This is a genomic window from Rhodobacter sp. NTK016B (assembly GCF_017303295.1).
Taxonomy (GTDB): Bacteria; Pseudomonadota; Alphaproteobacteria; order Rhodobacterales; family Rhodobacteraceae; genus Pararhodobacter.
In genome coordinates this window covers 108,484-163,944 of the sequence record NZ_JAFKOK010000008.1, presented here as the reverse complement: position 1 = coordinate 163,944, position 55,461 = coordinate 108,484, and the positions used below count along the sequence as shown (strand labels likewise).

54 protein-coding genes, 1 tRNA gene and 1 pseudogene (2 of these 56 cut by a window edge) are annotated in these 55,461 nt (G+C 65.2%); 28 read left to right on the top strand and 28 right to left on the bottom strand.

The window, feature by feature from the left end; all coding sequences use genetic code 11:
• Positions 1–424: the end of an SPOR domain-containing protein gene (locus tag JI664_RS12245; RefSeq protein WP_207014003.1), read on the top strand. 626 nt of this gene lie to the left of the window's left edge; the window shows 424 of its 1,050 coding nt (coding positions 627–1,050); its start codon lies off the left edge, out of view; its stop codon occupies positions 422–424.
• Positions 425–466: 42 nt separating this feature from the next.
• Here JI664_RS12245 and JI664_RS12240 read toward each other — a convergent pair whose 3' ends face one another.
• The 3 genes from JI664_RS12240 to JI664_RS12230 form a co-directional block, all read right to left on the bottom strand.
• A complete protein-coding gene (locus JI664_RS12240) occupies positions 467–895 on the bottom strand; it encodes a PACE efflux transporter (protein WP_207014002.1) in 429 nt (142 codons plus the stop codon).
• 155 nt (positions 896–1,050) lie between these two features.
• The gene (locus tag JI664_RS12235; RefSeq protein WP_207014000.1) at positions 1,051–2,073 is read right to left on the bottom strand and encodes a hypothetical protein; all 1,023 of its coding nucleotides are present in this window, start codon (positions 2,071–2,073) and stop codon (positions 1,051–1,053) included.
• Between the two features lie 95 nt (positions 2,074–2,168).
• Positions 2,169–3,791 carry an AMP-binding protein gene (locus JI664_RS12230; protein ID WP_207013999.1) on the bottom strand — a complete coding sequence of 541 codons (1,623 nt, stop codon included), beginning with the start codon at positions 3,789–3,791 and terminating at the stop codon, positions 2,169–2,171.
• A gap of 205 nt (positions 3,792–3,996) precedes the next feature.
• On the opposite strand from JI664_RS12230, the gene JI664_RS12225 reads away from it, so the two are divergent.
• A complete protein-coding gene (locus tag JI664_RS12225) occupies positions 3,997–4,626 on the top strand; it encodes a Hint domain-containing protein (RefSeq protein ID WP_207013995.1) in 630 nt (209 codons plus the stop codon).
• Between the two features lie 90 nt (positions 4,627–4,716).
• On the opposite strand, the gene JI664_RS12220 is transcribed toward JI664_RS12225, so the two are convergent.
• From JI664_RS12220 to JI664_RS12180, 9 genes are all read right to left on the bottom strand, one after another.
• Positions 4,717–6,912 (bottom strand): 3-hydroxyacyl-CoA dehydrogenase NAD-binding domain-containing protein, encoded by a 2,196-nt coding sequence (locus tag JI664_RS12220; RefSeq protein ID WP_207013994.1) that lies wholly within the window; start codon positions 6,910–6,912, stop codon positions 4,717–4,719.
• A complete protein-coding gene (locus tag JI664_RS12215) occupies positions 6,909–7,403 on the bottom strand; it encodes a cupin domain-containing protein (protein ID WP_207013993.1) in 495 nt (164 codons plus the stop codon). The genes JI664_RS12220 and JI664_RS12215 overlap by 4 nt, the downstream gene beginning before the upstream one ends.
• Positions 7,403–8,614, bottom strand: coding sequence for an acetyl-CoA C-acetyltransferase (locus tag JI664_RS12210; RefSeq protein WP_207013992.1), 1,212 nt, complete (start codon positions 8,612–8,614; stop codon positions 7,403–7,405). The genes JI664_RS12215 and JI664_RS12210 overlap by 1 nt, the downstream gene beginning before the upstream one ends.
• A gap of 12 nt (positions 8,615–8,626) precedes the next feature.
• The gene (locus tag JI664_RS12205) at positions 8,627–9,265 is read right to left on the bottom strand and encodes a glutathione S-transferase family protein (RefSeq protein ID WP_207013991.1); all 639 of its coding nucleotides are present in this window, start codon (positions 9,263–9,265) and stop codon (positions 8,627–8,629) included.
• 340 nt (positions 9,266–9,605) lie between these two features.
• Complete coding sequence (locus JI664_RS12200) at positions 9,606–10,760, bottom strand: acyl-CoA dehydrogenase family protein (protein ID WP_286174065.1); 1,155 nt, start codon at positions 10,758–10,760, stop codon at positions 9,606–9,608.
• A gap of 30 nt (positions 10,761–10,790) precedes the next feature.
• Positions 10,791–11,003 (bottom strand): hypothetical protein, encoded by a 213-nt coding sequence (locus JI664_RS12195; protein ID WP_207013990.1) that lies wholly within the window; start codon positions 11,001–11,003, stop codon positions 10,791–10,793.
• Positions 11,003–11,449: a GFA family protein gene (locus tag JI664_RS12190; RefSeq protein ID WP_207013988.1), complete on the bottom strand. Its 447-nt coding sequence runs from the start codon at positions 11,447–11,449 to the stop codon at positions 11,003–11,005. Before JI664_RS12190 ends, JI664_RS12195 begins: the two co-directional genes overlap by 1 nt.
• 25 nt (positions 11,450–11,474) lie before the next feature.
• A complete protein-coding gene (locus tag JI664_RS12185; RefSeq protein ID WP_207013986.1) occupies positions 11,475–13,253 on the bottom strand; it encodes an acyl-CoA dehydrogenase C-terminal domain-containing protein in 1,779 nt (592 codons plus the stop codon).
• 70 nt (positions 13,254–13,323) lie between these two features.
• A complete protein-coding gene (locus tag JI664_RS12180; protein ID WP_207013985.1) occupies positions 13,324–13,716 on the bottom strand; it encodes a MerR family transcriptional regulator in 393 nt (130 codons plus the stop codon).
• A gap of 286 nt (positions 13,717–14,002) precedes the next feature.
• On the opposite strand from JI664_RS12180, the gene JI664_RS12175 reads away from it, so the two are divergent.
• Together JI664_RS12175 and ccrA are read left to right on the top strand one after the other, a co-directional pair.
• Positions 14,003–15,469, top strand: coding sequence for a 1-acyl-sn-glycerol-3-phosphate acyltransferase (locus JI664_RS12175; RefSeq protein ID WP_207013984.1), 1,467 nt, complete (start codon positions 14,003–14,005; stop codon positions 15,467–15,469).
• A gap of 110 nt (positions 15,470–15,579) precedes the next feature.
• Positions 15,580–16,869: a crotonyl-CoA carboxylase/reductase gene (ccrA, locus tag JI664_RS12170; RefSeq protein WP_207013983.1), complete on the top strand. Its 1,290-nt coding sequence runs from the start codon at positions 15,580–15,582 to the stop codon at positions 16,867–16,869.
• 70 nt (positions 16,870–16,939) lie between these two features.
• On the opposite strand, the gene JI664_RS12165 is transcribed toward ccrA, so the two are convergent.
• Positions 16,940–17,398 (bottom strand): MarR family winged helix-turn-helix transcriptional regulator, encoded by a 459-nt coding sequence (locus JI664_RS12165; RefSeq protein WP_207013982.1) that lies wholly within the window; start codon positions 17,396–17,398, stop codon positions 16,940–16,942.
• 73 nt (positions 17,399–17,471) lie between these two features.
• On the opposite strand from JI664_RS12165, the gene JI664_RS12160 reads away from it, so the two are divergent.
• The 5 genes from JI664_RS12160 to JI664_RS12140 all read left to right on the top strand — a co-directional run bounded on the left by JI664_RS12160 (position 17,472) and on the right by JI664_RS12140 (position 20,156).
• The gene (locus JI664_RS12160; RefSeq protein WP_207013981.1) at positions 17,472–17,918 is read left to right on the top strand and encodes a hypothetical protein; all 447 of its coding nucleotides are present in this window, start codon (positions 17,472–17,474) and stop codon (positions 17,916–17,918) included.
• A gap of 336 nt (positions 17,919–18,254) precedes the next feature.
• Complete coding sequence (locus JI664_RS12155) at positions 18,255–18,416, top strand: hypothetical protein (protein WP_207013980.1); 162 nt, start codon at positions 18,255–18,257, stop codon at positions 18,414–18,416.
• Between the two features lie 172 nt (positions 18,417–18,588).
• Positions 18,589–18,918, top strand: coding sequence for a hypothetical protein (locus JI664_RS12150; RefSeq protein WP_207013979.1), 330 nt, complete (start codon positions 18,589–18,591; stop codon positions 18,916–18,918).
• Between the two features lie 121 nt (positions 18,919–19,039).
• Positions 19,040–19,663, top strand: coding sequence for a LysE/ArgO family amino acid transporter (locus JI664_RS12145; RefSeq protein ID WP_207013978.1), 624 nt, complete (start codon positions 19,040–19,042; stop codon positions 19,661–19,663).
• Positions 19,664–19,688: 25 nt separating this feature from the next.
• Positions 19,689–20,156: an OsmC family protein gene (locus JI664_RS12140; protein WP_207013977.1), complete on the top strand. Its 468-nt coding sequence runs from the start codon at positions 19,689–19,691 to the stop codon at positions 20,154–20,156.
• Between the two features lie 39 nt (positions 20,157–20,195).
• Here JI664_RS12140 and JI664_RS12135 read toward each other — a convergent pair whose 3' ends face one another.
• A complete protein-coding gene (locus tag JI664_RS12135) occupies positions 20,196–20,942 on the bottom strand; it encodes a gamma-glutamylcyclotransferase (protein ID WP_207013976.1) in 747 nt (248 codons plus the stop codon).
• A gap of 61 nt (positions 20,943–21,003) precedes the next feature.
• Positions 21,004–21,435 carry a MarR family winged helix-turn-helix transcriptional regulator gene (locus JI664_RS12130; protein ID WP_349768720.1) on the bottom strand — a complete coding sequence of 144 codons (432 nt, stop codon included), beginning with the start codon at positions 21,433–21,435 and terminating at the stop codon, positions 21,004–21,006.
• 154 nt (positions 21,436–21,589) lie between these two features.
• On the opposite strand from JI664_RS12130, the gene JI664_RS12125 reads away from it, so the two are divergent.
• The 5 genes from JI664_RS12125 to JI664_RS12105 all read left to right on the top strand — a co-directional run bounded on the left by JI664_RS12125 (position 21,590) and on the right by JI664_RS12105 (position 29,744).
• Positions 21,590–23,494 carry an FAD-dependent monooxygenase gene (locus JI664_RS12125; RefSeq protein WP_207013975.1) on the top strand — a complete coding sequence of 635 codons (1,905 nt, stop codon included), beginning with the start codon at positions 21,590–21,592 and terminating at the stop codon, positions 23,492–23,494.
• Between the two features lie 77 nt (positions 23,495–23,571).
• Entirely contained in the window at positions 23,572–24,318 is a 747-nt protein-coding gene (locus JI664_RS12120; protein WP_207013974.1) for a gamma-glutamylcyclotransferase, read from the top strand.
• 86 nt (positions 24,319–24,404) lie between these two features.
• Positions 24,405–25,775, top strand: a complete 1,371-nt coding sequence (locus JI664_RS12115; RefSeq protein WP_349768719.1) for a sigma-54-dependent transcriptional regulator — start codon at positions 24,405–24,407, stop codon at positions 25,773–25,775.
• Between the two features lie 48 nt (positions 25,776–25,823).
• Positions 25,824–27,761: a sensor histidine kinase gene (locus JI664_RS12110; protein ID WP_207014097.1), complete on the top strand. Its 1,938-nt coding sequence runs from the start codon at positions 25,824–25,826 to the stop codon at positions 27,759–27,761.
• Between the two features lie 261 nt (positions 27,762–28,022).
• A complete protein-coding gene (locus JI664_RS12105; protein ID WP_207013973.1) occupies positions 28,023–29,744 on the top strand; it encodes an OFA family MFS transporter in 1,722 nt (573 codons plus the stop codon).
• Between the two features lie 151 nt (positions 29,745–29,895).
• Here JI664_RS12105 and JI664_RS12100 read toward each other — a convergent pair whose 3' ends face one another.
• Both JI664_RS12100 and JI664_RS12095 read right to left on the bottom strand, forming a co-directional pair.
• A complete protein-coding gene (locus tag JI664_RS12100; RefSeq protein WP_207013972.1) occupies positions 29,896–30,288 on the bottom strand; it encodes a carboxymuconolactone decarboxylase family protein in 393 nt (130 codons plus the stop codon).
• A gap of 80 nt (positions 30,289–30,368) precedes the next feature.
• Positions 30,369–31,058, bottom strand: a complete 690-nt coding sequence (locus JI664_RS12095) for a GntR family transcriptional regulator (protein WP_207013971.1) — start codon at positions 31,056–31,058, stop codon at positions 30,369–30,371.
• A gap of 104 nt (positions 31,059–31,162) precedes the next feature.
• On the opposite strand from JI664_RS12095, the gene JI664_RS12090 reads away from it, so the two are divergent.
• Entirely contained in the window at positions 31,163–31,765 is a 603-nt protein-coding gene (locus tag JI664_RS12090; RefSeq protein WP_207013970.1) for an amino acid synthesis family protein, read from the top strand.
• Positions 31,737–32,549: an alpha/beta fold hydrolase gene (locus tag JI664_RS12085; RefSeq protein WP_207013969.1), complete on the top strand. Its 813-nt coding sequence runs from the start codon at positions 31,737–31,739 to the stop codon at positions 32,547–32,549. The genes JI664_RS12090 and JI664_RS12085 overlap by 29 nt, the downstream gene beginning before the upstream one ends.
• A gap of 87 nt (positions 32,550–32,636) precedes the next feature.
• Here JI664_RS12085 and JI664_RS12080 read toward each other — a convergent pair whose 3' ends face one another.
• The 3 genes from JI664_RS12080 to JI664_RS12070 are packed head-to-tail and all read right to left on the bottom strand — an operon-like array spanning position 32,637 to position 36,295.
• Positions 32,637–33,614: a TAXI family TRAP transporter solute-binding subunit gene (locus tag JI664_RS12080; protein ID WP_207013968.1), complete on the bottom strand. Its 978-nt coding sequence runs from the start codon at positions 33,612–33,614 to the stop codon at positions 32,637–32,639.
• A 45-nt stretch (positions 33,615–33,659) separates the two neighbouring features.
• Positions 33,660–35,594, bottom strand: coding sequence for a TRAP transporter permease (locus JI664_RS12075; protein WP_207013967.1), 1,935 nt, complete (start codon positions 35,592–35,594; stop codon positions 33,660–33,662).
• The gene (locus JI664_RS12070) at positions 35,591–36,295 is read right to left on the bottom strand and encodes a GntR family transcriptional regulator (protein ID WP_207013966.1); all 705 of its coding nucleotides are present in this window, start codon (positions 36,293–36,295) and stop codon (positions 35,591–35,593) included. The genes JI664_RS12075 and JI664_RS12070 overlap by 4 nt, the downstream gene beginning before the upstream one ends.
• 677 nt (positions 36,296–36,972) lie before the next feature.
• Between JI664_RS12070 and JI664_RS12065 the strand changes: the two genes are divergently transcribed.
• Together JI664_RS12065 and JI664_RS24260 are read left to right on the top strand one after the other, a co-directional pair.
• A complete protein-coding gene (locus tag JI664_RS12065) occupies positions 36,973–37,134 on the top strand; it encodes a hypothetical protein (RefSeq protein ID WP_207013965.1) in 162 nt (53 codons plus the stop codon).
• A gap of 113 nt (positions 37,135–37,247) precedes the next feature.
• Positions 37,248–38,513, top strand: a complete 1,266-nt coding sequence (locus tag JI664_RS24260; RefSeq protein ID WP_414707734.1) for an RCC1 domain-containing protein — start codon at positions 37,248–37,250, stop codon at positions 38,511–38,513.
• Between the two features lie 154 nt (positions 38,514–38,667).
• On the opposite strand, the gene JI664_RS12055 is transcribed toward JI664_RS24260, so the two are convergent.
• The 3 genes and pseudogenes from JI664_RS12055 to JI664_RS12050 all read right to left on the bottom strand — a co-directional run bounded on the left by JI664_RS12055 (position 38,668) and on the right by JI664_RS12050 (position 40,447).
• Positions 38,668–40,095, bottom strand: coding sequence for a site-specific integrase (locus tag JI664_RS12055; RefSeq protein WP_207013963.1), 1,428 nt, complete (start codon positions 40,093–40,095; stop codon positions 38,668–38,670).
• A gap of 39 nt (positions 40,096–40,134) precedes the next feature.
• Positions 40,135–40,299, bottom strand: a pseudogene (locus JI664_RS24255) (DUF6538 domain-containing protein); the annotation flags it as partial.
• A 64-nt stretch (positions 40,300–40,363) separates the two neighbouring features.
• Positions 40,364–40,447 (bottom strand) — tRNA-Tyr (locus JI664_RS12050).
• Positions 40,448–40,616: 169 nt separating this feature from the next.
• Between JI664_RS12050 and rlmB the strand changes: the two genes are divergently transcribed.
• Together rlmB and JI664_RS12040 are read left to right on the top strand one after the other, a co-directional pair.
• The gene (rlmB, locus tag JI664_RS12045; protein WP_207013962.1) at positions 40,617–41,411 is read left to right on the top strand and encodes a 23S rRNA (guanosine(2251)-2'-O)-methyltransferase RlmB; all 795 of its coding nucleotides are present in this window, start codon (positions 40,617–40,619) and stop codon (positions 41,409–41,411) included.
• A gap of 221 nt (positions 41,412–41,632) precedes the next feature.
• Entirely contained in the window at positions 41,633–42,115 is a 483-nt protein-coding gene (locus JI664_RS12040) for a CoA-binding protein (protein WP_207013961.1), read from the top strand.
• Here the strand turns inward: JI664_RS12040 and JI664_RS12035 are convergent, their stop codons facing one another.
• Positions 42,116–42,544: a MarR family winged helix-turn-helix transcriptional regulator gene (locus JI664_RS12035; RefSeq protein WP_286174064.1), complete on the bottom strand. Its 429-nt coding sequence runs from the start codon at positions 42,542–42,544 to the stop codon at positions 42,116–42,118.
• A gap of 106 nt (positions 42,545–42,650) precedes the next feature.
• Here JI664_RS12035 and JI664_RS12030 point away from each other — a divergent pair, with 106 nt between their 5' ends.
• Positions 42,651–43,079, top strand: coding sequence for an organic hydroperoxide resistance protein (locus JI664_RS12030; RefSeq protein WP_207013960.1), 429 nt, complete (start codon positions 42,651–42,653; stop codon positions 43,077–43,079).
• Positions 43,080–43,082: 3 nt separating this feature from the next.
• Here JI664_RS12030 and JI664_RS12025 read toward each other — a convergent pair whose 3' ends face one another.
• Positions 43,083–43,871, bottom strand: a complete 789-nt coding sequence (locus tag JI664_RS12025) for an alpha/beta hydrolase (protein WP_207013959.1) — start codon at positions 43,869–43,871, stop codon at positions 43,083–43,085.
• Between the two features lie 84 nt (positions 43,872–43,955).
• Here JI664_RS12025 and JI664_RS12020 point away from each other — a divergent pair, with 84 nt between their 5' ends.
• Positions 43,956–45,434, top strand: coding sequence for an NAD-dependent succinate-semialdehyde dehydrogenase (locus JI664_RS12020; protein WP_207013958.1), 1,479 nt, complete (start codon positions 43,956–43,958; stop codon positions 45,432–45,434).
• A gap of 109 nt (positions 45,435–45,543) precedes the next feature.
• On the opposite strand, the gene JI664_RS12015 is transcribed toward JI664_RS12020, so the two are convergent.
• Entirely contained in the window at positions 45,544–46,086 is a 543-nt protein-coding gene (locus JI664_RS12015) for a GNAT family N-acetyltransferase (RefSeq protein WP_207013957.1), read from the bottom strand.
• A gap of 246 nt (positions 46,087–46,332) precedes the next feature.
• Here JI664_RS12015 and cysG point away from each other — a divergent pair, with 246 nt between their 5' ends.
• From cysG to JI664_RS11985, 6 genes are read left to right on the top strand one after another with little or no spacing between them, the layout of a single operon-like run.
• On the top strand, positions 46,333–47,727 hold the full coding sequence (gene cysG, locus JI664_RS12010) for a siroheme synthase CysG (RefSeq protein ID WP_207013956.1): 1,395 nt from the start codon (positions 46,333–46,335) through the stop codon (positions 47,725–47,727).
• Positions 47,727–48,089: a DUF2849 domain-containing protein gene (locus JI664_RS12005; protein WP_207013955.1), complete on the top strand. Its 363-nt coding sequence runs from the start codon at positions 47,727–47,729 to the stop codon at positions 48,087–48,089. Before cysG ends, JI664_RS12005 begins: the two co-directional genes overlap by 1 nt.
• Positions 48,090–48,112: 23 nt before the next feature.
• Positions 48,113–49,777: a nitrite/sulfite reductase gene (locus tag JI664_RS12000; RefSeq protein ID WP_207013954.1), complete on the top strand. Its 1,665-nt coding sequence runs from the start codon at positions 48,113–48,115 to the stop codon at positions 49,775–49,777.
• Complete coding sequence (locus JI664_RS11995) at positions 49,767–50,477, top strand: phosphoadenylyl-sulfate reductase (RefSeq protein WP_207013953.1); 711 nt, start codon at positions 49,767–49,769, stop codon at positions 50,475–50,477. Before JI664_RS12000 ends, JI664_RS11995 begins: the two co-directional genes overlap by 11 nt.
• A complete protein-coding gene (locus JI664_RS11990; RefSeq protein ID WP_207013952.1) occupies positions 50,474–50,851 on the top strand; it encodes a DUF934 domain-containing protein in 378 nt (125 codons plus the stop codon). Before JI664_RS11995 ends, JI664_RS11990 begins: the two co-directional genes overlap by 4 nt.
• Positions 50,848–51,642, top strand: a complete 795-nt coding sequence (locus JI664_RS11985) for a ferredoxin--NADP reductase (RefSeq protein WP_207013951.1) — start codon at positions 50,848–50,850, stop codon at positions 51,640–51,642. Before JI664_RS11990 ends, JI664_RS11985 begins: the two co-directional genes overlap by 4 nt.
• A 122-nt stretch (positions 51,643–51,764) precedes the next feature.
• Here JI664_RS11985 and JI664_RS11980 read toward each other — a convergent pair whose 3' ends face one another.
• On the bottom strand, positions 51,765–53,021 hold the full coding sequence (locus tag JI664_RS11980) for an aminotransferase class V-fold PLP-dependent enzyme (RefSeq protein ID WP_207013950.1): 1,257 nt from the start codon (positions 53,019–53,021) through the stop codon (positions 51,765–51,767).
• Positions 53,022–53,143: 122 nt separating this feature from the next.
• Positions 53,144–55,461, bottom strand: partial view of a hypothetical protein gene (locus JI664_RS11975; protein ID WP_207013949.1) — the 3' portion only. 1,369 nt of this gene lie beyond the right edge of the window; the window shows 2,318 of its 3,687 coding nt (coding positions 1,370–3,687); its start codon lies beyond the right edge, outside the window — the gene reads right to left on this strand; it ends in the stop codon at positions 53,144–53,146.

Below are 55,461 nucleotides of genomic sequence, written 5' to 3'. Positions count from 1 at the left end.
CATGGGCCGCGACCGCGATTCGCGCTGGCAGGACGCCTATCTGCATGGCCAGCTTGCGACCAACCCGACCGGCTATGTCCCGCGCCCCTCGGCACCCGAGCCGGTCGCGGCGCAAGCGCGGGCCGCCGCCGTTCCTACCGCTGCCGTCCCGACCGCCGCAGCCCGTCCAGCGCAGCCGGCCTCGGGCGGACGGATGACGGCAGGGCAATACGTGCAGGTCGGCACCTATGGTCAGCAATCCAACGCGCAGCTTGCCATCGGCCATCTGCGTTCCAGCGGGTTTCCCGTGGCGCTGGGCCGCGCGGTGTCAGGCGGGTCGGAATACCAGATCGTGCTGGCCGGGCCGTTCAACTCGCCCGGGCAGCTGAACGCGGCTTTGCAGCACGCGCGCGCGATGGGCTATTCGGACGCCTTCATCCGGTAAACGCACACCGCTACTCAACGATGAACGAAGCCGCAGGCCGCGTCAGCGCGCGGTCTGCCATTCGGGCAGCGGGAACAGCCGGTCATAGGCCCAGTTGAAGACCAGCGCGTACAGCATGTAGAAAACCGCGAAGGACACGTCCATCACCAGCGCGTGCCACAGCGAGATGCCCAGATACCACGCGATGAAGGGCATCAGCACGATCAGCAGCCCGATTTCGAACAGCACGGCATGCAGCACCCGCGCGGGGCCCGTCTTCAGCGTCGTGCCGCGCATCCGGCGCAGGGTCAGGTCGAACAGCAGGTTGTAGAGCATGTTCCACAGCGTCGCGAGCGTGGCCGCGACGATGCCCACGACGCCGATATCCTGCATCGGCATGCCAAAGGCAAACGAGCCCAGCGGGATCATCACCAGAAGGGCGATGAGTTCGAAACTGAGCGCATGGCGGAGTCGGTCGAGCGGAGAGCGCATGGCAACCTCGGGATTAGCCGCCGGGTCGTCCCGGCCATCTGGTCCTTCGGCGGCCCGGCAGGCGCTTGGCGGCCGGGCGTCCAACAGGGGAGGTCGTCCTCACGCCGGGTCCTATGCCATCAGGGCGACGCGGTTTCAACCCTGCGCTACGGGGCTCAATGCGCGCAAATCGCCTGTACCTGCAGCCATTCGCCGTCGCTCAGAAGCGGAGCATCGCGGAACGGGCGCTGTTCCATCGCGTTCAGGGCCTGCGCCACGTTCTGCCGCTCGGCAGGCAGCGAGGCGGCATAGGGCAGGGGCGAGAGCGCTTCGGTCCGGAACCACTGTCCGATCGCGTCGGGATCGGGCTCGGCCGGGGCCTGCGTCAGCCGCGCGCTGGCATAGCCGCGCAGCGCGTCGTCGGGCAGGGCGCCCGTGGTCAGCAGGCCCGCCGTGGCGCCGGTTCCGGCATAGTGCAACACGTCGAGCAGCGGGTCGCTGCGCTCGGCTTCCTGCGCCTCGGCCAGAATCCAGCCCGCCAGCGCCTCGGGGCTGTCGAGCCGGGCGATCAGCCCTTCGCCCAGCACGATCAGCCGTCCGGGCAGATGCGCGGCCTGCGCGCCGGGCAGGCCCGCCACGACCATCACCCGCCAATCCGAGCCCAGCACGAGGTTGCGCAGCGTCGCCATCGCCTGCCGTCCCTCGGGATCGGCGCAGATCCGTTCGCCGGCCGGGCTCTCGACCATCGCGTTCAGCGCATCGCGCCCGATCTGCGCCCGCGCGGCGGGGGGGACGATGGCGGCGGTGCGGGTGACCAGAACGCGGGGCAGCATCGCCAGCCCGATCAGCAGAGCCAGCACCGCAACAGCCGCCACCGCCATGCGCAGCCGGGCGAAACCCCGTCGCGGGCTGAGCGCGGCGCGGATGGTATCGAGCGCCTCGATCAGCAGCGCATCGTCCAGTTCCAGAGTTTCGCCGGTATCGTCGGTCAGGGGGGCAAAGATCGCGGGTTTCTGTCCGCGCGTGAGGCGCTGCACCGCCGGCAGGGACCAATGGCTGAGCGGCGCGCCGCTTTTGCCATCGGCGATGACGAGGCTGGCATTGCCGAGCGACACGACGACGTCGCGCCGCTGGGCCTCGGGCCCCGCCCGCCAGACACCCGACCCTTCGAGCCGGGCGTATTTCTCAAGCGCCGTCATGCCTCAACTACCGCCCGTGGTTTTTATGAATTCGGGTCGCGGCCAGTTTAACCGAGCGCGGGGTTTGGCGCCAGAGGCTGTCCGGTTTGCCCCCGTTACATCGTCTTGGCCAGCGCGCGAAGCTCGAATTTCTGGATCTTCCCGGTCGAGGTCTTGGGCAGCTCGTAGAAAATCACCCGCTTGGGCGTCTTGAACCCGGCCAGACGCTCTCGGCAGAAGGCGATAAGCTCGGCCTCGGTGGCCTCGGTTCCCGCTTTCAGTTCGACGAAAGCACAGGGCACCTCGCCCCATTTGTCGTCGGGCTTGGCCACCACGGCGCAAAGCGACACGGCGGGGTGATGCGCCAGCGCGCCCTCGACCTCGACGGAACTGACATTCTCGCCGCCCGAGATGATGATGTCCTTCGAGCGGTCGGCGATCTTGATATAGCCGTCCTCGTGCATGTAGGCGATGTCGCCCGAGTGGAAATAGCCGCCTCTGAACGCCTCGCGCGTGGCTTCGGGATTGCGGAAATAGCCCTTCATCACGCCGTTGCCGCGATGCATGATTTCGCCCAGTGCCACGCCGTCGCGTGCCACCGGCTGCATCCCGTCGCCCAGCACGGTGATTTCCTCCATGAACGGCATCTTGACCCCGGTGCGCGCCTTGACTGCGGACCGCTGATCCTGCGGCAGGGCGTCGAAGCCTTCGTGCCATGTGCATTCGGTGGCGGGGCCGTAGGTCTCGGTCAGGCCGTAGACCTGCGTGACGTTGAAGCCCAGCGGCTCGATTGCCGCCAGCGTGGCGGCGGGGGGCGGGGCCCCGGCGGTAAAGACCTCGACCACATGATCGAAGGGCCGCCGCTCTTCGTCCTTCGCGCCAATGATGGTGTTCAGAACGATGGGCGCGCCGCCGAAATGGGTGGCGCCCTCGTCGGCGATGGCCTGATAGATGCCCCCGGCGGTGATCTCGCGCAGGCAGATGATCGCGCCGCCCAGAGCGGGGATCATCCACGGATGGCACCAAGCGTTGCAATGGAACATCGGCACGATGGTCAGGTAGCGCGGGTAAAGCGTCATGCGCCAGCTGATCGGCTGCGACATCGTCGACAAATAGGCGCCGCGATGGTGATAGACGACGCCCTTTGGCCGCCCGGTGGTGCCGCTGGTATAGTTCAGCGCCAGCGATTCCCATTCGTCCTGCGGCATTATCCACGCGAACCCATCGTCGCCCGAGGCGATCAGGTCCTCATAGACCATGTGCCGCCCGCTGGGCGCGATGCCAGCCTGAGGATCCGGCACCTCGACGATCTTCGGACCGCCGCCGATGATGATGCAGGCCCGCTCGACCAGTTCCACCAGCGCGCTGTCGACGATCGCCACCTTGGCGCCGCCATGTTCAAGGATATAGGCGACCGTATCCAGATCGAGCCGGGTATTGATCGAATTCAGGACCGCGCCCGCGACAGGCACGCCGAAATGCGCCTCGGCATGGGCGGGGACGTTGGGCAGAAGGACCGCGACGACATGGCCGGGCTCGACCCCCAGCTTTGCCAGCCCCGAAGCCAGCTTCGTCACCCGCTGATGGTACTGCGCATAGGTCCAGCGCTCGGTCCCGTAGACCAGCGCTTCGCGCGTGGCGAACAGGTCGGCGGCGCGGTTGAGATGTGACAGCGGCGTCAGCGGCACATAGTTTGCGGCGCATTTCTCCAGCCCGGATTCATCGGCCAACCATCCCATTCGTCGCACTCCCTCGCTGACGCTCCCTTCGGGCCATATTGGCGACAAGTGGGGCGCTGGGGAAGGGGCTGCGATGCGTCGCACTGTTCACGGGGCGCGGGCGGAAATGCCTGAATATTGACGCAATTGGTCCGCGTATTTGCCATCGCCACCGGGTTTTCTGTCAGTTCGAAGCAACCCCCGCTTCATCAGGGAGGGAACGGCCATGCCGAAGCATCTCATCGATCGCAAGAACGCCGCACACGGGCAGCCACCGGCGCGGACCGTGCCGGGAACGCGCGTGGTACGCGACGAAGCGCTTGCGCTGGCGGGTGGGCTGATCGCGGGGACGCGGGTTGCCACCGATATGGGCTGGCTGCCGGTGGAAGAGTTGCGCGCGGGCGACCGGGTCGCAACCTTTGATAACGGGATGCGGCCAGTGCGGGCGGTGCATGTCTCAAGCCTGCATACCGATGTCGCGGGCGCGCCGCGCGGGGTCTGGCCGCTGGCACTGCCGGCCGGCGCGCTGGGCAACCGCTCGGCGCTGCGGGTACTGCCCGGCCAGCCGATCCTGATCGAATCGGATGCCGCCGAGACGCTCTATGGCGACGCCTTCACCCTTGTGTCGGCGGCGGTGCTGGACGGCCATAACGGCATCGCGCCGGTCGAGCCCGAGAGCGAAATTTCCATCGTCACGCTGGAATTCGACGGGGACGAGGTGATCTATGTCGACGGCACGCTGCTGGCGCAATGCGGCGCCGACGGAGCCCGTCACGACAATTATCCGCGCCTGTCCGAAGCGCAGGGCCGTCAGCTGATCGCGACGATGCCTTCGGCGCATCATCCGCAGGGCTGACCCGCGCGCCGCTGGCCGGACATGAAGCCGGACATGAAAACGCCCGCCCCGTTCCCGGGGCGGGCGTTCGCGTTTCTCACCGTCCGGGGATCAGGCCGCGACCTGAACCCGGTTCTTGCCGTAGAAGGTCTGCCCCTTGGCCGCCATGTCGCGCAGAAGCTGCGGGCATTTGAACCGCGCGCCGAATTTGGCTTCCAGCGAGTCGCAGATCGCGACCGCCTTCTCGGCACCGATGATGTCCAGCCAGCCGAACGGACCGCCCGACCATGGCGCGAAGCCCCAGCCAAGGATCGCGCCCACATCGCCTTCGCGGATGTCTTCCAGCACGCCCTCTTCCAGCGCGCGGACCGCTTCGAGCACCTGCGCCATCATCAGGCGGTTCTGCACGTCCTCAAGATCGGCGCCTTCCACCGTCGGGTATTTCTCGTTGAACCCGGTCCAGTAACCCTGACGCTTGCCGCTTTCGTCGTAGTCGAAGAACCCGGCCTTGGACTTGCGGCCCAGACGGCCCTCGTCGACCATCCAGAACACCACTTCGTCGACGGCGTCATCGGGGTAGTCGTTGCCCATTGCCGCCTTGGTGGCCTTGGCGATCTTGGCGCCCAGATCCAGCGAGGTTTCGTCGACCAGCGTGATCGGCCCCACCGGGAAGCCCAGAAGCTTCGCGGCGTGATCGACCATCGGCAGCGGCGTGCCTTCCGAGGCCAGACGCATCCCTTCGTTGATATAGGGGATGATGCAGCGGTTGGCGTAGAAGAAGCGCGCGTCGTTGACGACGATCGGCGTCTTGCGGATCTGGCGCACGTAGTCCAGCGCCTTGGCCACCGCGCGGTCGCCGGTTTTCGCGCCCTTGATGATCTCGACCAGCAGCATCTTGTCGACGGGCGAGAAGAAGTGGATGCCGATGAATTGCTCGGGCCGCTTCGACGCGGTGGCGAGCGAGGTGATCGGCAGGGTCGAGGTATTCGACGCGAAGATCGCGGTGTCGGGGATCACCGCTTCGGCCTGCGCGGTCACATCGGCCTTGACCTTGGGATCTTCGAACACGGCTTCCACGATCAGATCGCAGCCTTCCAGATCAGCGTAATCCGTGGTTGTGGTGATCTTCGACAGCAGCGCCTGTTTCTTCTCTTCGGTCGAACGCCCGCGCTTGATCGCCTTGTCGAGGATGCCCGCCGAATAGGCTTTGCCCTTCTCGGCCGACTCGAGCGACGCGTCGAGCAGCACCACCTCGATGCCCGCCTTGGCCGAGACATAGGCGATGCCCGCGCCCATCATGCCCGCCCCCAGAACGCCAACTTTCGAGACCTTCTCGTCGGGGACGTCAGGCCGGTTCGCGCCTTTTTCCAGCGCGCCCTTGTTGACGAAGAGCGAGCGGATCATCGCCGTGGAGGACGGGTTCATCAGCACATGGGTGAAATAGCGCGCCTCGATCTTCAGCGCGGTATCGAAGGGCACCTGCATGCCTTCATAGACCGCCGACAGCAGCGCCTTGGCCGCCGGATAGACGCCCCATGTCTGCGAATGCACCATCACCGAGGCGCCGACAAAGGTCGGGAAGCCCGGTGCCGAATAGGGCGCACCGCCGGGGATCTTGTAGCCTTTGGTGTCCCACGGTTTGACCAGATCGGCATCCTTGGCGGCCAGCACCCATGCCTTGGCTTCGGCCAGCAGATCGCCGGGCGCGACGACCTCGTCGATCACACCGGCTTTCTTCGCCTTGTCGGGGCTGTTGGTCTTGCCTTCCAGAAGCAGCGGAGCGGCGGCCATCGCGCCCAGCTTCCAGGCCAGCCGCGTGGTGCCCCCGGCGCCGGGGAAGATGCCGACCTTGATCTCGGGCAAGCCGATCTGCGCCTTGGGGTTCTCGGCGGCGAAGATGCGGTGACAGGCCAGCGGGATTTCCAGCCCGATGCCCATCGCCGTACCGGGCAGCGCGGCGGCGGTGGGCTTGCCGCCCTTCTGCGTCTTGCGGTCCATGCCCGCCAGCTCGATCTTCCGCAGCAGCGCATGCATCGACATGATGCCGTCGAACACGCCCTGCGCCGGGTTGTCGCCCGCGCTGTCGCGCATCGAACCCAGGATGTTCAGATCCATGCCGCCGGCGAAATCGGGTTTGCCCGAGGTGATGACGATGCCTTTGACGGCGTCATCCGCATGAGCCTTGTCGATCGCCGCCTCAAGCTCGCGCAGGCCGTCGAAGGACAGGACGTTCATCGACTTCTCGGGCACGTCCCAGGTGATGACGGCCACGCCGTCGCTGTCCATGTCGTAATGGAATTCGGTCATTGCTTGTCTCCCTGCGGCAGATCGCGCGGGCCGTCCCAGGCGCTGCCGTCGTGATAGGTGAAGCGGGCGGTGCCGCCCTCGATATGGATTTTCATGTCGACCTCGGTATAGGTCGCGACCTCGACATCGGCTTTCGCCCCGACCACCAGAAACGACGCCCGCGCCGCGCTGCGGTTGACGAAGCGATGCCCCACGGCCTCGCCTGCCTTCCACGCCGCGCAATCGCCCGGTCGCATGACGGTCTCGCCGGTATCCTCGGACAGGATCAGCTCGCCCGTCAGCACCATGGCGAATTCATCCTCACGCAGATGCCAGTGACGCAGCGAGGCCACAGCGCCGGGTTCGAGATACACGATGTTCACCCCGAACTGCGTCAGCCCCGCAGCCTGTCCCAGCCGGTGCGACGAGCGCCCGGCCATCTGGCTGTTATAGGGCTCGGGATAGACCGAGCCCGTCTTCAGCGGTGCGCTGTCGATGTCGAGCTTCGGCATCAGACCCGCTCGATGATCGTGGCTGCCCCCATGCCCGAGCCGATGCAGAGCGTGGCAAGGCCGGTGCCCTTGCCGGTACGCTCCAGCTCGTCCAGCAGCGTGCCGAGGATGATTGCGCCCGTCGCGCCCAGCGGGTGGCCCATGGCAATCGAGCCGCCGTTCACGTTGACCTTGTCATGGTCGACGCCGAAGGCCTGCTCGAAGCGCAACACGACGCTTGCGAAAGCCTCGTTCACCTCGAACAGGTCGAGATCCGAAATCGCCATGCCGCTCTCGCGCAGAATCTTCTCGGTCACCGGGACAGGGCCCGTCAGCATGATGGTCGGATCGGTGCCGATCTTCGCCGTGGCGCGGATGCGTGCGCGGGGCTTCAGACCGTATTTCTCGCCGAATTCCTTGTTGCCGATCAGAATCGCGGCAGCGCCATCGACGATGCCCGACGAGTTGCCGGCATGGTGGATGTGGTTCACGCGCTCCAGCTCGGGGTATTTCATCAGCGCGATCTTGTCGAAGCCGGGCATGACCTCGCCCATATCCTTGAAGGACGGCTTCAGCGATCCCAGCGACTGCATGTCGGTGCCCGGCCGCATGTATTCGTCGCGGTCGAGGATCGTCAGCCCGTTGATGTCCTTGACCGGCACCACCGTCTTGTCGAACCGGCCCTCTTCCCACGCCTTGGCGGCGCGCTTCTGGCTCTCGACCGCCATCGCATCGGCCATGTCACGGGTGAAGCCGTACTTGGTGGCGATGATGTCGGCGCTGATGCCCTGTGGGACGAAGTAATTGTCGAAGGCAATCTGCGGGTCGACGGCGATGGCGCCGCCATCGGTGCCCATCGGCACGCGGCTCATGCATTCCACGCCGCCCGCGACATAGGCCATGCCCGCGCCGCCGCGCACCTGATTGGCGGCCATGTTCACGGCTTCCAGACCCGAGGCGCAGAACCGGTTGACGCTGACCCCCGGCACGCTCTCGGAATAATTCGAGGCCAGCACGGCGGTGCGCGCCAGACAGGCGCCTTGTTCGCCGATCTGGGTGACGTTGCCCCAGATCACGTCCTCGATCGCGCTGGTGTCCAGATCGTTGCGATCTTTCAGCGCATTGAGCGCGATGGCCGACAGCCGGGCGGCGGTGACCTCGTGCAGGGCGCCGTCCTTGCGGCCCTTGCCGCGCACCGTGCGCGCGGCGTCGTAGATATAGGCGTCGGTCATGAGATCCTCTCCTCAGGCCTTGACCCGGTCGGCAGGCGATCCGGGCATCATGTCGTAGGGATGTTTCCAGCCGGCCAGCCCCGAGATCCGGTCCAGCCAGCGGTCGATATGGGGCCAGTCCCCGCGGTCGAAACCGAAGGGCTCCGGGTAGTAGAGATAACCGCAACACGCGCAATCGGCGATGGTGACGTCACGACCGACGATCCAGTCGCGCCCCTCGAGATGCGCGTCGAGCGTGGCATAGGCGGCCTTCAGACGGCCCTGCATGAAGGCGATCACCTCGGCCGGGCGTTTGTCCTCGGGCAGGAAGTTCATCAGGAAGCGCGTCATGCCCGCCTGGCTGGAAAGCTTGTGATTGTCCCACAGGATCCAGCGCAGAACCTCGTCCTCTTCCCCCGGCGCGCCACCCAGCTTGCCGGTCGCTCTGGCGACATGCATCTGGATCGCGCCCGACTGGCTGAGAACCGTGTCGCCCTCGACCAGCAGCGGCACTTCGCCCATCACGTTGAGCTTGCGGTATTCCGGCGTGCGGGACTCGCCGCCGAAGAAATCGACATAGCGCGGCACCCAGTCGTATCCCGCCAGCGTCATGGTCAGCGCCGCCTTGTAGGCATTACCGGATTCTCCGAAGCAATAAAGCTGTGCCGTCATGGCGCGATCCTTTCTGACGTGGTGCGGGTGGCGCGGGTGGAAAGTGAGTATTTGAAGCAGAATGAAGGGGCGCGGTCAGGGTTTCTTAACCGTTCGCCCGCCAGACTTGTCACACGGTACAGGCTGGAGAGCCGATGACCGTGCAGACTGAAGCCACCCCGACCTGCCCGAGAGCCGCCGAAATGTTCGCCGGCACAGGCGGGGAGGGGTGTGCCCGTGTTCGCGGGATATCGTTCATTCTGCGTGAAATACTCGCAGGGGGTGCGGGGGGCGGCAGCCCCCCGCCCGGCCCAACGGGAGCGAGTGGATCGACAGATCCGCGAGCGACGGGCGGGAGCCCTCACAGCGACCTCCCGATCAGGTCCTTCATGATCTCGTTCGTGCCGCCATAGATCCGTTGCACCCGCGCATCGGTCCACATCTCGGCCACTGCGTATTCCTGCATGAAGCCATAGCCGCCATGCAGTTGCACGCATTCGTCGAGAACCTGCCACTGCAGGTCGGACAGCCAGTACTTGTTCATCGCCGCCATCTCGACCGTCAGCGCCCCCGTCAGATGGGCGCCGATGCACTGGTCGAGGAAGCTGCGCGCGACCACGGTGTTGGTCTTGCATTCCGCCAGTTTGAAGCGGGTGTTCTGGAAGTCGATGATCGGTTTGCCGAAGGCCTCGCGTTCCTTGCAATAGGCGATGGTGCGCTCGACCGCGCCTTCCATCGCGCCGACCGCGCCGACGCCGATGATCAGCCGTTCCTGCGGCAATTGCTGCATCATCTGGTAGAAGCCCTGCCCCTCGGCGCCGCCGAGGATGTTCTCGGGCGGAACCGGGACATTGTCGAAGAACAGCTCGGACGTATCGCCCGCCTTCAGTCCGACCTTGTCGAGATTGCGTCCGCGGGTGAAGCCTTCGGCGCCCTCGGTCTCGACCGCGACCAGCGACACGCCGCGCGCGCCCTGCGACGGATCGGTCTTGGCCGCGACAATCACCAGATCGGCATGCTGCCCATTGGTGATAAAGGTCTTGGCCCCGGTTACGCGGTAGACATTCCCGTCCTTCACTGCGCGCGTTTTCAGCCTCTGCACGTCGGAGCCGCCCGAGGGTTCGGTCATCGCCAGCGCGCCGACCATCTCGCCGGTGGCCATTTTCGGCAGCCAGCGCTTCTTCTGCTCTTCGGTGCCGTAGGCGAGGATGTAATGCGCAACGATGCCCGAATGGATGCCCGCGCCCCAGCTTGCGAGGTTGAGCCGGGCGGCTTCCATCAGGATCACCGCTTCGTGGCCGAAATCGCCGCCCGCGCCGCCGTACTCCTCAGGAATCGAGGCGCAGAGCAGGCCCATCTCACCCGCCTGGTTCCAGGTGTCGCGATCCATCTGGCCGTTCTGGCGCCAGCGGTCGAAATGCGGCGCCCATTTCTCGGAGATGAAACCGCGCGTCATCTCGGCCAGCATCTGGTGGTCGTCCTTCATCCAGGGCGACGGCAGGATCGGGAACGTCATCGGAAGGCCCCTCCCAAGGCTTCGGAATCGTTATTTCTTTCGGGCTTCCAGCTCGGAATTGAAGAGCCTGAGCCGATGCGTGAGATTGTCGTGATCGGTGACGCTGTCGAAATGTTCGAACAGGAAGGACAGCGCCTCGCCCTCGTCGAGACCGGCATCGCGCGCGAAGCGTTTCAGGCGGCGGTAGCCGTCCTCGCTCATGGCGACGGGAAAGCGGCGGGTCAGGCGCAGGCGTTTGGGCATCAGCTCTCCGGTGACTGGTGGCTGTGGATCCGCGCCGCGATCCCGGGCGGGGTGGGGGCGTCGGGCATCCCGGGCAGCCGGTCGAGCCAGTCCACCCGCGATTCCGACGCCGAATGGACCTGCGGCGCGAAGACGACGAGGCCCGGGACCAGCGTCCCCGCCATGATCTCGACCGTGTCGCCGCTGCGGTAATAGACCGGCGTGCCGCAGGTCGCGCAGAAGCCGCGCGTCGCGAGATCGGAAGACGCCCATTCCGCGGGCGTCCCCGTCCAGGTGATGCGTGTGGCGGGCACTTCGATCAGCGGGGCGAAGGCATTGCCGGTGGCGCGCTGGCACATGCGGCAATGGCAGAGACAATCCTTGGCCGGTCCCGCGCTCACCCGGTAGCGCACGGCGCCGCATTGGCAGCCGCCGCGAAAGTCCGGGTGATCGGTTCCGCCTGTCATCGCCTCTCCCCTCCCCGGGCTGCGTTCAGAACGCCTCGGCGTCCAGCGCCATAACGGGCTCGGCGCCCGACTGGATGCGCGCCAGATGCATCCCCGTGGCCGGAAGCTGCCGCGCCATATAGTAGCGGCCGGTTTTCAGCTTCGTCTCGTGGAACGTGGCGTCAGACGCACCGGCCTTCAAGGCCGCGTCCGAGGCCTTGGCCATCAGCGCCCACATGTAGCCCAGGCAGACATGCCCGAACATGTGCATGAAATCGGTCGAGCCCGCGAGCGCGGCATTGGGGTTCTTCATGCCGTTTTCCATGAAGAACATCATCGCCGTCTGCAGATCCTTCGACGCCGCCTTGAGCGGTTCGAGATAGCCGTCCTTCAGCGCCTCGTTCTCTGCGTTTTCCTTCAGGAAGCCTTTGATCAGCTCGAAGAAGGCCATGGCCGGCTTGCCGCCCTCGGCAGCCAGTTTGCGGCCCACGAGATCGAGCGCCTGCACGCCGTTCGCGCCCTCATAGATCATCGCGATGCGGGCGTCGCGGGCATATTGCGACATGCCCCATTCCTCGATGTAGCCGTGACCGCCATAGACCTGCTGCGCCTGAATGGTCATGTCGAAGCCCTTGTCGGTCAGGAACCCCTTGATGACCGGGGTCAGCAGCGAGATCAGCCCTTCGGCCTGGCTGTCATCCAGCCGGTGCGCGCGGTCGATCAGATGCGCGCCCCACAGCGTGAAGGCGCGGGCGCCTTCGACGAAGCTTTTCTGGTCCATCAGCATCCGGCGTATATCGGGATGCACGATCAGCGGATCGGCATTGCCGCCGGGGTTCTCGGTGCCGGTCACCGCACGGCCCTGCAGCCGGTCCTTGGCATAGGCCAGCGCGTTCTGATAGGCGATTTCGGCCTGCGCATAGCCTTGCAGGCCCACGCCCAGACGCGCCTCGTTCATCATCACGAACATCGCCCGCATCCCCTTGTGGAGATCGCCCACGAGGTATCCGGTCGCGCCGTCATAATTCATCACGCAGGTGGCGTTGCCGTGGATGCCCATCTTTTCTTCGATCTTGCCGACCGAGACGCCGTTGCGATCGCCGAGGCTGCCATCGTCCTTGACGATGAACTTGGGCACGATGAACAGCGAGATGCCCTTGGTGCCCTCGCCGCCGCCGGGCGCCTTGGCCAGCACCAGATGGATGACGTTTTCGGACATGTCGTGATCGCCCGCCGAGATGAAGATCTTCTGGCCGGTGATCTTGTAGCTGCCGTCGTCCTGCGGTTCGGCCTTGGTGCGGATGAGCCCCAGATCGGTGCCGCAATGCGGCTCGGTCAGGTTCATCGTGCCGGTCCATTCAAGGCTGGTCATCTTCGGCAGATAGGTCGTCTTCTGCGCGTCCGACCCGGCTGCAAGGATCGCGTTGATCGCGCCGTGGGTCAGGCCCTGATACATGTTGAAGGCCATGTTCGACGACACGAACAGCTCGCCCACGCCGGTGGCAAGGACATAGGGCAGGTTCTGTCCGCCGAATTCCTCGGGCAGGTCGAGCCCGTTCCAGCCGCCTTCCTTGATCTGCGCGAAGGCGTCCTTGAAGCCCGTGGGCGTATAGACCACACCGTTTTCCAGCCGGCAGCCTTCGGTATCGCCGACGGCGTTGAGGGGCGCGAGCACGCCTTCGGCCAGTTTGCCGGCTTCCTCGAGGATCGCCGCGGTGAAATCGGGCTCAAGCTCGTCATAGCCGGGGATTCCGGTTGCCGTGGCGTTGAGGACCTCGTGCAGCAGGAACTGCATGTCTTTGACGGGCGCGGTATAGGTCGGCATCGGTCTCTCCTCTGCGGGCTCGGGCGCCGCCTGACCGGGCGGGCCTGCAATCGTGAAATCTGGGCGCCGCCTATTCGGCGGCGGGTCGGAACGCGGCGAGCATTTCGGCGCCGTTCTCGAGCTGGCTTCTGAGCTCGTCGATCGCCTCGTTCAGCTCGTCGCGCTGACGCTCCATCTGCGCCAGCCGCTCGCGCGCGGCGACGATGGTACGTTCGAGCTGCTCTTCATTCGCGCCGCCCCGGTCGTAGAGATTGAGAAGCTGGCGCATCTCTTCCAGCGCGAAACCGAAGCGCTTGCCGCGCAGGATGAGCTTCAGCCGGCCGCGGTCGCTGCGGGTGTAGAGCCGTTTCTGGCCCTCGCGGAGGGGGCTGATCAGTTCTTTCGCTTCGTAGAACCGCAGCGTGCGCGGAGTGACGTCGAACGCCTCGCACATCTCGCGGATCGTCATCAGATCGTTGTCCATGGCATACCTCATCTCGCCGGAGACTTGGCCGGCGGGAGTCACATAGCGCTTTCGGGCAGAGTGTGTAGAAAGCTTGACGTTAACGTAAGTCACGACGCTGCGTCACGAGGTGACGTTGACGTCAGGTAGCGGCGGAGAGCGGGCAGGGGGGCTGTCTGCCCCCCCTCGGCGCTGCCGCGCCTCACCCCACGAGGATACTTATGGATCAAAGATGCGCGATTCGCCGCATCAGGGGCGAGATCGGCGCGGCATTGCCGGGGCCCGGGGAAGGTGCCACATAAGAGGCATGTTCCAGCGCGTTGATCTGCCTTTGTGGCTTCTGATCCTGATCCTGCTCTTTGCGGCAGTGGCGTTCCTGTCGCATTTCCTGTTCCCCTCGGTGCGCTGGTTCCTGCGGCGGCGGATGGAGCGGGCGGTCGAGGAACTGAACAAGCGGCTCGAACGGCCGATCCGGCCATTCAACCTGACGCGGCGCCACGATCAGGTGATCCGCTTGGCCTATGATCCGCAGGTCATGCAGGCGGTGTCGGATTATGCGCGCGATCAGGGGATTCCATTGTCGGTCGCGCATGAAAAGGCGCGTCTCTACGCGCGCGAGATCGTGCCGGGCTTTTCCACCGCGACCTATTTCGGCTTCGCGATCCGCGTCGCCCGGGGGCTGAGCCGGTTGTTCTATAAGGTGCATCTCAATCGCGGCACGGTGCGCACGCTGCGCGATATCCATCCCGATTCGGCGGTGATCTTCGTGATGAACCACCGCTCGAACATGGATTACGTGCTGGTGACATGGCTGGCCGCGCGGCGCTCGACCTTGTCTTATGCGGTGGGCGAGTGGGCGCGGGTCTGGCCGCTGAAGGGGCTGATCCGGGGGATGGGGGCCTATTTCATCCGGCGCCGCTATTCGACCGATCTGTATCGCGCGGTGCTGGCGCGCTATGTGCAGATGTCGGTGCAGGAGGGCGTCACGCAGGCCATGTTCCCCGAAGGCGGGCTGAGCCTGACCGGTACGGTGGGCAGCGCCCGGCGCGGTCTGCTGACCTATATCGTGCGCGATTTCGATCCCAGCAAGGAAAAGGACGTGGTCTTTGTGCCGGTGGCGCTGAATTACGACCGGGTGCTCGAAGACGCGGTGCTGGTCAAGGCGGGCGAGACCGGCGACCGGCGGTTCCGGCTGCGGATCTTCGAGGCGCTGGGCTGGCTGATCTGGATCCTGTGGCAAAAGCTGCTGCGCCGGACCTCGACCTATGGCCATGCGGCGGTGTCGTTCGGCGAGCCGTTGTCGCTGCGGGGGTATCTGCACGACCATCCGGAGAGCGGCACCGATACGCTGGCCGACGAGCTGATGGGGCGGATCCGGGGCGCGGTGCCGCTGCTGCCGGTGCCGCTGGCCGCCGCGGCGCTGGTGCGGCTGGGCATGCCCGGCGGCGGGGCGGTGTCGCGCGGCGATCTGGCCGCGCAGATGCGGGTTCTGGTGGACGAGGCCGCCGCGCTCGGGGCGCAGATGCATCTGATCGACGGAGAGATCGAGCCCAGCGTCGATTTCGCGGTCGAAGCGATGGCGCGTCACGGGCTGATCCGGCGTGACGATATGACGATCCACCTGCAAAGCGGAGAGGAGGCGACGCTGGCCTATTACGCGGCCTCGGTCCTGCAGCGGCTGGAAGAACCCATGCCCGCGGGGCTGTCTGAGCAGGGCGCGGGCGGCGCGACTCTGCGCGCGACACGGGTGATCCCGGAAGTCGCTGAGACATAAAATTACAAACAAGACGTTTGTGGGGTTGCATTGTTGCGCAACCGATTCTATCCATGCTGCAACTGCCGCATGGATTCTGCATCGCGGCGGGCCCAAGTCAGGAGAGAACCATGGCCCTCGATGTGAACGCCGGAATCGCCAAATACGACGCGCCCGAGAAGGATCTCTACGAGATCGGAGAGATGCCGCCTCTGGGTTACGTGCCGAAGAAGATGTACGCGTGGAATATCCGTCGCGAGCGTCACGGCGAACCCGACAAGTCGTTTCAGGTCGAGGTCGTCGATACCTGGGAGATCGACAGCCACGAGGTGCTGGTTCTGGTGATGGCGGCAGGCGTCAATTACAACGGCGTCTGGGCCGGTCTGGGCAAGCCGATCAGCCCCTTCGACGTCCACAAGCAGGATTACCACATCGCCGGATCCGATGCCTCGGGCATCGTGTGGAAGGTGGGATCGGCCGTCAAAAGCTGGAAGGTGGGCGACGAGGTCGTGATCCACTGCAATCAGGATGACGGCGACGACGAGGAATGCAACGGCGGCGACCCGATGTTCTCGCCCAGCCAGCGGATCTGGGGTTACGAGACCGGCGACGGGTCCTTCGCGCAATTCACCCGGGTGCAGGCCCAGCAGCTGATGCCGCGCCCCAAGCACCTGACATGGGAAGAAAGCGCCTGCTACACGCTGACGCTGGCTACGGCCTACCGGATGCTGTTCGGACACCATCCGCATGAGCTGAAGCCGGGCCAGAACGTGCTGGTCTGGGGCGCGTCGGGCGGTCTGGGATCTTACGCGATCCAGCTGGCCAACACGGCGGGGGCGAATGCGATCGGCGTCATCTCGGACGAATCGAAGCGCCAGTTCGTGATGGATCAGGGCGCCAAGGGCGTGATCAACCGCAAGGATTTCAACTGCTGGGGCCAGCTGCCCATCGTCAACAGCCCCGAATACAACGAGTGGCTCAAGGAAGCGCGCAAGTTCGGCAAGGCGATCTGGGAGATCACCGGCAAGGGCGTTTCCGTGGACATGGTCTTCGAGCATCCCGGCGAGGCGACCTTCCCGGTCTCGACGCTGGTGGTGAAGAAGGGCGGTATCGTGGTGATCTGCGCGGGCACCTCGGGCTTCAACTGCACCTTCGACGTGCGCTACATGTGGATGCACCAGAAGCGCCTGCAGGGCAGCCATTTCGCCAACCTGAAGCAGGCGGCCTCGGCCAACCGGCTGATGTGCGAACGGCGTCTCGATCCCTGCATGTCCGAGGTCTTCCCGTGGGACGAGATCCCTGCCGCGCATATGAAGATGCTCAAGAACGAGCATAAGCCGGGCAACATGGCCGTGCTGGTTCAGGCGCCGCGCACCGGGCTTCGGACGTTCGAGGATACGCTGGAAGCCGGCAAGCGCTGAGCCTGCGGCCAAGAGAATGAAGAAGGGGGCCGCCCATCGGGGCGGCCCCTTTGCGTTCGGGCAATCTGGCCTATTCGGGCGGGGCGTCGGCCCGGTACCGGTTCGCGGCGATGATCTTCTGCATCAGCGTGGTGAATTGTTGTTGCTCGTCCTCGGTCAGGCAGGCGAGGGAGTCCGCGTTCTCATCCATCGCCGCCGCTGTCGCGGGGCCGCGCAAGGCGCGGGCGCGCTCGGTCAGCCAGACCCGCTGCACCCGGCCGTCGCTTGCGTCTTTCTTGCGGATGATGAGGCCGTCACGCTCCATCCGGGCAAGGGTGTTGGCCATGGTGGCCTGCTCGATATCCAGCTTTGCCACCAGTTGCTTCTGGGTCATGCCATCGGTTTCCCACAATTCCAGCAAAGCCGGAAACGTGCCGGTGGTCAGGCCCAAGGGCTTGATGCGCGCCGTCAGGCCGCGCGCGAAGATGCGGGCGACGTGGTTGGCGAGATAGCCCTGCGAGTGATCCTTGGTGAACTCCATGCGTCTCATTAGCACTTGCATAGCAAGCTATACAACAATACATAGCTAGCTATACAAATGATGGCGCATAAGGAAAAAACCGATGACCAAGATCCTTCATCCCATAGCGGGCGCGATCGCCATGCTCACGATCCTGAGCTTCTGGCTCGCAACCGTATTGTCGGAACTCTTCGCGGGCACGGCGACCATCGTGACAGTCAAATCGCTGATTCCGTGGGGCTTTCTTCTGCTTGTGCCTGCGCTGATGGCGGTCGGCGGGTCCGGTTTCCGGCTCGGCCGAAAAATGCGCGGCCCGTTGATCGCGGCCAAGACGAAACGGATGCCGTTCATCGCCGCCAACGGTATCCTGATCCTGATCCCCTCAGCGCTTTACTTGTCGTTCAAGGCGCAGGCAGGGGCCTTTGATACCGGGTTCTACGTCGTTCAGGCCATCGAACTCTGCGCGGGCGCGGTTAACCTGACTCTGCTGGGCCTGAACATGCGCGACGGGCTGCGGTTGACGGCCAACCGGCGCCGCAAGCCGGTGTGATCGGCGACGGGCCGCGCGCGATCAACGGTCCATTACAGGTCATGCCGTCTGCGACATGGTGACCGAGAGTTCCCTGTCTTGTGCGTTCAGGCAATCAATGCAGCCCGATAGGCGCATTCAAGGTCGTCCGATGTCCTGCGTTCGCCCCCGTCTCCTCCGACCCAACGATGCGACCCAAGCAAACCCGAAGGGATAGGAGCGCGGTCTCTGTGCTCCGCCGGGAGTGATCCGCACCGAGACCTTTTTTCGTTGCCCCCTGCTCTGGGGGCAGGGGGCGCGAAAGATTTGTTAACTCTGGAGCGGCAGGTTTGAGCGATAGCGAAAAGGAGTTCCGCGGTGCCTCATGCCTGGCTGATCAAGACGCTCGAAGACCTGTGCCGTTACGCCCGGATGAACCAGCTGACCGAGTTGAGCTTTCACCTTGAACAGGCCGTGTTGCTGGCCCGGCTCGAGGTCGAAAACACGGCGACGGCAGGGGAGGAAATCCCGCATTCCTGAGCTATCACGAGCGGTCCGCGAGCGCAGAACGTCATGCACCACAGCGCCTTTTTCGACGGTTTCCGCGATTCGGGGCGCGGAATTCTGCGCGGTGAATGAACCGGCGCTCTGCGCCGTCCGACACAGGGTGGCTCATATGGTGGGCTTTATTTTTTGTCAAGGACGACTTTTCATGACCCGTTTTCTGACCATCGCCGTCACGGCCCTCGGTATCGCCGCTTCGGCTACGGCGCCGGCCCGCGCCGCCCCGATCTCGTCGCTCGAGGAATGCTACACCGCCGTCATCAACTGGTGCGTTTCGACCTTTCCAGACCACGCCGATGAATGCGGCAGCGCGTCGGGGCTCGACGATTGCGACGACGAGTTCGGCAATACCACCGCCGCGCCCGGCCTGACCCTGCGCGCGCCGTCGCGCCATGGCCCCGCGATCTCGCCGCGTACGTTCCAGCGCCTGATGGCCGGTGCGCCCCGCGCAGCCACCCCGTCGCGCGTCCTGCGCTGATCCACCCCCACCGCGCAGCGACCCCGCCGGCCCCTTCGGGCGGGCGGGGTTTTCGTTGTGTCGTGCGGAAACCGTCTGGCCCGATATTTACTTCGCAGCGATTGTCCCGTCAAAAAGCGCCATGGATTATGCTGTCGTCATCCCCCTCGTTGCCGGGTTCTTTACCGGGCTGTCGCTGATCGCCGCGATCGGGGCACAGAATGCTTTCGTGTTGCGGCAGGGCCTGCGGCGCGAGCATGTCGGCGTCGTCGTGCTGATCTGCGCGGGCTCGGACGCGCTGCTGATAGCTGCGGGCGTTCTGGGATTCAGCGCGATGGCCGAGCGGCTGCCATGGCTGGAATCCGTGATGCTGTGGGGCGGGGTGGCGTTTCTGACCGTCTATGGAGCGCTGAGGTTCCGCGCGGCGCTGAAGGGAGGCGAGGCTCTGGCCGCCGCCGCGTTCGAGCCGGTGCCGCTGCGCCGCGTGGTGCTGACCTGTCTGGCGCTCACATGGCTCAACCCGCATGTCTATCTTGATACGCTGGCGCTTCTGGGCGCAATCTCGGCGCAATATGCGCCGGCCGAGACGCTGTTCGGTCTGGGTGCTGTGCTGGGCTCGGTGCTGTTCTTCTCTGCGCTGGGCTACGGCGCGCGGCTGCTGGCGCCGGTTCTGGCCAGACCCGGCGCTTGGGTTGTCGTCGAGGCGCTGATCGGCGTGATCATGTGGCTGATCGCGGCATCTCTGGTCATGCAGGCGATCGGCTGAGGGCATCACAACGCACGAGGGGACCATGGCACACAGCTATACCAGCCGCATCCGCTGGACCGGCAATACGGGGGAAGGCACCGCGCATTACCGCGCCTATACCCGCGACTGGGCCGTCGCCGTGCCCGGCAAGCCCGAGATCCCCTGTTCCAACGATCCGGCGCTTGGCGGCAATCCGGGGCTGATGAACCCCGAAGACATGCTGCTTTCCGCGCTGGCAGGCTGCCATATGCTGTGGTTTCTGCATCTGGCCTCGGATGCGGGGATCGTCGTCACCGCGTATCAGGACGATCCCGTAGGCTTTGCCGAGGGGCGCCCCGGTGGCGCGCAGCGTTTCGCCCGCGTAGTGTTGCGGCCCAAGATCAGCGTGAAGCCGGGCGCCGATCTGGCCCGGGCCGGAGCCATCCATCGCCAGATTCACGAGGTCTGTTTCATCGCCCGCTCGGTGAATTTCCCAGTCGAGATCGAGCCGGTTTTCGAGGTTGAGGGTTAAGGCCGCGCCGGGGCCGCCTCGGGGGCCACCGCGCCGGGCCTATTCCGCTGCGTCCTGATCGGTGCGTTCCGGCAAGTGCTCAAGCCGCTCGGCGACCATCGCCTGTAGGCGCCACAGGTGCCGGTCGTGGATGCCGGCTTCGGCCAGATGCTCGCAGGTATTGAGCAGGTACTCCGCCATTGTGCCGCGCGTGCCGACCGAACTGGCCAGAATATCGGCCAGCTCGTCGATACCGCATTCCGGGCTGTAGCCCCAATAGGACGGATGCGCGGTAAAGGCGATGGCGCGGACCACACCCCCTGGCGTTTTGCAGCGCACCCATGACGGCGGGCTGGGCGGCTCAAGCCTGAGCAGGGCTTCCAGATCGGCGGCCTCGTTGCCCGGCGTCATGCGCTGCACGATCCCGTGGCACGAGCCGCCGCGATCCATCGACATCATCCGACCGGGATGCGAGGGCGACCCCCTGTTGCGCCGCGACGGTCCCAGACAGAACGAGCGATGCCAGCCATGAACGCGTGCGTGCCGCCGCTCGGCCACCGGCATGCGCGGGTTCCAGATCAGGCTGCCCGAGGCGAAGACCCAGATCCCGCTCGGATCGGCCTCGGCCAGCAGTTTCGCCGTCATCTCGGAATAATAGCTGTCGGGGATCGGGTCGCCCATCACCGGCCCTTCCTCGTCCACGCGGGCGGGCAGGCGATCGACCAGCGCGCGGGTCAGGCGCAGCGGCGCGATCCGGGTGCTCTGGCCGGCAGGCTGCAGCATCGGGGCAGGGGGCGCGGGGGACATGGGCGGCTTCCTTTCGGTATCAGGCTAGGCGAGGGCGCGGTCGGGCGGAAGCCTTCATGTGTCACGCTTCGGGCGCGTGCAGCGACTTGCGGGCCAGCGACAGGAAGATCCCGCGCTCGTCTTCCGACAATTCCGACAGGATCGCGTCCTGCACGCCGCGCACCACCGGCAGCATCGCAGCGAAGACGCGTTCGCCCTCGTCGGTCAGCCGGACTTCGCGCGCGCGACGGTCTCGGCGGCTGACTTCGCGCGCGACCAGCCCCTTCGAGACCAGCCTGTCGATCACCCCGCCGATCGTCGCGCGGTCATAGGCGATGAGCGCCGCCACGCCCGCCTGATCGATGCCCGGATGCGCGCGGATCGCGTCCATCGCCGCGAACTGGACCGAGGTCAGGTCGAACCCGGCTTCCTTCGCCTGCTGCGCAAAGACCTGCGTCGACAGCTGATGCAGCCGCCGAATCAGGTGGCCGGCCATGCCATAGGCTTCCATCATCCCGGATTCCCGCCTGTTTCCCCTTTGCAGAACAGTAGCTTCCGACAAATAGAATGTACACTTACTTTTTTGTTGACGAAAAATGATAAGTACAGATATCAATTGCCCACGGCGCCGGGTTGGCGCGATTTTCGGCGCGACATGGGAGAGAGCGATGCAATACCACCTGAACGGTTTCCACCCCGGTGATCCCGACATCTTCCCGCCCGCTGCGCGGGTGCATGACCGCTCGAACGGGCTGCCCGAGAAGGTCGATGTCCTGATCGCGGGCTGTGGCCCCGCCGGTCTGTGCCTTGCCGCGCAGCTGGCGATGGAGCCGTCAATCCACACTATGATCGTCGAGCCGAAGATGGGACCGATGGAAAAGGGGCAGGCCGACGGGATCTCGGTCCGCTCGATGGAGATGTTTCAGGCCTTCGGTTTCGCCGACAAGATCAAGCGCGAATCGGTCTGGATCAACGAAACCACCTTCTGGACGCCGGGCGAAGACGGCATCACCCCTGCCGCGCGCGTCGATGACGTGCCCGACGGGGTGTCCGAGATGCCGCATGTGCTGATCAATCAGGCGCGCGTCCATGACATGTATCTCGACATCATGAAGCGCTCGCCCACCCGGCTGGAACCCGATTACGGCCTGCGCGTGCTGGATCTGAGCGTCGATACCACGACCGACGACCACCCCGTGACCGTCACGCTTGAACATACCGCACCGGGGCGCGAGGGGCAGACCGAGACCCTGCGCGCGAATTACGTGGTGGGCTGCGATGGCGCACGCTCGAACGTGCGCCGCGCCATCGGCGGCGCGCTGCACGGTGATGCGGCGCACCATGCCTGGGGCGTGATCGACCTGCTGGCGGTTACCGATTTCCCCGACTGGCGCAAGAAAGCCTTCGTGCGCTCGGCCGAGGCCGGCACGCTGATGGTGCTGCCGCGCGAGGGCGGGCATCTGGTGCGGCTCTATGTCGAGCTGGATCGTCTGGGCGAAGACGAGCGCGCTTCGGATCGCGGCATGGACGACGCCGATATCGTCGCCAAGGCGCAATCGATCCTGAAGCCCTTCACGCTTGACGCGAAAGAGGTCGTCTGGTGGTCGATCTACGAAATCGGCCACCGGCTGACCGACAAGTTCGATGACGTGCCCGAAGATCAGATCGCTAAGCGTAATCCCCGCGTGATGCTGGCGGGCGATGCCTGCCACACCCACAGCCCCAAGGCAGGGCAGGGGATGAACGTGTCGATGGGCGACACGTTCAACATGGGCTGGAAACTGCGCTCGGTTCTGACCGGGCGGGCCGATCCCTCGCTTTTGCATACCTATACCGCCGAGAGGCGCGCGGCGGCCAAGGGGCTGGTCGATTTCGACCACGAATGGTCCCGCGTCGTCGGTGCCAAGACTCATGACGATGTCGATGGCGAATTGCCCGTTGTGGCGCAGACCTTCGTGCGCAACCTGCCCTTCACCTGCGGGCTGACCATCGAATACGAACCCTCCGCGCTGACCGGCGACACCGCGCATCAGGCGCTCGCGCCGGGCTTCGAGTTGGGCAAGCGGTTCCATTCCGCGCCGGTGATCCGCGTCGCCGATGCCAAGCCGATGGAACTGGGGCACGCGATCGAAGCGGGCACCGCGTGGCATCTGTTCGCTTTCGCGCCCGACGGCGACAGGGGTCAGCCCGGTGGCGCGGTGGCCGACCTGTGCGACTGGCTGCAGAACGATCCGGCCTCGCCCGTCGTGGTGCATACGGGCAAGCACGATGATCCCGACGCGGTGATCGACGTGCGGGCGGTCTTCCAGCCGGGTTTCCGCGATCTGGATTACGGGGCAATGCCCGCGTTGTTGCGCCCGCACAAGGGAAAGTACGGGCTGTGCGACTATGAAAAGGTGTTCAGCACCGATCTCAAAAGCGCTGACATCTTCGAGGCCCGCGGCATCGACCGGGCGCAGGGCTGCATCGTCGTGGTCCGGCCCGACCAATATGTCGCGCAGGTTCTGCCGCTTTCGGCGCGGGCAGAGCTGAGTTCGTTCTTCGCGGGCTTCCTGCTTCCTGCTGGCGAATAAGACGTGACCGGCGCTCGCGGGATTGACCCCGCGGGCGTGTTCGGGCCTTGTGGCAGCCTGCAGCGAAAGGCGTCCGCATGTCCCCGACCGATCCCTACCGCCATCATCCCGGCCTGCGTGACAAGATCCGGCCCGCCGAGGACTCGTATTTCCGCAATCTCGATATGGCGGAATTCGACCGCCGCGTTGCCGAGGCCGGGATGCCCGAGGACTGGCGCACGCCCGATGCGGTGCGCGAGGCACGGCGGCACGAGGTGCTTGAGGGTCGCTTTGACAGGGATCTGTGGGTCTTCGCCTTCGGCTCGCTGATGTGGGACCCGGCGATGGAATTCGCCGAGGTGCTGCGCGGGCGGACCGACGCCTATGAACGCCGCTTCTGTCTGGTCGATACCGGCGGACGCGGGTCGGCGGAACACCCGGCGCTGCAACTGGCCATCGACGACGTCACGGGCGCCGGGCGGGGCTGCGACGGGCTCGCCTTCCGTATCGAGGCGGACAAGATCGACCACGAGACCTTCGTTCTGTTTCGCCGCGAGATGATCAGCCACGCCTATCGTCCGGTCTGGCTGCAGCTCGACACGGTGATTGGCCGGATCGAGGCGCTCGCTTTCGCCGCCGATCATAGCAGCGACCGGATCGACACCACGATCCCGATTGCCGAACAGGCCCGCATGATCGCCAAGGCCGAGGGCATGTTGGGCAGCAATGCCGAATACCTGACCGAGACCCGCGAACGGCTGGCGCTGCTGGATCTCGATGATCCCTATATCACCGATCTCTGCACCCGCGTCGCCGCGCTTCGCGCAGCCGGGACGGCGCCCTGATCCCGGCGCCCGCGGCGCTTTCCCCTAGACGCGCGCGCTCGATTCGCCATGATGCCGCCGATTGCGGGAGGACAAGGGAGGGTCCGGTGAGCGAGACTGGCGCTCCTCACGATCCGCAGCTGACCGCGCTTCTGGCGCCGGTCCGCGTGCTGGTCGTGGATGACGAACCGGGGATGCGGAATTTCCTCGTCAAGACGCTGGCGCCCCATTGCGCCGCCGTCGACGAGGCCGCGAATTCCGACGAGGCCGAGGCCAAGCTGGCCGAGCAGCATTTCGATATCATGCTGCTCGACAACATGATGCCGGGACGCAAGGGGCTGGACTGGCTGGCGGGCCAGACCGTCACCGATGGCGTGACCGATGTGATCATGGTCACCGCCTATGCCGATCTGGAAACCGCGATTCAGGCGATGCGGGCCGGGGCGTCGGATTTCATCCTCAAACCGTTTCGCTCCAATCAGTTGCTCAACGCCGTGCGCCGCTGCCAGCAGACGGCGATGCTGCGGCGCGAGAACCGGCTGTTGCGGCGCGAGCTGGACCAGTCCGATCTGGGCCGTCGCCAGCGAAGCGCGCTGTTGGGCACGTCGCCCGATGTCTCGGCGATCCGCGAGACGCTCGAGCGGATCAAGGACGTCTCGACACCCCTTCTGATCACCGGTGCCTCGGGAAGCGGCAAAGAGGTGGCGGCGCGCCACCTGCACGCGATCTCGAAACGCGCGACCCGTCCCTTCGTGCCGGTGAATTGCGCGACCATTCCCGCCGACATGATCGAGATCGAGCTGTTCGGTCACGCCGCCGGGGCCTTTCCCGGCGCCAGCGCCGCGCGCGAGGGGCTTCTGACCTCGGCGCAGGGCGGTACGATCTTCATCGACGAGGTGGCCGAGCTTCCGGCGCCCGCGCAATCGGCGCTGCTGCGGGTGCTCGAAGACGGCATGGTGCGTCCGGTCGGTACCGCGCGCAGTCGGCAACTGGATGTGCGTTTCGTCCTCGCCACGTCGAAATCGCTCGAAGAGGAGGTCGCGCAGGGCCGTTTCCGCGCCGATCTGTTCTTCCGCATCGACGTGCTCGACATCCATATGCCGCCGCTTGCCAATCGGGGCACCGACGTGATCGAGCTGGCCGAGATGTTCCTGCGCGACCTGTCGCAGCGGCTGGGGCTTGCGCCGCTTGCCATCGACCCGGCCATCCGCGCGGCGATGCTGCGTCATGACTGGCCCGGCAATATCCGCGAGCTGCGCAACTTCATCGAGCGCTCGCTCATCTTCGGGCATTTCCCGCTGGAAACGCTGGGCAGCCAGCCCGGACGCGCGGCCCCCATCGAGCCGCTCGATCAGGTCGAGCGTCGCGAGATCCTACGCGCGCTCGACGCGGTCGGCGGAAACCGGACCGAGGCCGCGCGCAGGCTGGGCGTGTCGCGCAAGACCATCGACCGCAAATGCGCGGCCTGGGGGCTTTGAGCGGTGGCGCGGGGCTGGCCTGTCCTTCGCTCGGTCCGCGTGCGGCTGATGGTGATCGCGTTGCTGCCGATGCTGGTGTTGCTGCCGCTGATGCTGGGGTCCACCATGCTGCGCTGGTCGGGCAAGATCGACGACATCCTGATCACCAAGGTGAATGGCGACCTGACCATCGCCGAACAATACCTCGCCCGGCTGATGGAGCTTTCGGGCGAGCGGCTCGACGCCGTGGCGGGCTCGGTCACGCTGAGAGACGCGCTGGACGGGGCGGGGCGGCTGGACGCGCTGCTGGCCGAGCGGCGCGAGGCTTTGCAGCTCGATTTCCTCTATCTCACCACCGGCGAAACGGGGCCGCGCGGCTTCGTGCCCGATGACTGGCCGGTGGTGCGCGCGGCGCTGGACGGACGGGCCGAAAGCGCCATCGACATCCTGTCGGGCGCGGCGCTTGATCAGCTCGCCCCCAATCTTGCCGCCATCGCCGCGATCCCGCTGGTGCAGACCGTGGCCGCCGTGCCCACCGACCGTGCGGTCGAGACGCGCGGCATGATCGTCCATTCCGCCGCCCCCGTAACCTTGCCCGACGGGCGGCGGGCGGCGTTGGTGGGCGGGCGTCTTCTGAACCGCAATCTCGACTTCATCGACACGATCAACGCGCTGGTCTACCGCGAGCAAAGCCTGCCCGAGGGCAGCCGCGGCACAGCGACGCTGTTTCTCGACGATGTGCGCATCTCGACGAATGTGCGGCTGTTCGAAGACGTGCGCGCGCTGGGCACCCGCGTTTCTGCTGCCGTGCGCGGGCGCGTGCTGGATGACGGCGCGGTCTGGCTGGACCGGGCGTTTGTGGTGAACGACTGGTATATCTCGGCCTATCAACCCATCGTCGACAGTTTCGGCGCGCGGGTCGGGATGCTGTATGTGGGCTTCCTCGAACGGCCCTTCCAGCAGGCCAAGACCCTGTCCGTTCTGTCGGTGGTGGCCGTCTTCCTGTTGATCGCTGCCGTTTCGGTACCGATCTTCCTGCGCTGGGCCGGGCGGATTTTCCTGCCGCTCGAAGGGATGACCCAGACCATCGCGCGGGTCGAGGCAGGCGATCTGAAAGCGCGCAACGGCGATACCGGCGACCGGGGCGAGATCGCGCAGGTTGCGGGGCATCTCGACCATCTGCTGGACGCGATACAAGAGCGCGACCGGCAGCTGCGCGACTGGGCCAACAGTCTGGAGGCCAAGGTCGAGGAACGCACCGCCGATCTGCGCGCCGCGAACCAGAAGCTCGAACAGACGACCGAGCGGTTGATCATGTCCGAAAAGCTGGCCGCCGTGGGCGAGATCACCGCCTCGGTCGCGCATGAGATCAACAACCCGATCGCCGTGATCCAAGGCAATCTGGACGTCGCCCGCAGCCTGCTGGCCGAGAATGCGCAGGCCGTGGATACCGAGTTCCGGCTGATCGACGATCAGGTCTATCGCATCGGTGCCATCGTCTCGAAGCTGCTGCAATTCGCACGGCCCGACGAATATTCCGGCGCGGCCAACGTGATTTCACCGGCCGAGGTGGTGCGGGATTGTCTGGTTCTGACTCGCCATCAGATCGAGGCCAACGGGATCGAAACGCAGGTCGAGATCGCCTCGGACCACCGGGTATTGATGGCCCGGACCGAGCTGCAGCAGGTGATGGTCAACCTGATCCTGAACGCGGTTCACGCCATGCCCGGGGGCGGGGTGCTGCGGTTTCGGGTCCGCGATGAGGGCACTGCGCCCGATGCTCTGGTCGCGATCGAGGTCGAAGACAGCGGCACCGGCATCCCGCCGGAAACGCTGCGGCGGATCTTCGATCCGTTCTTCACCACCAAGCAGGCGCAGGGCACCGGGCTGGGCCTGTCGATCAGCCAGACGCTGGTGAGTCGCGCGGGCGGACGGATCGAGGTTCATTCCGAAACCGGGCAGGGCAGCCGCTTCACGATTTTTCTGCCGCCTACCGATCTGCGCTGAAAAGGACAAAATGTCCCGGTTTGACCGGCCCGTTCGTACAGGTCGGGACAGGATGTCCCGTCCGTCGCGCCGCGGCCGGCTTTTGCAGGGTCATATTGTCATTTAAGGCATTGATTTAAAATAAATAATTAGTTTGACAGAAGGGTGGCGCCCTGCCGAAAACATCTCTGTGGCATGCCGTCGCATGCCGGAGCGACCCGCCGCGTATCCTGGGGAGAGGACGCGCGCGCAAGGGTCCGACGACAGAGGGAGGACACCACCATGAGCAACGCCCAAGGCGGCGCGCTCGGTTTTCTGCACAAGCGGAACATCGTCGCGAAACCCGGATTCAACCGCTGGCGCGTGCCGCCAGCATCCATCGCCATCCACCTGTGCATCGGCTCGGTCTATGCCTGGTCGGTCTTCAACCCGCCGCTGACCCGCCAGTTGGGCGTGGTCGCGCCCGCCGCCGGCGACTGGAGCCTCAGCTCGGTCGTATGGATTTTCTCGGTGGCGATCGTCTTTCTTGGCCTTGCCGCCGCGTTTGCGGGCAAGTGGCTGGAAGAGGTCGGCCCGCGCATGGTCGGCGTCGTCGCCGCGTTCCTGTGGGGCGGCGGTTTCATCATCGGCTCGGTCGGGATTTCGATGCACCAGCTTTGGCTCGTTTATCTGGGCTATGGCGTGCTGGGGGGCTGCGGGCTGGGGTTGGGCTATGTCTCGCCGGTCTCGACGCTGATCCGCTGGTTCCCGGACCGGCGCGGCATGGCGACCGGTATGGCCATCATGGGCTTTGGCGGTGGCGCGATGATCGCGGCCCCGGTCAAGGGCTGGCTGCTGAACCTGTATGAGCGCGCGCCCGACTATCTCGGTGCGCAGGACGCGGTTCAGACCGTCGTGCAGAATGGTCGTGTTTTTGCCGAAACCACTGCCGGTCAGGTCGAAGTGGTGATCGCCTCGGCCACGCAGGCGGCTGAACTGGGCGGTCAGGCGGGCGTCTATGTCGTCGGCACCGGCAATACCGGCGCGGCGGCCACCTTCCTGACGCTGGGCGTCGTCTATTTCCTTGTGATGATCGTCGCCGCCTTCCAGTACCGCGTACCCGCCGCCGACTGGAAACCCGAAGGGTGGGAGCCCAAACCCGCCGCCTCGGGGCTGGTGTCGCGCAATAACGTGCATATCGACCAAGCGCTGAAGACGCCGCAATTCTGGCAGCTCTGGGTCATGCTGTGCTTCAACGTGACCGCAGGGATCGGTGTGATCGGCGTCGCCAAGACGATGATGAGCGAAATCTTCGGCTCGGTCATGCCGCTGGTCGTCACCGCCGCTTTTGCCTCGACCTATGTGCTGATGATCTCGGTCTTCAACATGGTCGGGCGGTTCTTCTGGGCGTCGACCTCGGATTACATCGGGCGCAAGGCCACCTATACCTGCTTCTTCGCGCTGGGCACCGTGCTGTATCTGTCGATCCCGTATTTCGCCAGCGCGGTCGCCACCAATCCGGCGCTGATCTACCTGATCGGCTTCTATGTCGCGACGATGATCATCTTCTCGATGTATGGCGGCGGCTTCGCGACGATCCCGGCCTATCTGGCCGATATGTTCGGCACGATGCATGTCGGCGGCATCCACGGGCGCCTGCTGACCGCGTGGTCGCTGGCCGGCGTGCTGGGGCCCTTGGCGATCACCTCGCTGCGGCAGATGTCGGTGACCAGCGCGATCGAGGATCTCGCCTCGCGCGTCGATCCGGCGGTCTTTGCCGAGACCTTCGGTGCGCCGATCACCCAGCTTCAGGCTCTGGTCGATGCGCATACCGTCACCATCGCCCGTCTGATGGAGATCGCCCCGGCAGGCACGGTGGACCCGACGCCGAGCCTCTACAACACGACGATGTATTGCATGGCGGCGCTGCTGGTCGTGGCTTTCTTCGCCAACATGTTCATGCGGCCGGTGAAAGAGCATCACCACCACGACGAGCCGGAACTCGCGAGCATCCCGGTCGAATAAGGGGCGAGCCGATAATCGTGAAAGAGGCGCCCTCGGGCGCCTCTTTTCATCTTCGGTGTAGGGCCACGGCCCGCATCATCTCTGGCCGTCTCGATCTGCTGCTGCCTGCGGCCTTCGATAGGTCCGGTTGCCGTGCTGCCCGCTCGCGCCGTTACTCGGCCTGTTCTTCCGCGTCGAGCACCTTGCGGGCGGCGCGGAAGCACTCCAGCGCCTGCGGGACGCCGCAATAGATGCCGACGACATGGATGATCGCCCGTAGCTCGTCCTTGGTCACGCCGTTATTGCGCGCGCCCCGGCAATGCAGTTCCCATTCGTGCATCTTGCCCAGCGCACCCAGCATGGCGAGGTTCATCATCGAGCGGGTCTTGGCGTCGATCACCCCGTCGCCCCAGCCGAAGCCCCAGCACCATGCGGTCATCGCCTCTTGGAACGGTCGGGTGAAGTCGTCGGCGGCGGCGAGGTTGCGCTCGACATACTCGGCGCCGAGCGTCGCCTTGCGCTGTTCGAGACCCTTCAGGAAAAGGTCTTCGTCAAAGCTGTCCATGATGGTTCTCCGGTCGGGCCTGCGGTGGCCTTGGTGGTGACGGATCCGGCCCGGCGGGCGGTCCTGCAAGGGGGGCTTGGTTACGCTCCGGCGGTCTCTTCGGTCGCCAGCAGTGTCTCTGCCACGGCCTTGGCGTCGCTCAGATGCGCCTCGACGGCCAGCCGCGCGGCATCGGGATCGCGGCGCGCGATGGCGTCGCAGATGGTCTGCATATGGGTCGGGCCGGGCGTCTTCCGCTGATCGCTGGTCAGCGTCATGATGCGCAGGCGGGAAATCCGACCGTTGAGCCGCTGCACGATCTCCCAGGCGATATTGTGCCCCGCACCGTCGAAGATGATGCCGTAAAACCGCGTCGTGGCGCGGAACAGATCGCCGGTGGCCTGATGTGTCGCGGCTTTCTGGATCTCGGCCAGAGCCGCGCGCAGGTCCTTTTCCAGCGCGGGCGTCATGTTCGCCGCGCAGGCCTGTGCCGCCGCCGTTTCCAGCATCCGGCGGATATCGTAGATCTGGCGGGCATCGGCCCAGCGCAGGCGGGCGACGACCGGACCGCGATTTGGCTGCAGCTCGACCAGACCCTCGGCATCGAGATAGCGCAGCGTCTCGCGCACCACTGTCCGGCTGACGCCGAGCTGCTCGCACAGGACCCGCTCGACCAGCCGTTCGCCGGGCTTGAACGTGCCGCCGATAATGGCGTCGCGCAGGCGCTCGAGCACCATGTCGCGCAGCGTCGTCGGCTGCAGCTCGATCTTGTTCAGGCCTCGATTCTCCATGCTTCCGAGATAGCAGCCGCCCCCTGACCCGGCAAGCTTGATCGTAAGATTGTATTACGGTATTCCATAGTACCTTATGAATGAAAAACACCGAGGAGTCGCCGATGCCGGCCGAGATCCGCAAGACGCTGCTGCATGTTGAAGAGACCCTGATCGAGGGCGGAAAAGCCGCACCGGTTCCGCTGAAGATGATCGCGGCGGTGGCCGTGATCGCCAATCCGTGGGCCGGTCGTGGCTTTGTCGAGGACCTGCGCCCCGAAATCCATGATTGCGCGCCGGGCCTCGGTCAGCTGCTGACCAAAATGGTGCTGGATGCGGCCGGGGGCGGCGACAAGGTCGAAGGCTACGGCAAGTCGGCGATTGTCGGCCTGAACGGCGAGGTTGAACATGCCTCGGCGCTGATCCACACGCTGCGCTTCGGCAACCATTACCGCGAGGCGGTCGGCGCGAAATCCTATCTCGCCTTCTGCAACACGCGCGGTCCGGCCAATGCGCCGCTGATGATCCCGCTGATGGACAAGAATGACGGCGGTCGCCGCAGCCATTACCTGACGATCCAACTGGCGATCCCCGATGCCCCGGCGGCCGACGAGATCGTCATCGCGCTGGGCGCGTCGATCGGCGGGCGTCCGCATCACCGGATCGGCGACCGCTATCAGGATCTCAAGGAGCTGGGCCATGACGTCGATAACCCTGCCTCTGTCTGACGGCTCGGGGCGTCTGGGGTATCGCGAGGCCGGGCAGGGCGCGCCGCTGGTGCTGATCCACGGCGTCGGCCTGCAATCCGCCGCGTGGTCGCCCCAGATCGACGCCCTGTCCGACAGTCACCACGTCTATGCGCTGGACATGCCGGGGCATGGCGATAGCTCGCCGCTGCCCGAAGGGTCCGAGCTGCCCGATTTCGTCGCTTGGCTGGACCGCGCCGTCGCCACGTTTGGCCTGACGCGGTTCAGTCTGGCCGGGCATTCGATGGGCGCGCTGATTGCCGGGGGCTATGCCGTGACGCATCCCGACAAGGTGGCACGCGTGGCGCTGGTCAATGGCGTGTTCCGCCGCGACCCGGCTGCCCGCGCGGCGGTCGAAGAGCGCGCGCGCCAATTGCGCGAGGGGCAGGTCGATCACGACACCCCGCTGGACCGCTGGTTCGGTGACGCGGCCAGTGACAGGGCGGCGCGGGCGCGGGTGGCGGAATGGCTGCACGCGGTCGATCTGGGCGGCTATGCCACGGCCTATGGCGCCTTCTCGCGCGGGGATGCGACCTATGCCGACCGCTTCGGTGCGATCCGCTGTCCGTTGCTGGCGCTGACCGGCAGCGAAGACCGCAACTCGGCGCCGGAGATGTCGCAGGCCATGGCCGCCGCCGCGCCGAAGGGCAAGGCGCTGATCGTCGAGGGGCATCGCCACATGGTCAACCTGACCGCGCCCGAGATGGTGACCGCTGCGATGCGTGACTGGCTGGCCCTTCCCGACGCGGAACACGAAGCGGCCTGACCGCGCCACAGCGTTCTGAAAATGCGAAAAGCGGCCGATCCGGGATCGGCCGCTTTTCTGTCTGCCGGACCCAACCCGACGGAAGGGTTACTGCGCGTCGAGCGCGCCGATCTCGGTGAAGTAGCGCACGGCGCCCGGATGCATCGGCACCGTGTTCTGCCGCGTGCCCAGTTCCAGCGTCAGGCCCTGAAAGCTGGTATTGCTTTCGGACAGCGCCTGCAGATTTTCCCAGAATGCCTTGGTGAATTCGTAGATCATCTCTTCGTCGGCATCGGCATCGGTGAAGATCACCTGCGCCAGACCGAAGGTGTTCACCGGCTCATCCTGCCCGCTATAGGTGCCGGCGGGTACTTCGAACGGCACCAGCAGGTCGTAATAGGCTTCGTTCAGGCGCTCGATCAGCGCATCGTCAAAGCCGATATAGTTCACATCGACCGTGGACGAGAGCTGCTGCGCATTGGCCAGACCCACCTGGAAGACATGCAGCCCGCCATCGAAGACGCCGTTGCGGATCTCGTCGAAGACCTGCCCGGTCGACACGGTGCCGGCCTCGAAATCGTCGGTCGAGATACCGGCGGCTTCCAGCAGTTGCAGGTTCAGCCCGTAGGTGAAGCTGGACGGCGTGTTGATGTTGATCGCGTGGCCGCGGATCTCGTCAAGCGAAGTGATGCCGGAATCGGCGCGCACGAAGAAGTTCTCGGGCACGACGCTGAAGATGAACAGCTGGCGCAGGGACGAGAACGCGTCGGCCATCGGCACTTCGGCGAAGTCGCCGCGCTGGTTATAGGCGAATTCCAGATCGATCAGCGTGTTCAGCGCCACGTCCAGCTCGCCGCCCAGAACCAGACCCAGATTGTCGCGGTAGCCGCCCGTGGTCTGCACCGACATGCGGTAATCCGATTGCGCGCCGTTGAAGACCTCGGAAATCGCGGCGCCGTTGATATAGGGTCCCGAGCCCGAGCTGCTCGACCCGATCGACAATTGCGTCTGCGCACCGGCGGCGGTCGAAAGGGTCAGAAGGGCGGCAAGGGTCAGCGCCCCGGTCTTTGTTTTGGTGATGGACATTGGAATGTCTCCCTGTGGTTGGTTTCTGGTTTCGGAAAGGATGTCTCAGCCGGGCTGAGCATTGTTGGCGGCGCGGAAGATCCGCGCGCGCCGGGCATAGATCACGCCGACCACGGCAATGCCGATCAGGTCCGTGGCATAGCCCGGATTGATCAGCGAAAGGGCCGAGGCCGCCAGAAGCGCGCGCTCCAGCACATTGATACGGCCCGCGCACCAGCCCTGCACCGCAGCGGCCAGCGCGAAGACCCCGATCGCCGCCGAGACCGCCGACAGCGCGATCGTGGTCAGGTCACCCTGCAGCAGCAGGCTGGGTGAGAACAGGAACATGAAGGCGATGATGAAGCCCGGCAGCGCCTGCATGAAGGCGGTGACGGCCGTCTGCCACCAGTTCGCCCGCGCGATCCCTGCCGCCACCACCGCGACCAGCGCGACGGGCGGGGTCGAGCCCGATTTGATGGCGAAGTAGAACAGGAACATATGCGCGCCCAGCAGCGGCGCACCGGCGGCGGTCAGCGCGGGGGCGGTGAACATCGCCAGCAGCAGATAGGCGATGGGCGTGGGCATCCCCATCCCCAAGAGCGTCGCCGCCACCACCGCGAGCAGCGCGGTGATCAGAAGCGAGCCGTCGCTGATCGACAGGATGATATCGGCGATGCGCGGACCAAGGCCCGTGGTGACGATGGCCGCCTGCAGCAAACCGATTGACACGATCAGCGCGGTGATCGCCGCCGCTTGACGCGCGCCGCTGTCGAAATGGTCCAGAATCTGGCCCAGCGGCAGGCGCGAGACGCTGCGCGCCAGCCCGCAGACCATGGCCAGCCCGATGGCGATGACGCTGGCATAGGACGGCGTGTAGCTTTCGACGATCAGCAGGTAGAACAGCACCGCCGGGGCGATCAGCAGGTGCCAGCCGTCGCGAAAGGCGTCGCGGAACGAGGGGATCTCATCCTCGGGGATGCCCGCCAGCCCGGCCTTGCGTGCCTCGAAATGGACGACGCAGAACAACGACAGGTAATACAGCACCGCCGGCAGGATCGCGGCCACGGCGATGGTGGCATAGGGAATGCCGGTCAGCTGCGCCATGATGAAGGCCGCAGCCCCCAGGATCGGCGGCACAAGCTGTGCGCCTTCCGAGGTGTTGGTTTCCACCGCTGCGGCGACATGGCGCTTGAAGCCGGTGCGGATCATCAGCGGGATGGTAAAGGTGCCCGTGGCCACCACGTTGCCCACCGACGAGCCGACCATCGTGCCCAGCCCGGCGCTGGCGATCATCGCGCTTTTCGCTGCGCCACCGACCTGCCGACCGGTCGTGGCATTGGCGACATTCATGATGAAGTCGCCGGTCTTCGTCGCCTGCAGCGCCGAGCCCAGCATCATGAACATGAACAGATACGACGCCGCGACGCCCAAGCCGGTGCCGAAGAACCCCTCGGTCGTGTAAGCCACAAGATAGACCATGCGCTTCAGGTCCATGCCCGAATGCTGCATCACGCCGGGAAACTGCGCGCCGTACAGCATGTAGGCCACGCCGAACACGCCCAGCCCGAACAGGATCAGCGAATGCCGCCGTGCGGCTTCCAGCGCGATGACGATGATCGCCACGCCGATGGCGACATCTGTCGGCGTCAGAAAGCTCGACCCCCACAGATTGATGAGCCGCTCGAAATTGACGATCACATAGCCCATCGTCACCAGCGTCCCGGCCGCGAAGAGCAGATCGAGCCCCCATTGCAGCCCGCGCAGGCCCGGCGTCTTGGACCGCGCGCGGTCAAGAAAGGCTATGAACAGCATCGCGCAGGCGAACAGCGCCAGATGCACGATGGTGGTCCGATAGGGGCCGTACAGGGTCGCGTAGACCATATAGGCGAAGATCGCCATGCCGACCCCGGTCAGCAGCCAGTCCATCGCCGAGCGCGGCTCGGTTCTTACCCCTATCGGTGCCTCGGTCTGGGCCTCGGTCCTTGGCTCGGTGGCGGTCATTCGGCGGGGTCTCCGTTTTTGTTCAGTCGGCACAACTGGCGTTGTGCGGCGCGCGCGGCGGCTGCAACGTGGTCTTGGGTGGCTTTCTCGGCGGCCTCGGGGTCGCGGGCCAGCAGCGCGTCGGCGATGCTCTGCATTTCGCGCAGCGAATCGCGGTGGCGGTCGAGATCGGACATGGATTGCGAGCGCAGGAAATAGATCCGGTCGATCATCGCATTGAGCGACCGCGCGATTTCGCGGTTGCCCGACCCGTCGAGTAGGATGTCATAGAACCGCGTGGTCGCGCTGCGGATGTCGGCCAGATGACCCTTGGCAAAGGCTTCGCCCAGCTCTGCGGAGCTGGCCGCGATCGCATCCATCTGCGCGGTATCGGCGCGCTGGGTGAACAGCCGGGCTGCCAGCACCTCGAGCGCGGCGCGCAGTTCGTAGATATCGGCGACTTCGCCCTCGGTCATCACCGCCACGATCATCGCATTCGCGCCGTCGCGGCCGATCAGGCCCTTTTCTTCCAGCCGGGCCAGCGCCTCGCGGACGATGGTACGGCTGACCCCGGTCGAGGCGCAGAGTTCCCGTTCGACGATCTTCTGCCCCGGCGGCAGGACGCCGTCGAGGATCGCGTCATAGATCGCGTCCTGAACCTGCGCGCGCAGGGTCTTGTGAGTGCGGTCCACCCGCAGGGACGAGGGGGCAAGGGCGTTCAACAGGGCCTCCGGACAAGCGGTTCGTCACATCGTAGCAGCGTATACCGTAATACAATAGACCGTATTAGGATAGCTCCGCCTGTCAAGTCGCGTTGTGACTTCGGGCGTTTTCAGAGGGTGCAGAGCGCAGGGAATCGGTCGCGCGGGTCAAAAAACCGGCGCGTGGCAGGGGTATGAGGCGGAGATAAAGCGGTGCTCTTCCGGGGTGGGCGCACCGGATGGCAATCGGGAGCCGATTCGCCGTCGAGGGCCAGGCGCGGCTCACAAGGGGCGCACAGAAAACGCGCGGCGCGCAGGTCACCATCTGCCCGGCACCGGGCCCATGACGCTGTCAGGAAGGGGGGAGATGGTGGGCGACCCTGGATCGCCAGCCATATCCGCAAACCATTGATTTCGCTGCAACCGCTTGGCGGGCAAGTTACGAATTGTCCCACCTGTGTGGCCCACCTGCGCCCGATCCGCAAGAGACCGACCAATCTTCGGCGTGCTCGACGTATTCCTCATGGATGTTGTCATTCCTGTGGGAGAGGTGTGGCGTCCCGGCGATGGCGATGACGGCCCAATACGACAGATAGGTGCAGTATTCGTACAAAGGCCCCGCGCTGTACTCAAACGCTGGCGACAGAACTTCAACGGCACCGGACCAACACGACAGCCGCACAAGGCAGCAGAGGAAAATGTCGCCCAACGACAAGATGCATGCCGACGCTTATGCGGTAGCCGAGATGATCCAGTTTATCTGGAGATCCCGTGTGCGGGATGGCCATCCGATTACCGTCTTCATGCCTTGCCCAAAGATGCGCAAGCTCTGGACCCGATGGGTCGAAGGCGAGATATGAGTTCGAGCGCCTGCCGCGTCTTCCTGCTGAGGGTGGGCGAATAGTCGGCCTATGGACAAGCCTTAAAGCCCGGCTTGAGCTCTCGTAAGTGCAGCTTCTGGCCGAGCAATTTCATGCTTGAGCTTTGTGAGCGCCATCGTAGGTTGTACCCAACTCTACGACCAACTGAGGGCATGATCACAATGGCACTTACAGCACTCGCTCGCGGTGGCATTGCAGCGCTAGCCGTCTCCGTACTGTTCGCGGTGCCAGTGGCTGCTCAACAAAGTATGCAAGCCGTCTCGCAAGTCGTGGCCGGGTCGCAACATACCTGTGCGTTGCGCGAAGATGGCTCGCTATGGTGTTGGGGTGCGAATGCGCACGGGCAGCTTGGAATCGTACGATACGGCTATGATGAGTACCGCGCCACACCAACTGAAGTCCCAGGGTTTCGGAACCTGGTACCCGTGTCGCAATTGTCGGCAGGGTCGTTTCACAACTGCGCTGTTATGATAAATGAGCGGATCTACTGTTGGGGGTGGAACGGCAACCGTGCGCTTGGGCGGGAAACGCCCCAAGTGATACCCTGGCCGGTACGGTTACAAGGTTTTTGGAGTGTCGCTGCTGTGGCGGCGGGGAACCTTTCAACTTGTGTGTTGAACGAGTGGGGTGGCGTACGGTGTATCGGGAGCAACGCTTGGGGTGCCCTGGGTAGAACAGACGTCTCGTTGACTGGCTGGTCCATAGAGCCAGGACGGGTGATTTGGTTGGGCCGCATGCAATCGATCTATGCAAGCGGTAGTTTCAATTGCGCAATCAACGCATGGAACATAGCGCGGTGTTGGGGCAGCAATGACCTGGGTGAGTTGGGACGTGATCCCAGTCTCGGAAGACGAAACCCGACCCACGTTCGGATTGACGATCTAGGACCGGTTTCGATGCTCGGATTGGGTGGTAGTTTTGGTTGTGGTCTTTCCGAAAGCGGACGGGTACGCTGTTGGGGTGACAATAGTCGTGGCCAACTTGGGGACGGCAGCGTTGAGACAAGTTATTCGCCAGTCGATGTAATCGGTCTGCCGCCAATATCAGCTATTGCGGTAGGAGGTCTGCATGCGTGCGCGCTTGATTTTTCTGGATCGGTCTGGTGCTGGGGCGACAATATCGACGGACAAACGGGACTTCCTTATGAAGAAGGCGTCATTGTGCCTGAGCCTGTACTTGTCGGAACCGAGCAGTCCTTTGTGTCGATTGTTGCAGGTAGCAACCACAATTGCGGACTGACTGCGGGTGGCGAACTATACTGTTGGGGTTCAAACAGAGAACGGCAACTCGGTGTCGGAGAGCGGTACAGGGGAACCAACATCCCACAGCAAGTGATTTTCCCAACTGCGACGGACTAGCCACTTCGCAGATGAGAGGAAGCCTAGACAACCGTGCCGACGACTGTTCATGCCGGTCTTGCGGGTTCACAGCAGCAGCTACGAGACGAAGTGCAACGGCACTGCGTTGACGGACCAGACTACTGGCCGCCGAGTGAAACTGCGCAAGCCCGCATCAAAAGTCGAACCGGTTTATAGCGCCTCGGAGCTGTGCAGGGAGGAATCCTTCTCTGAAGTAAGTGCTGAAGGTCACGCCAGTTTGGCTATGGCCTATCAGTGCTTTGAGCAATGGCTCCTCGACGCCGGAATGGGCCAGCCTGGTGACCATCGTGTGCCGCAAGCAATGGAACACAAGACCTTGGCCGCCCATTCCCAGTTCGGGTAGGAAGCGCTCATTGAACCAGCGTCCGGCGTTCCTGCCGTAGCCGTTCTGCGGTGAATAACTGAGCTCCGGAAATAGACGTGAATGCCCCAGTGCCTTCTGATCGTCATGGAATGTGAGGAAGCCACACTCGATCAGCTTGTCATGAAGTGGAACACGACGCTTTGACGAAGCGTTCTTCAGCCGCTTGTTGTCCTCGCCGTCGGGCGTCACATTGAAACACCACACTCCATCCCTGAGCTCTATGTCATGCACCTCCAACTGCGCGACTTCATTGAGACGCATTCCGGTGAACATCCCGATAAGTGCGGGCCACTTGTGTATGCCTTTGCGCACTAGCGTACTGTTCGGGTCTGTGAGGTGTGAGAACATGAGGCGGAGTTGCTCCGCCGAGAAAGCTCGGCGCCCTGCGTCGGTGGCTCTGACGTTGTTGCGTATCTTGAGGCCCGAGAAAATGTTTTCGGATGCGTATCGGTTGTTCACCGCCCACGTGAACAAACTTTGCATGTGGCCGAGATAGACATTCATGGTGCGTGGAGCGATGCGGTCAACATCAGGCACCTCCAGCATTTCACTCAGCGAAAGCAGCCGGGTCTTCGGGTTCTTGCTTCTGTTCTTGGGCAGCTTGAAGAGCGCAGCCTTCACTTCTTGGGCGTCTGTCCGTGTTGGTTCTGAGAGCGGCTTGGCTCCGGTCAGCTCTGAAAGCAGTGCCAGCGCGTCTCGCTTGTCTGCCTCTGTCTTTGCGACAAGTGCGCTGGTGCGCTCAAGCTCGTCGAAGTACCTGCCGACCACATCTGAGAACGGTCGAACTTCAGCGACTGCTTTGTTGGCGCTTGGCTGCTCGAAGTTGCGCTGGGGTGTCGTGTTTTGCCCTTGTTCGAGCACTACACTATCGAACTCCTTTGCATGCTCGATGGCGCCACTGATAAATGCCTTATGCCCTTTCCATATCTCTTCCAGCAGCAAGGCGCGCGCTCGACCCGCAGGGACACCGTTTATGCCACGCGCCGCACAGAAGGCCCTCAGAAGCCCATCTTCGCCGCCCGGGTGGGAGAGGGCCGCAAATTCCTCAGGGTCGTCTGCGAAGAGCTCCTGGGCGTTCTTGAGGCCAGCCCAGACGTCCTGTGTCGGGGGCCCATCGGCGGCGGTCTTGTCGCGGAACCTTCGAAGCAGCTGCCCGTAGTGTTCCCGCACGTGGCGGCGCATTTCTTCGTACCTCATGGCACGAATCTTTGGCCGCGAGAGCAGGGATTGTCCAGCAACCGCCAGCAACCTCGAGAGATGACGTGCTGTAGCGGGTTCCCGAGTCGCGAGTGAGATCTTGATGTGGGTCCGCTTGCGATTCGGGTGCAGGGCTACAGGTACAGGATAGCGGAAGTAGTAGATGCCATGCCGAGAGGTGCTGAGATAGGCTGCGAGGCGCATATGTGTCCCACCATTGTGGCCCACCAACGCTTTGTGCAGCTTAAGTCTCTGGAAACGGGGAGAATGGTGGGCGACCCTGGAATCGAACCAGGCGTGGGTCTCCCCGGCGGAGTTACAGTCCGCTGCCGCACCTTGCAGCACGTCGCCCGACGCTGGAGCGGGGAATAACGGCCCCGGCGGGGGGCGTCAAGACTGGAAACGGCGGGAATTCTCTGTGTCGGGCGCGGGCCTTTGCTTGAGTATTTGCGACAAGGTGATAGGGGCAGGGGATGCGCGGCCGGGCGGTGCGCGCGGGGCGGCAAACGCGGGGCTGGACGATGAAGAAACCGACCTGGGTGATCGAAAAGGAACGCAGCAAGCGGGCGGCGGCGGCCGAGACCGTCTGGCTTTTCGGTCTGCACGCGGTGCGCGACGCGCTGCTCAATCCCAAGCGCGAAAAGCTGCGCCTTTTGCTGACCCGCAATGCCGCCGACCGGCTTGCGGACGCGGTCGACGCCTCGGGCATGACCCCGGAAATCGAGGATGCGCGCAAGTTCTCGGCGCCGATCGCCGCCGATTCGGTGCATCAGGGCGCGGCGCTGGAAGTGAAGCCGCTCGATTGGGGTGCGTTTGACGATGTCTGCGCGGGCGGCAAGGGCCCGCCGCTGGTCGTGCTGCTCGACCGCGTCACCGATCCGCATAATGTCGGCGCGATTCTGCGCTCGGCCGAGGTATTCGGCGCGCGCGCGGTGATCGCGCCGCGTCACCATTCTGCGCCCGAAACCGGCGCGCTGGCCAAGACTGCATCGGGTGCGCTTGAGCGGCAGCCTTATCTGCGGGTGACGAATCTGGCCGAGGCGATGGAGCGCTTGAAGCGGATGGGGTTCACGCTACTTGGTTTGGCTGGCGAGGCCGAGGCGACGCTTGAACAGGGGCTGGCCCTTGTCGGCGCGCGGCCCGTGGCGCTGGTGCTGGGCGCGGAAGGCCCCGGGCTTCGGGAAAAGACCCGCGATACCTGCGATCATCTGGTGCGCATTCCGTTTGCCGGGGAATTCGGGTCGCTCAATGTGTCCAACGCGGCCGCCGTGTCGCTTTATGCCGCACAGGCAAGCGTGCAGGCGACCGGCGCTTAGGCGGCGGGTCCATTCACCACGAAATATCACGAAAACGCGACAGGGCTTTTTTTTTCCGGAAATGCGCTCATATTGTCACATGAAGCGGCGAGCTGGAACTCTCGCGTTTCCTCCACTGTCCCTCGTTCCCAACTGCGCCCGGCCGATGTGCCGGGCGCTTTTTCTTTGGGTCTTGTCGTTGCCGTCTGCGCGGATACCTTGAAGCGGAAGCGGAGACAGCCATGACCCAATTCCCAGACGCCCCCGACGATGCGACACTGCGCGAAATCCTGAAAAGCGTGAAAACCGTGGCGGTTGTCGGCGTCTCGTCGAACGAGATCCGGCCCAGCTATTACGTCGCGCGCTATCTCAAGCTGAAGGGCATGCGGGTGATCCCCGTCAATCCGGGGCTGGAAGGGCAATCGCTGTTCGGGGAAAGGGTCGTGGCCGATGTTGCGGACGCCCCGGCCGAAACCGATATGGTCGACATTTTCCGCCGCTCCGAACACGTGGCGCCCATCGTGCGTGCGGCGCTCGATGCCCTGCCGAACATGCGGGTGGTCTGGCTGCAGATCGGGGTCTTCAGCGACGAGGCGCGGGCGATGTGCGCCGAGCGCGGCGTGACCTTCATTCAGAACCGCTGTCCGAAGATCGAGTATCAGCGCCTGTTCGGCGAACTCAGGATGGGCGGGTTCAATACCGGCGTGATCAGCTCGAAACTGTGATCAGGTCTTCGCGCGCATCGTCTCGCGCATCGTGTTGAGCTGATCGCGCAAAGCGGCCAGTTGCGGGATCGACAGGCCTGTCGCGCGCAGGAAGCCTTCGGGCACATGCGCTGCGCGGTCCTGCATCGCCCGCCCTTCCTCAGTTAGATGCACGCGCACCTGCCGTTCGTCCCTGCTGTCGCGCTTGCGGGTGACAAGGCCCGCCGCCTCCATCCGTTTCAAAAGCGGGGTGAGGGTATTGGTTTCCAGCAGCAACTCGCCGCCCAGCTCGCCCACCTTGCGCCCGTCATTCGACCAGAGCGCGCTGAGCACCAGATATTGCGGATAGGTCAGGCCCAGCGGTTCCAGCAGCGGCTTATAGGCCGCCTGCATCGCGTGCTGGGTGGAATACAGCGAGAAGCAGAGCATATCGGCAGGGGAAATGGTCATGCCCGAAAGATAAGTCGTGCGCGATAGACGCGCAAGCGATTGACAGAAGGCTACGGCGCGCTATTTGTATCGCATACGATAGAATCGTGAGCGATAGGAGAATCACATGAGCGTCGACGTCAAATACAGCACCGAAGCCACGGCAACCGGCGGCGGTCGTGACGGCACCACCGCGCTGGCCAATGGCGAGCTGACCATCACAATGACCCCGCCCAAAGAGCTGGGTGGTTCGGGCAAGGGTCACAATCCCGAAGAACTGTTCGCGCTGGGCTATTCGGCCTGTTTCCTCGGCGCCATGCGCGCGGCGGCGGCCAAACAGAAGCTGGGCACCGTCCCCGATGACGCGAAGGTCACCGCCAATGTCGGCATCGGCCCGCGCGACGATGGCGGCTTCGGCATCGCCGTTGAGCTGAAGGTCGAGCTGCCGGGCGTCGACAAGGAGGTCGCGCAGAAGATGGTCGATGCCGGGCATTTCGTCTGCCCCTATTCGCACGCGACCAAGGGCAATATCGACGTGACCCTGACGCTGGTCTGAGCGTCAGTCCAGCAGGCGCTGCATCAGCAGGCTGTCGGGGTCGCACAGATCGTCGATCACGTCGAAATGGTGCCGCCCCGGCGCGACATGCCACGGGCAATCCCATGCCTCGGAAAGCAGGCGCGCCTGCCACAGGAAAGCCGGGCGTTCCTGCCCGCCGACCCAGACCAGAGCATCGACATCCCCGCGTTTCGCAAGAAGCGCGGGGCTTTCGCTGTCGGCTTCGGCGGCATCGATGCGCAGATCGGTATTCATCCCGGTTTGCTGAAGCGGATGCAGATCCGACAGGGGCGAGATCGGCCCGACCCGCGCCAGACGGTCGGTCCAGTCCGGCCGGCGGTCGGTGCAGGCCATGCGCGCCGACAGATGCCCGCCCGCCGAATGTCCCGTCACCACGATCGGCCCGTCGACGGCCCCGGCGGCCAAAGAAATCGCCGCTTCGACCTCGTCGGTGATCTGCGCGATTCGCGCCTGAGGCGCCAGCGTGTAGCCCGGCATCGCCACCGCCCAGTCCCGCGCCAGCGCGCCCTTGGCGAGATGCGACCAGCTGGACGGATCGAAGCTCAGCCAGTATCCGCCATGCACGAAAACCATCAATCCGGCCACCGGCCCTTCGGGCAGGAACAGGTCGACCTTCTGGCGCAGGGTGTTACCATAGGGCAGACCGAGGCGGGCGCGATCCCCGAGACCCTCGCGGAAAACGGCGGCCTCGCGCGACCAGCGCGGGGGTATGTCCTCGGCGCCGGGGATGAAGTCGGCATTCGCGTAGGCTTGGCTAAGATCGTCGGCCATCGAGTCTCCAGTTGTTTGCGTTGTTAAGGATTTTATGCGCTCAGTGGCCCAAGGCTGCTTCAGGCATTCGAGGAAGAGGAACCCATGCTCGACGACACTACCGATCTGCGCGGTCTGCTCAAGGACCCGACGCTGTTCGAAACCCGCGCTTTCGTTGCGGGCGACTGGATCGAGGCCGATGACGGCGCGACCTTTGACGTGACCAACCCGGCGCGGGGCGACGTGATCGCCAAAGTGGCCGATCTCAGCCGCGCCGAAACCGCCCGCGCGATCGAGGCGGCGGGCAAGGCGATGAAGGACTGGATGTCCTGGACCGGCAAGGAACGCGCGACGGTGCTGCGCAAATGGTACGATCTGATGGCCGAGAATGCCGACGATCTCGCCGCGATCCTGACCGCCGAAATGGGCAAGCCGCTGGCCGAGGCCAAGGGTGAGGTGCTGTATGGCGCCTCCTTCGTGGAATGGTTCGGCGAAGAGGCCAAGCGCGTCTACGGCGAAACGATCCCCGGCCACGGACGCGACAAGCGGATCACCGTGCTGAAACAACCGATCGGCGTCTGCGCCTCGATCACGCCGTGGAACTTTCCCAACGCGATGATCGCCCGCAAGGTCGCCCCCGCCCTTGCCGCAGGCTGCGGCTTTGTCGCGCGCCCGGCGGCGGAGACGCCCCTTTCGGCGCTGGCCATGGCGGTGCTGGCCGAACGCGCGGGCCTGCCCAAGGGGCTGTTGTCGGTCGTGCCCTCGTCGCGCGCGTCGGATATCGGCAAGGAATTCTGCGAGAATCCGCTGGTGCGCAAGCTGACCTTCACCGGCTCGACCGATGTGGGGCGTATCTTGCTGAAACAGGCCGCCGATCAGGTGATGAAATGCTCGATGGAGCTGGGCGGCAACGCGCCCTTCATCGTGTTCGACGATGCCGATCTGGACGCGGCGGTCGAAGGCGCGATGGCGTCGAAATTCCGCAATAACGGCCAGACCTGCGTCTGCGCCAACCGGCTCTATGTGCAGGCGGGGGTCTATGACGCCTTCGCCGAGAAACTGCGCGCGGCGGTCGAGAAGCTGAACGTCGGCGACGGCCTGAACGAGGGCGTGACCACCGGGCCGCTGATCAACGAAGGCGCGGTCGAGAAGGTCGAGGATCACATCAAGGATATCCTCGACCACGGCGGCGCGCTGGTCACCGGCGGCAAGCGCCACGATCTGGGCGGGACCTTCTTCCAGCCGACCGTGGTGACGGGCGTCACGCAGGAGATGAAGGTCGCGCAGGAGGAAACCTTCGGCCCCCTCGCGCCGCTCTTCAAGTTCGAGACCGAGGAAGAGGCGATCCACTACGCCAATGACACGATCTTCGGCCTGGCCTGCTATTTCTACGCCCAGAATGTCGGCCGCGTGACGCGCGTGCAGGAAGCGCTGGAATACGGCATCGTCGGCGTGAATACCGGCCTGATCTCGACCGAGGTCGCGCCCTTTGGCGGCGTCAAGCAATCGGGTCTGGGCCGCGAAGGCTCGCATTTCGGCATCGATGATTTTCTCGAGCTGAAATATGTCTGCCTGAGCATCTGACCTGCGGCACGACAGGCGCATAACGGAGAGGGGGGGGCTGTCTGCCCCCCTCTTTGGCTGCGCCAAATTCACCCCCCGAGGATATTTCCGGATTAAAGATGCGCGCGGCTCAGGCTTTGCTGGCCGCGTGTTCATGCGACAGGATCGCCATGATCCAGTCGTCATGCCACTGCCCGTCGATAAAGGCGGCCTCGCGCTCGGTGCCTTCGTGTACGAAACCGCAGGCGGCGTAGCAGCGGATGGCGCGGGTGTTGAAGGCGAGCACGCGCAGATCGACACGGTGCAGATCCATCGCGCCGAACGCGTGGTCGAGCGCCCGGGCAATGGCTTGGCGGCCGATGCCGCGGCCCAGATCCGCCTCGGCGAAGAGGCCGATTGCCAGCCGGGCGCGGCGATCGGCGCGGACCAGCGAGTGAAGGCGGATATGGCCGACCGGCTGGCCGTCCGTTTCGATCATCCGCGCATAGGGATCGGCCTGCATGCCCATGAGCCAGCGCCGTGAGCGTTCGGGATCGGGGCCTGCGAAAGCGTTCGAGCCGCCGCCATACATCCGCGCAATCTCGGCCGAGGGCGGGATCGCGGCATGGAGGCTGGCGTCGCCTTCTTGGAGCGGACGCAGGGTGACGAGGCGGGGCGGCGGATCGGCGGTCATGGTGCCACGCTATCGCGGGGTCGCGGTGGCTCCAAGGGGCGCGATTCGGGCGGTTTTCGGCGCTGCGGCAGGGACGGGTTTCCGGTCTGTGGGCCGGAACGGGAATATTGACCCGCCGTAGTCCGCAGATAGAACGATTTCCTTCCATTTGGCCTGTCTCCGGGCGTTCAGGGTTCTTGTTTGGCGCGATGTCTTGCCGCAAGCGGGAAAAAATTCCACTTTCCAGACAAGCTTCGGAGGCCAGTGATGCAACATTTCCCGATCTTCCTTGATCTCGCCGATCGCCCGGTCGTCATTGCCGGGAATGGTGCTTTCGCGCTGGCAAAGCTGAAACTGCTGCTCAAGACCACCGCGCGGCTCACGGTATTTGCTCCCGCGCCCGAGGCCGATCTGATCGAGACCATCGCCGCGCACGGCGTCACGCTGCAGCGGCGGATGGCGGAAGCCGACGACCTGAAGGGTGCGGCGCTGGCCTATGCCGCGCATGGCGAGGCCGAGCCCGATGCGCGTTTCGCCCGGCTGGCGCGCGCCGCGGGCGTCATGCTGAACGTGGTCGACAATCTCGAAGCATCGGATTTCATCACCCCCGCCATCGTCGACCGCGATCCCGTCACCGTGGCGATCGGCACCGAGGGCGCGGCGCCGGTGCTGGCGCGCGCGATCAAGACCGATCTGGAAGCTTCGCTGCCCACGGGGCTGGGCCCGCTGGCCCGCGCGGGCAAGCTGTTCCGCCCGCGCGCCGAGGCGCTGCCCTTCGGGCGGGCGCGGCGCGATTTCTGGGCCGATTACTATTTCCGCACCGGACCCGAAGTGCTGGCCGAGGCGGGCGAGGAACTGCTCGATCACGCGCTTGAAGCGCTGCTGCAGCAACATCTGGACGCCGAGGACGAGCCGGGCCGCGTCGATCTTGTGGGCGCCGGTCCCGGCGATCCCGAGCTGATGACGCTGAAGGCCCGCCGCCTGCTGGACGCCGCCGATGTGGTGATCCATGACCGGCTGGTGCCCGCCGCAATTCTGGAACTGGCGCGGCGCGAGGCCGAGTTTATCGCCGTGGGCAAGGAAGGTTTCGCCCCTTCGACCCCGCAGGACGAGATCAACGCGCATATGATCCGCCACGCGCAGGCCGGTGCCTGGGTTGTGCGGCTGAAGGGCGGCGACGCGTCGGTCTTCGGTCGTCTGGACGAGGAAACCGAAGCGCTGAGCACCGCCGGGATCGACTGGTCCGTGACGCCCGGGATCACCGCTGCCAGCGCCGCTGCCGCCGCCATCGGCGCCAGCCTGACGCGCCGGGGCCGCAACAGCGATCTGCGGCTGCTGACCGCGTATGACACCAAGGGCTTTGCCGATCACGACTGGCGCGATCTGGCTCGGCCGGGCGCCGTCACTGCGATCTATATGGGCAAGCGCGCCGCGCGGTTCGTGCAGGGCCGTCTGCTGATGCACGGGGCCGAGGCCGCGACGCCCGTCACGCTGGTGGAAAATGTCAGCCGCCCCGATCAGCGCATCGTCACCGCGACGCTGGGGGATCTGCCGCAAACCCTGTCCGAGGCCGCGCTTGCCGGTCCGGTCATCACTCTGATCGGTCTGGCGCCCGCGCGCGCCCAAGCCGTCCTGCCCGACCTTCTCGAGGAATTCGCCTGATGCCCGCCGATACCAAAGCCGACAACAAAGCCGCCGCCAAACCCGCCCCGAAGGCCCGCGCCCCGAAACCGCAGGTCGTCACCGCCAATGCGCTGCTCGAAGGCGATGTGGTCTATCTGGCCGGGGATCGCAGCTGGACCCGGCATCTGTCCGACGCGCAGATCTTCGACGAGCCGCTCGCTGCCGAGGCGGCCCTGGCCGAGGCCGCGAAGCGTCATGCCGAAGTGGTCGGCTGTTACCTTGCCGAAGTCAAGCACGGCCCGCGTGGCGCCGAACCCACCCATTTCCGCGAGGATTTCCGCCGTCGCGGTCCCTCGAACTATGCCCACGGCAAGCAGGCCGCGGCCTCGAACGCCGCCTGAAAACAACGCCCGAGGATTTCGACATGTATGTCTATGACGATTTCGACGCGGCCTTTCTGGCCGAGCGCAACCGCCAGTTCCGCGAACAGGTCGCGCGCCGCATTGACGGGTCGCTGACCGAGGACGAGTTCAAGCCGCTGCGCCTGATGAACGGCCTTTATCTGCAGCTGCACGCCTATATGCTGCGTGTGGCGATCCCTTACGGCACGCTCAATCCCGACCAGATGCGCAAGCTGGCCGAGATCGCGGATCGCTGGGATGAAGGCTACGGTCATTTCACCACGCGTCAGAACATCCAGTACAACTGGCCCAAACTGCCCGATGTGCCCGATATGCTGGACGCGCTGGCCGAGGTGGGGCTGCACGCGATCCAGACCTCGGGCAACACGATCCGCAACGTGACGTCCGATCATTTCGCCGGGGCCGCTGCCGACGAGCTGACCGATCCGCGCCCCTATGCCGAGCTGATCCGCCAATGGTCGACCGACCACCCGGAATTCCAGTTTCTGCCGCGTAAGTTCAAGGTCGCGGTGACCGGCTCGGAAATCGACCGTGCGGTGACCCGCGCGCATGACATTGGCCTGCGCACTGTCAGCCGCGATGGCGAGACCGGCTTCGAGGTGATCGTGGGCGGCGGGCTTGGCCGCACGCCGATGATCGGCAAGGTGCTGCGCGACTTCCTGCCCGTGACCGACCTGCTGCCCTATCTGGAAGCGGTCGTCGGCACCTACAACCTGCTGGGCCGTCGCGACAACAAGTACAAGGCGCGCATCAAGATCACCGTGCACGAGAACGGGATCGACACGTTCCGCGACCTGACCGAAGCCCGCTTTGCCGAAATCGCCCCGCAATTCGACGCCGCCGCGACCGAGGCGCAGCTGGCGCGCATCAAGGCGATGTTCGCAGCCCCCGCGTTCCGCGAGGCGTCGGACCTGTCCTATCAGGCCGCCCATAGCGCCGACCCGGTATTCCGTGCCTGGGCCGATACGAACCTGCACGCCCACAAGGCCGACGGCCACGCCATCGTCACCATCTCGCTGAAAAAGCATGGCGAAACGCCGGGCGATGCGACCAGCGAGCAGATGCGCGTCATTGCGGATCTGGCCGAGACCTATGGCTATGGCGAGATCCGCATCAGCCACGAGCAGAACGTGATTCTGCCGCATGTCCACCGCGCCGACCTGCCCGCGCTGCACAAGGCGCTGAAAGCCGTCGGGCTCGCCACGGCCAATGTCGGGCTGGTCAGCGACATCATCGCCTGCCCGGGCATGGATTACTGCGCGCTGGCCACGGCCCGCTCGATCCCGGTGGCGCAGGAAATCGCCACGCGGTTCGATGCGCTGAAGCTCGAACACGATATCGGTCCGCTGAAGATCAAGATCTCGGGCTGCATCAATGCCTGCGGGCATCACCATGTCGGGCATATCGGCATTCTCGGCCTCGACCGGGCGGGCGTGGAGAACTACCAGATCACGCTGGGCGGTGACGGCACCGAAGACGCGAGCCTTGGCGAGCGCACGGGTCCGGGCTTCGCCTATGACCAGATCGTGCCCGCCATCGAGCGCATCCTGCGCGCCTATCTGGAGATCCGCGAAAGCCGCGAGGAGACCTTCCTCGACGCCTATCGCCGCGTTGGCCTCGCGCCCTTCAAGGACGCGCTTTACGAGGCCGAACGCGATGCAGCCTGATCTTTCCCGCCTCAACGCCCGATACGAGGGCGATGCCGAGGGCGCGCTGCGCGTCGCGCTCTCGGGCGCATTGGGCAAGATCGCCATGGTGTCGAGCTTCGGCGCCGACAGCGCCGTGCTGCTGCACATGGTGTCCGAGATCGACCGCGATGTGCCGGTGCTCTTCATCGACACGCTGATGCTGTTCGAGGAAACGCTGCAATATCAGCATGATATGGCGCGGCGACTGGGCCTGACCGATCTGCGCGTCATCAACCCGGATGCGGCGGTGCTGGACGCCAAGGACCCGTTCGACATGCTGCACCGGGGCAATCAGGACGCCTGCTGCGACCTGCGCAAGACGCGCCCGCTGGAACAGGCGCTGAAAGGCTTCGACGGCTGGATCACCGGGCGCAAGCGTTTTCAGGGCGGCGCGCGCAAGGGCATCGACCTGTTCGAATGGGACGAGGCGTTTCGCCACCTGAAGGTGAACCCGCTCGCCGGGTGGAGGGCGGCCGATCTGGGCGCCTATATGGACGCGCACGATCTGCCCCGGCACCCGCTGGTGGCCAAGGGCTATCCCTCGATCGGATGCGCGCCCTGCACCAGCCCGGTCGCGCCGGGCGAAGACCCGCGCGCCGGACGCTGGCGCGGGACCGACAAGGACGAATGCGGCATCCATATCGTGGATGGCCGCGTGATCAGGAGACAGGCTTCGTGAGTGTGATCGTCACCGATACGGGCTTCGCGCCCGACAGCCACAACGGCGCATGGTTCGACCTGGCGCCCGACGTGGATATCGCCGCCGTCGAGCATCAGCTCGAGGGCATCACCGCCATCCGCGTGGCGTTTCCCAGCTTCGCCGATGGACGCGGCTTCACGCTGGCCGCGCGCCTGCGCCGGGCGGGCTTTACCGGCCGGCTCAGGGCCGTAGGCCACGTCATCGCCGACCAATACGCGATGGCCCGCCGCGCGGGCTTCGACGAGGTCGAGATTTCCGACGATCTGGCCGAGCGTCAGCCACAGGACCAATGGCTCAGCCGCGCCGACTGGCAGGGCCACGATTACCGCGCAAGATTGCGGAGGATTGCATGAACCAGCAGATCAACCCCGACCTGCAGACCGTCACCGCCGTCACCCACTGGACCGACCGGCTGTTTTCGTTCCGCGTGACGCGACCGCAGAGCCTGCGGTTCCGCTCGGGCGAATTCGTGATGATCGGGCTGCCCGGCGACAGCGGCAAGCCGATCCTGCGGGCCTATTCCATCGCCTCGCCTGCCTGGGATGACGAGCTGGAATTCTACTCGATCAAGGTTCCGGACGGGCCGCTGACCTCGAAGCTGCAGCATATTCAGGTGGGTGAGCCGATCATTCTGCGGCCCAAACCCGTGGGCACGCTGGTGCATGACGCGCTGAAACCCGGCAAACGGCTGTGGTTTCTGGCCACCGGCACGGGATTCGCGCCCTTCGCCTCGCTGCTGCGCGAGCCCGAGACGTGGGAGACATACGACAGCGTCGTGATGATGCATACCTGCCGCGAGGCGGACGAGCTGGAATATGGCCGCGCGCTGGTCGAGGCGCTGGAAGCCGATCCGCTGATCGGCGAGTTGGTGGCGGGCAAGCTGCATTACTACCCCACCACCACGCGCGAAGAGAGCCGTTATCGCGGGCGCATCACCGACAATCTGGTGAACGGGCAGGTCTTCGCGGATCTGGGGCTTGACGGCCCGCTGACAGCACACTGCGACCGCGCGATGGTCTGCGGGTCGCTGGCGTTCAACAAGGACGTGGCGGCGGTGCTGGAAGGCTTCGGGCTGGAAGAGGGCTCGAACTCGGCGCCTGCCGATTACGTCATCGAAAAGGCCTTCGTCGGCGACGGGATCTGAGGCCCGGAACGGTGCGTGAGATCACGCACCCTACAGCGTTGCGCCCGTGCCTGTCGGTGCGGGCGTTCTGCCATCCGCAGCCCGGCCCGTAGGGTGCGTGCTCTGCACGCACCGCACCCGCCTCAGCCCTTGGAGGCCAGCGCCTCTTCCATCGCGCCCAGCAGCTTCGCCACCTCGGTTTCGCTGTTATAGTGGCAATAGGAAATCCGCACGCAATCGGGCAGCCCCAGCGGTTTCAGCACGTTGCCCGAGTAATTGTCGGCCTTGCGGATATGCGTGCGCACGCCCTTGGCGCCCAGAAATTCCACCAGCGCCTTGGTATCCCAGCCCTCGACGCGGATCGAGATCACCCCCTCGCGCGGCCCGTCACCCGCGATCAGCTGCACGCCCGGCATCTCGGCCAGGCCCCGCAGGTTGCCAGTGCCGTTCAGGATCCAGCCGGTGAGCTTCGCCTCTTCCGCGTGGATCGCCTTCCCCGCCGCTTCCAGCCGCGTGCGCCGGTCGTCCGCGTCCGAGAACTGCCCGCCCAGCCAGTCGAAATAGGCGATCACGTCCGAAAAGGTCGCATAGGCCCCGGTGTCGCGCGTGCCCAGCTCCCAGCTGAGCGGGCCGTTGCCGATGATCTGCTCGTGATCCAGCGCTGTCATCCGGTCCGAGCACCAGCCCACCCCGTAGCCATGGCGCGAGAACATCTTGTAAGGGCTCAGCGCATAGCCGTCGACATTGTAGCCGGTCACGTCGACCGGGCCGTGGCAGGCATGCTGAATGCCGTCGACGATAATCAGTGCCTCGGGCGCGACCGCGCGAATGGCGGCGGCGATGGCCTTCACATCGGTGGATTTGCCGGTCACCGGGCTGGTATGGATGATCGAGGCCACGCGGATATCGGGGCGCAGCGCGGCCTTGTAGGCTTCGACATCCACCACGCCGGTCGCGTCGTCATGCTTGACCTCGATCAGTTCGCGCCCGGTCTGCGCGGCCCAGTGCTGCATCGACGAGCCCATCGCCGGATGCTCCAGCGTCGAGCGCAGCATGACGCCGCCTTTTTCGGCCCCGGTCGCGGCGTTGCGCACCAGCCGGAACAGCACTTCGGTGCCGCTTTCGCCGACGAAGACCACGCCCTTTGGCGCGTTCAGGAACAGCCGCATATCGGCCTTGCCCTTGTCGATCGCCGCCATCAGCGCCTGCGAGGCGGCATTGGGCCGGCCCTGATTGTCGGGATAGCTGGCATACAGCGCCGAAGTCTCGACCACCGATTTCAGGTGCAGCGCGCCGCCGGCATTCTCGAAAAAGGCGCGCGGCCCTTCGAAGGGGCAGACATCGATATGGGCGAAGCGGTCGCGCACCGCGTCGAGCAGGCCGGGCGTGTCCGAGATCATGGCGGGCTCCTTCAGGAATGGCGCGTGCAGAAAGGGGGCGCAGAAAAAAGCGCATGGCCTTGACCTGCAACGCCATGCGCCGATTGGCAAGGGGGACGCGCGGAAGCCCGCGCGCCCTGTTGTCAGCGCTTCATCGGGCCGGGATCGGGCCGGGGCGCTTCGGGCGCGGGGGGCCGTGCCGGATCGCGCACCACACCGCCGGTCGTGCCGCGCGGCGCCAGCATCTCGGTCAGCATGAGCTGGGCCTCGGCGACGTGATCGCCGTTCGGATGGGCCTTGAGATAGGTCCACAGACCTTGAGCCCGGCCATCCGCCAGAGCGATACGCCACGCTTCCGCGTCACTCGGCGGGCGGATGGCCTCGGGCGGTTCGGGCAGCGCTGCCGGATCAGGCCGGTACTCGTCGGGCGCATAGATGTCGCGCGCGTGAAGCCAGCCGCGCGCCTCGCCCGAATGCAGCCCGCGCGGATATTGCGCAAGGAAGGCGAGCACCGCTTCGGGCGTGCCCCTGCGCTGCGCCTCTTCCCAGGCCTGAGCCTCGGCCATGGCCAGCGAGGGGGAGCTTTGCGGATGCGGCTCACCCACCGCGACGCCGGGAGAGGTGACGGGGCCCGTCACAGGGTCAGTCACAGGGTCAGTCACAGGACCCGTCGCGGGGCCAGTCGGCGAGCCTGTCGCGGGGCCCGCGATGGCGGCCCCCCTGATGGCTTCGATCATCGCAGGCGGGCAGGGCGTGGCGCCCGGCGGTACGGTCAGGTGCAGCGCCGGTTGCAGAATGTCGAGCAACGCCTCGTCCCCCGGCGCGCTCATCATCGCCACCAGATAGGGCGGCTCGGCGCCGGTGCAGACGGCCGGGACCACCAGCCGCGCGGGCAGGTCCTCGCCCGGACCGGTGCGGCGGGCATCCATCGCTCGCGTCGAGGGGCCATACAGCACCCAGACAGGCACGCCGTTGATCTCGGTCTCGACCACCGCTTGCACGCTATGCACCATCCGCTCGACTTGCCGCCGCAGCGGTCGGTCCAGGATCCCCGCCGCGATCGCCACGACCGGCATGTCCGGTGCGGCCGCTTCGGCCAGCGCCATGTAGACATTGGCATCACCCTCGCGCGTTTCGGTGATGGTCAGCGTGTCGGGCAGGGTCATCGAGGCGACGCCGGTCAGGATCGTGGTCAACGCGGTGTCTTCGGCGGGGGCGGTCTGTGGCATCGGTGCCTCGGGGGACGTGGCCGTGATTGTCGGCGCACTGCCGGTGGCCTCGCCCGCGACGCTCAGCGACCGAATGATCCCCGTCATCGTCGCTTGTGCAATATCGGGCTCGTATCCCCGCAGCGACCCGCCGATCAGCGTAAGATCGCCGCTGTCTGCATCGGGTTCCCCTGCAAGGTAAAAGCCCATCAGATTTCGTTCGATATTGCTGTGAAATTCGCGCATCCCTTCGGCGGTATAGAGCCGGAAGGACCTATCACCCAGCATCGCCGTCGTGCCCGTATCGGTGACCGGCACACCGGCGAAGCCTTCGAGCATCGCGCGGAACGCTTCCTCGCCGGGACGCGCTGTCACCTGCGCGCCGGGCAGGATGGCGATCCCGCCCTCGAACCGGGTGCGCGCGCTGCTGTCGTTATGATACAGGTTGATAGCGCGCTGAGGCCCTTCAGCTTCGTCGTTGCGGATCTCGGCATAGGGCGGCATGGCGATGCTCAGGCCGAAGCGGTCGTAGCGGTTCCAGCCCTCGGGCGTCAGCCCCTCGGGCGTGCCATAGGGCGTGGCTTCCGCAGATTCGGCGCTGGCCGTTTCTGTTGCGGGCGCCTCAGTTGACGGGGCCTCAGTTGACGGAGCCTCGGCAGTCATGGCCGCGCTCGCCTCAGGGGTGCCTTCTGCCTCGACTTCCGGCGTTTCGGGCGCGAGCGCCTGCAGATACTGGCCATAGGTCGCCAGCACATCGTCCATCGGCGCAAGGCGTGCCCGATAGCCAAGGACGAGGAAATCGCCCCCCGCGTCGGGTTCCAGATCGGTCAGATAGATCTCGACCGATGCCGGATCGCCGGTATCCGGCATCGGATCGCCGCCGACGACGTAAAGCCGCATCAGCCGTTCGCCGACCATTACCCGCCGCGCGCTTTCACGCGCCCGTTCGGGGCGGTCGGACGAGATCATCGCAAGGAAGCCCTCGTCGCCCGGCGCGGCATCGACATCGTCGCGCGACAGGATCAGAACGGCGAATTCCAGCGATCCGCCCTCGGCCTCGGGCAGGGGCTGACGGGCGATGAATTCGCGCCGCTCACCGGGGCCCCGGTCGGCCAGAATCATCGCCGTATCGGGCAGCGCCACGCGGACGCCGTAACGGTCATAACTATTCCAGCCTTCAGGCAGCGAACCGTCGGGATCGGGCATCGCCTCGATCTCGGCCACGATCGCATCGAGCGCGGCCATCGCCGGAT

Bases quoted from the DNA above. Each gene is read 5' to 3' on its own strand.
- JI664_RS12075 (WP_207013967.1), bottom strand. From the start codon at position 35,594: ATGACCGCCACCGAGCCAAGGACCGAGGCCCAGACCGAGGCACCGATA.
- JI664_RS12080 (WP_207013968.1), bottom strand. From the start codon at position 33,614: ATGTCCATCACCAAAACAAAGACCGGGGCGCTGACCCTTGCCGCCCTT.
- JI664_RS12190 (WP_207013988.1), bottom strand. From the start codon at position 11,449: ATGACAGGCGGAACCGATCACCCGGACTTTCGCGGCGGCTGCCAATGC.
- JI664_RS12205 (WP_207013991.1), bottom strand. From the start codon at position 9,265: ATGACGGCACAGCTTTATTGCTTCGGAGAATCCGGTAATGCCTACAAG.
- JI664_RS12025 (WP_207013959.1), bottom strand. From the start codon at position 43,871: ATGGCCGACGATCTTAGCCAAGCCTACGCGAATGCCGACTTCATCCCC.
- JI664_RS12120 (WP_207013974.1), top strand. From the start codon at position 23,572: ATGTCCCCGACCGATCCCTACCGCCATCATCCCGGCCTGCGTGACAAG.
- JI664_RS12165 (WP_207013982.1), bottom strand. From the start codon at position 17,398: ATGAGACGCATGGAGTTCACCAAGGATCACTCGCAGGGCTATCTCGCC.
- JI664_RS12105 (WP_207013973.1), top strand. From the start codon at position 28,023: ATGAGCAACGCCCAAGGCGGCGCGCTCGGTTTTCTGCACAAGCGGAAC.
- JI664_RS12210 (WP_207013992.1), bottom strand. From the start codon at position 8,614: ATGACCGACGCCTATATCTACGACGCCGCGCGCACGGTGCGCGGCAAG.
- JI664_RS12125 (WP_207013975.1), top strand. From the start codon at position 21,590: ATGCAATACCACCTGAACGGTTTCCACCCCGGTGATCCCGACATCTTC.
- JI664_RS12240 (WP_207014002.1), bottom strand. From the start codon at position 895: ATGCGCTCTCCGCTCGACCGACTCCGCCATGCGCTCAGTTTCGAACTC.
- JI664_RS12020 (WP_207013958.1), top strand. From the start codon at position 43,956: ATGCTCGACGACACTACCGATCTGCGCGGTCTGCTCAAGGACCCGACG.
- JI664_RS12215 (WP_207013993.1), bottom strand. From the start codon at position 7,403: ATGCCGAAGCTCGACATCGACAGCGCACCGCTGAAGACGGGCTCGGTC.
- rlmB (WP_207013962.1), top strand. From the start codon at position 40,617: ATGAAGAAACCGACCTGGGTGATCGAAAAGGAACGCAGCAAGCGGGCG.
- JI664_RS12015 (WP_207013957.1), bottom strand. From the start codon at position 46,086: ATGACCGCCGATCCGCCGCCCCGCCTCGTCACCCTGCGTCCGCTCCAA.
- JI664_RS11995 (WP_207013953.1), top strand. From the start codon at position 49,767: ATGCAGCCTGATCTTTCCCGCCTCAACGCCCGATACGAGGGCGATGCC.
- JI664_RS12090 (WP_207013970.1), top strand. From the start codon at position 31,163: ATGCCGGCCGAGATCCGCAAGACGCTGCTGCATGTTGAAGAGACCCTG.
- JI664_RS12100 (WP_207013972.1), bottom strand. From the start codon at position 30,288: ATGGACAGCTTTGACGAAGACCTTTTCCTGAAGGGTCTCGAACAGCGC.
- JI664_RS12145 (WP_207013978.1), top strand. From the start codon at position 19,040: ATGGATTATGCTGTCGTCATCCCCCTCGTTGCCGGGTTCTTTACCGGG.
- JI664_RS12180 (WP_207013985.1), bottom strand. From the start codon at position 13,716: ATGGACAACGATCTGATGACGATCCGCGAGATGTGCGAGGCGTTCGAC.
- JI664_RS12000 (WP_207013954.1), top strand. From the start codon at position 48,113: ATGTATGTCTATGACGATTTCGACGCGGCCTTTCTGGCCGAGCGCAAC.
- JI664_RS12175 (WP_207013984.1), top strand. From the start codon at position 14,003: ATGTTCCAGCGCGTTGATCTGCCTTTGTGGCTTCTGATCCTGATCCTG.
- JI664_RS12230 (WP_207013999.1), bottom strand. From the start codon at position 3,791: ATGGGATGGTTGGCCGATGAATCCGGGCTGGAGAAATGCGCCGCAAAC.
- cysG (WP_207013956.1), top strand. From the start codon at position 46,333: ATGCAACATTTCCCGATCTTCCTTGATCTCGCCGATCGCCCGGTCGTC.
- JI664_RS12220 (WP_207013994.1), bottom strand. From the start codon at position 6,912: ATGACCGAATTCCATTACGACATGGACAGCGACGGCGTGGCCGTCATC.
- JI664_RS12225 (WP_207013995.1), top strand. From the start codon at position 3,997: ATGCCGAAGCATCTCATCGATCGCAAGAACGCCGCACACGGGCAGCCA.
- JI664_RS12135 (WP_207013976.1), bottom strand. From the start codon at position 20,942: ATGTCCCCCGCGCCCCCTGCCCCGATGCTGCAGCCTGCCGGCCAGAGC.
- JI664_RS12065 (WP_207013965.1), top strand. From the start codon at position 36,973: ATGTCGCCCAACGACAAGATGCATGCCGACGCTTATGCGGTAGCCGAG.
- JI664_RS24260 (WP_414707734.1), top strand. From the start codon at position 37,248: ATGCTTGAGCTTTGTGAGCGCCATCGTAGGTTGTACCCAACTCTACGA.
- JI664_RS12055 (WP_207013963.1), bottom strand. From the start codon at position 40,095: ATGAGGTACGAAGAAATGCGCCGCCACGTGCGGGAACACTACGGGCAG.
- ccrA (WP_207013983.1), top strand. From the start codon at position 15,580: ATGGCCCTCGATGTGAACGCCGGAATCGCCAAATACGACGCGCCCGAG.
- JI664_RS11980 (WP_207013950.1), bottom strand. From the start codon at position 53,021: ATGATCTCGGACACGCCCGGCCTGCTCGACGCGGTGCGCGACCGCTTC.
- JI664_RS12150 (WP_207013979.1), top strand. From the start codon at position 18,589: ATGACCCGTTTTCTGACCATCGCCGTCACGGCCCTCGGTATCGCCGCT.
- JI664_RS12195 (WP_207013990.1), bottom strand. From the start codon at position 11,003: ATGCCCAAACGCCTGCGCCTGACCCGCCGCTTTCCCGTCGCCATGAGC.
- JI664_RS12185 (WP_207013986.1), bottom strand. From the start codon at position 13,253: ATGCCGACCTATACCGCGCCCGTCAAAGACATGCAGTTCCTGCTGCAC.
- JI664_RS12030 (WP_207013960.1), top strand. From the start codon at position 42,651: ATGAGCGTCGACGTCAAATACAGCACCGAAGCCACGGCAACCGGCGGC.
- JI664_RS12005 (WP_207013955.1), top strand. From the start codon at position 47,727: ATGCCCGCCGATACCAAAGCCGACAACAAAGCCGCCGCCAAACCCGCC.
- JI664_RS12130 (WP_349768720.1), bottom strand. From the start codon at position 21,435: ATGATGGAAGCCTATGGCATGGCCGGCCACCTGATTCGGCGGCTGCAT.
- JI664_RS12040 (WP_207013961.1), top strand. From the start codon at position 41,633: ATGACCCAATTCCCAGACGCCCCCGACGATGCGACACTGCGCGAAATC.
- JI664_RS12200 (WP_286174065.1), bottom strand. From the start codon at position 10,760: ATGACGTTCCCGATCCTGCCGTCGCCCTGGATGAAGGACGACCACCAG.
- JI664_RS12160 (WP_207013981.1), top strand. From the start codon at position 17,472: ATGACCAAGATCCTTCATCCCATAGCGGGCGCGATCGCCATGCTCACG.
- JI664_RS12095 (WP_207013971.1), bottom strand. From the start codon at position 31,058: ATGGAGAATCGAGGCCTGAACAAGATCGAGCTGCAGCCGACGACGCTG.
- JI664_RS11985 (WP_207013951.1), top strand. From the start codon at position 50,848: ATGAACCAGCAGATCAACCCCGACCTGCAGACCGTCACCGCCGTCACC.
- JI664_RS12235 (WP_207014000.1), bottom strand. From the start codon at position 2,073: ATGACGGCGCTTGAGAAATACGCCCGGCTCGAAGGGTCGGGTGTCTGG.
- JI664_RS12085 (WP_207013969.1), top strand. From the start codon at position 31,737: ATGACGTCGATAACCCTGCCTCTGTCTGACGGCTCGGGGCGTCTGGGG.
- JI664_RS12110 (WP_207014097.1), top strand. From the start codon at position 25,824: ATGGTGATCGCGTTGCTGCCGATGCTGGTGTTGCTGCCGCTGATGCTG.
- JI664_RS12140 (WP_207013977.1), top strand. From the start codon at position 19,689: ATGGCACACAGCTATACCAGCCGCATCCGCTGGACCGGCAATACGGGG.
- JI664_RS12035 (WP_286174064.1), bottom strand. From the start codon at position 42,544: ATGACCATTTCCCCTGCCGATATGCTCTGCTTCTCGCTGTATTCCACC.